This is a genomic window from Flagellimonas sp. S3867, from assembly GCF_014698935.1.
In the GTDB taxonomy this organism is placed as follows: domain Bacteria; phylum Bacteroidota; class Bacteroidia; order Flavobacteriales; family Flavobacteriaceae; genus Flagellimonas.
In genome coordinates this window covers 1-57671 of sequence record NZ_JACVMN010000003.1, presented here as the reverse complement: position 1 = coordinate 57671, position 57671 = coordinate 1, and the positions used below count along the sequence as shown (strand labels likewise).

The following is a 57671-nucleotide window of genomic DNA, read 5'->3' as shown; positions in this document are numbered from 1 at the left end:
TAATCAAATCTGGAGAGAGATTGTCCAAAAAAAGTGTGTTCCAATGTTTTTTGCTCATATGATAGCCGGGGGTAATTTGCCCATCATATTCTTCGCGGAGTTCAATAGCTCTTTCTGGATCACATTTTAAATTGCATTGGGGTGGTTTTCTTTCCAAGGGAATCAATGCATACATTTTTCCCATTACTTTAAAAACCAATGTGTGTTCATCAAAAGGAAATTCTTCGGTTACTCCTTTTTTATATAAACAGAAATCTCTTAGTTCTTCTACATTCATTCTTTTATACCAAATGAATCATACACAATAACTTTTTGCCATAGATCTTTGCATTCCTCTATAAAGGTCAGATGGGCTTCTTCTGTTTGATAGCCCTCCTGTGCTTCGGCAGATTCAAAAGTCACTATTAAGGAATAGGTAAATGATCCATCAACCACACCTCTTGTAGCAACAGGTGGTGTCCCAATAAAATTGGTCTTGGCAAACTTGGAGTTTTTTAAAAAGGTCTTCAGTGAAGTTTCAAATCTTACCCTGTTTGCTTGGTTATCTGGGTCCTTGAACCAAAAATAAACAGTATGGGCAAAAGCAGAATCAAAGGTCTTCATATCGTCTTTGGTTTGTGCAAAACTGGTTGTTACAATAATGGTTGTCAATATTAAAGTAATAATTGCCCTTTTCATAATGTATTTTATTCTTCCAACAATTGTTTTTCCCTATTCGTGATTTCCAAAGCGGAATAATCCAAGGTCCATCCAATGGTTTCCACAATTTTTTCGACCAGCAATACGGCTTGTAAAGCTTCCTTTCTCGCTGTTTGCATAAGTCCGCTTTCTGGGATTTTCTGTTTTATATGATCTTTCGCTTCTTGATTGACCTTCGTCAAATCTTCCGATGAAAAGCTATTGAACAATCCATTTTTCACATCGTAATATTGTAGCTCTGGTTCGATGGACAAAACTTCAGGTTCAGGAAAATTGGTTAGAATGATTCTTTTGTTTTTGTTATCTGCCTTCAAACCCAGTTTCTGAAGATCATAACCAATGTGGGCTTTTGCCTTAACAATGATCAACGCTTTTTTCTTACTGCTCAAAAGGTTCATTAGTCCACCTTTTGTATTCTCGTAATGGTAAATCTCTGCAAAATCCCCTTCAACAGAAATCAGTTTACAAACGCTTTTTATCTTATCCAACAATACTGTGGATTGCTGGTTGGTGATCTCCTTACTTTTCTTTTTCCGAAATAAGGAGAACAACCAATACATAAGTATTGCTCCAAGAACCAGCCCCAAAAAAGCTTCTAAAACGCTATCCATATCCGATTACTAATTTATACATTAAATTGTTCTAGATGATGGTTTAGATGATAGATTGCCAGTCTTTCCCACTTCTCCTTGGGCAAATTGCCAAAATACGGATGAGGGAAAAATGCATAGTCACTGGACAGCTGTCGGAACTCAATTATAAATTTTTTCAATGTTTCTTTGTCTTCCTCATAATCTAAAGGCTTTGTTCCATTCCCTTCTACTTGTCCGAACCCTTTTGGTGTTGGAACCGTTTCACCCCGTTTTGCTCGGGCAGTAATCTCCTTAGGATTTACTTGTCCATATTCCAACGCTTTCTTCTGCCCAATTGCCATTCTAAAAAAATCTGTGCAATGACAGATCATTTGATGGGCATTCATTTTGCCAAATGAAGGTTTTTGATCTATTGTCAAACCATCAATTCTTGAAAAAAATCCGTGCATTGCTTGCTCTGTAAAAATATCAGGCATAACGAAATCTATTTGAGAATCATTTTATAATTTCAAACAAAACCGGTCTACTGGGGCTCGCATCGTTTTCAAAAGGAGCAACCTGAAGGTTTAAAAAGTAACTGCCATCTTCAATGGTATTGGCAACATAGATAAATTCGGTAATCGTAGCTTTGGTCCTTGGTTTTCCATTCATGTTCCAAAACGCGTTGTGGGCCAACAGCGCTCCATCATCCTTTTCCTTGTCAACAGAAGGAAGATCAATCAGTAAATGATCTATCTCTTTTGCCACAAGATAGTTCACTGCTTCTTCCAACAGATATGGTGGATTTGTATGTGAATATTGTAATGAGCATTTGTTTTGCATATTTGGAATGGTCCTTATGATCAAGGCTTCTCTTTTTTTGTTTCCCAAAGCGTACTTTAATTGCTTTTCTGATATCACAAAGTCCTCTCCTTTTTTTTCCGGTGCCACGGTAATCACTTCTGCAAAGAAAAAAAACTGTTTTAGGCTTTGGTTTATGGAATGAAAGCTTTCTGTTATATGACCCAAACATTCGGTATGTGTCACATGCGAATGTGGGTTGAACCAAATATCATTAAAGTTAACCGGTGCACCTTCCGATACTTTCCCAATAAAATCTCCTTCTTGATGCGGAGTAATTTTTGGAGCATCCAAATACCAGGCGTTAACATTGTTTTTTCCTCCACGAAGCGGAATGGAAATATCCAAAGGTTTGGATAAATCAATTTTATGATTCCGTGAGTTATATTTTATAGTGGCAATCATGATTCCAAGTTAATCATAAAAAGATTTGACGCAATTCCATCAACCAAAAACTTTCCTTTTTGGGTGGCCAGTAATTTCCCTTTCTCCAAATACAACAAGTTTTGATCCACATATTTTTTGGATTGCCCCTGTAAATAGCTGGAATATGTTTTTCCAAAATCTTGCTCAATTTTTTCAATTGAAACACCCCAAATGGTGCGTAAACCTGTCATTACATATTCATTGTATCTATCCGTTTTTGTCAAGGATTCAATTTCTTGTGGTATCTCGCCATTTATTAAAGCTTGAATGTATTTTATATTGTTTCTAATATTCCAACTTCTGTTTTTTCCGTCAAAAGAATGCGCTGAAGGGCCAATTCCCATGTACTTCTTTCCTTGCCAATAGGATGTGTTGTTTTTAGAAAAATAACCCGGCTTACCAAAATTGGAAATCTCGTAGTTCACAAATTCGTGCTTGTCCAAAATCTCAACTAAAATATTGAACTGTTCTTGGGCCTGTTCGTCATCCACATCAGGGATCACTCCCTTTTCAATGAACTTTTTAAGCGCGGTTTTAGGTTCAACGGTCAAAGCATAACTCGAGATATGGGGCAGGTCAAAAGCAAGTGCCTTTTCAATATTGGATTTCCATCTTTCATTATCCATTCCCGGGATTCCGTAAATCAAGTCGATAGTTATATTGTCGAAATATTTTTTTGCCTCCTGAATACATTCGTAGGCCTCAATGGCACTGTGCGCCCTATTCATCAGTTTCAAATCTTCATCATAGAAAGATTGAATTCCTATACTAAGACGATTGATTGGGCTTTTAGACAGTTGGATTATTCGATTTTTGGATAAATCATCAGGATTTGCCTCAAGGGTAATTTCTGGGTTTTCAACTACTTTGTAATGGTCGTACACCTTCTTTATTAGGCCTTCGATTTCTGAAATTTCCAAAACAGAAGGAGTCCCACCTCCAAAATAAATGGTTTCAACCATCTCGGACACAAACTCAGCCTTTCGCAGTTCAATTTCTCGTTGAAGCGCCTTAACCATAACCTCTTTCTTCCCTAACTGTGTAGAAAAATGAAAATCACAATAGTGACAAGCTTGTTTACAAAATGGCACATGGATGTAAATTCCGCTCATAACACTGAACAATTATCAGTTGACAATAATCAATTTGCAATGTACAATTAACAATGGATAATGATTATTTATTCATTCTAGTGGTTTTTAGAATGGAGAACATGATTTTTGATAGTTCATCCGCATCCCTAATTAGGCCATTGGCCTGTTCAATATCCAAATAGTCCGAATCTTTCAATAAGGAAAGCCAATATTTGGTTTCCAAGCTTTCTTTATACGAAATTGAAACCTTAGCAGAAAAGTCAGCTTTGGAAATTGCTCCATTAGCTTCTGAAATATTTGCACCAATCGAAGTGCCTGAACGCAATAATTGTTTTGATAGGATATACTCTCTTTTTTCTTTGTTCAGCTTTTTATACAATTGAACAATTTTCAAGGCAAAATCATAAGATTTGCTCCATAACGGGTTTTCTTTGTGCATATAAGTAGGTTTTGATTAGTCATTGGCAGCTGTTGATTGATTATTGCTTATTGATTTTATCAGCATTTTGCTTCACAAAAGCCTCCCACCCAGTATAACTTTTACCAACCTCAACCCTACCTTCATTATAAAAATGACAAACTGCTGCGGCAAGCCCATCGGTGCTATCCAAATTTTTAGGTAGTGTTTTTAGTTTCAATACACTTTGAAGCATTTTGGCCACCTGTTCCTTACTGGCATTTCCATTACCAGTGATGGCCATTTTGATTTTTTTTGGCATGTATTCTGTGATGGGAACTTGTCTAGAAAGCCCGGCTGCCATAGCAACTCCTTGGGCACGCCCCAACTTGAGCATGGACTGCACATTTTTTCCAAAAAATGGTGCTTCTATTGCAATCTCATCAGGGTGAAAAGTATCAATGAGTTCCAAGGTGCGCTCAAAAATCAGTTTGAGTTTGGTGTAGGGGTCATCATATTTACGTAACATCAGCTCATTCATCTGCACAAAGTGCATTTGTTTGTTGACCACCTTGATGATACCAAAACCCATAACTGTTGTCCCTGGGTCAATTCCTAAAATGATTTTTTCTGTAGCCAAATTGTTATTGGGTATTTAGTACTAGTGGAAGTCGAAACCTAAGGCCCACGGGTATTCCTCTTTTAAGGGCTGGAGCTACGGTTAAATTGTTCAATCTTTCCGTGATTTGCTCGTTAAAATCGGCTATTTCATTTAAAACAGATTGTTTTTCCTCCATTTCCAAAATAGAGATAAAGCCATGTTCGTCTACCTCAAAATCTATATATAAGGTGTCCTCTAACTCGTTATCCACTTCAAAAGATAAGCTATCCAGTGTGTCGGATGCTATCCGCAGCATTTGGTTCTGAAAACAATCGCGTTGAATTTGTTTAGGGGCGGTTTCATCGCATCCTTCAAAAAGTGGGTATTGGTCAACATCGTTCCAATCAATGGCCAACAGTTCTTCATTGACTCTATTTTTGGTCTGTTCTTCCTTTGATGTGAAAAGTTCACAAGAAGTAAACAAACCCAAAAACATCAACAATATAAGCTTCCGCATACAGCCCCTAATATTTGGCTGAAATTACGATTTTTTGACCAGAAAGATAAAAGCAAAAAGCCTGAAAACATTCTCAGGCTTGTTACTTTGAATTCTTGAATCATTAATCCAATTTAAAAGTAATCGGAATGCTAAAAGGTACGTTTACAACTTGCCCTTTTTGTTTACCTGGCTGCATTTTTGGTAATCTGGAGATTATACGAGCCACTTCATCCTCCAACAGTTTATGTGGCCCTCTTTTTCTAATATCAATAATATCACCCTCACTGCTGATTTTAAAAATAACATTTACCCTACCTTGAATACCGAGTTCTTGAGCTTCTTTAGGATAATTGAAATGCTTTCGTATATGCTCTTGCATTTTTACCTGAAAACAATCTTTTTTATCTTCAGCATTTTCACATCCGGGAAAAACAGGTGCTTCATCCACAACTGCAAAGGGAAAAATATCTCCAGAAACACCCTGAGCGCCATCAACTCCCATGGCTACAGTCCAGCCATCAGATGTGCTCATTGTTTGCTTCAATTTATCGGTAAATGTATTGGAAAGCGAAGAAAGTGCTTCAAGTTCATTGGATGAAAGTTGTTCTTTTGCCTCAATTTCTTCTTGAAGTGCCGCAATTTGCGAAGACAAGGAATCTTCTTGGGTTCCATTCTGGATTGATCCACTATCACATGATGTGTAAATCAACATTCCCAACACCAAAGGCATTAACAATGCGTACTTAAATTGATAAATCGATTTTGATTTTTTCTTTGTTAACATGACTATTCGTTTTTTGATTAATGATTGTTTAAAAAATTGATTGACTAGACTAAAGTTCTGGATTTGAAACACTTCGGAGAGCAAGAGCTCATATTGCACCCGCTTATTCGTTTTGGATGCCTGTGCGTCGGCGATAAACTCATGAAGTTCTGAAATGCGGTTTTGATACAGGTAAACGAGTGGATTGAACCAAAATACAATTCGCATGATCTCAAAAAACATAAGGTCCAGAGAGTGCCATTGTTTTACATGCACCATTTCGTGTACCAGAATGTTCTCCTGCTTTTCTTTTGGTATGCTTTCGCCCAGAAATACATTTTTGAAAAAGGAAAACGCTTGTTCACTCTCAAGTATAACCACCTTGATAAAATCCCTTTCCCGTGAGACAACACCATTTCTTTTAAGTTTATATATGCGGTTTAGTTTCACCACCAACCAAACTATCATGCTAAGGCTTCCTGCTCCTAGAACTACAAAAGTCCAATTTATATCTTGCCAAAATCCACTCTGCGAAGCATTGGTTGACAAAACAACTTCATCCAATTGCCAGAAAAACTGTTGATATTGTACCAAGCTTTCGGGAATCGTGGTTTTAAAGGCTTCAATTTTCACCCAAGGCAGAAGTAACGAAAGTATAAACGTGCCTAGCAGATAAGCGCGGTTCCATTGAAGAAAAGTCTCTTTTTTCAAAAACAGGTCATATGCCAACAGAAAGACCAATTGAATGGTCAAACTTTCCAATAGATAGGTTATCATTTCTTCTCGTTTTTAATTTTCTGCATAATCTCTTCCAACTCGCTTAAGCTGATATCATTATTTTTCATAAAAAAGGATACCATACTTTTAAATGACCCTTGAAAGTAGCCGTCAACCAGTTTCGATATAGATTGGTTACTATACTCCTCCTTCTTCACCAGCGGAAAATAAATGTGTCCCTTGCCTACTTTTTCATGATCTACAAATCCCTTGTCTTCTAAAATTCTGATAATGGTGGATATCGTATTATATGCAGGCTTGGGTTCTGGCAATTCTTGAAGCAATGAAGCTACATTTGCCTTTTCCAATTGCCACAACAATTGCATTACTTCTTCCTCCGCTTTGGTCAGCTGTTTCATGTTCAACTAAGTTTTTAGTTATACTTTCAAACAAATATAACTAAATTTTTAGTTTAAACTAATTTTTTAGTTAAAAATTGACCCGTAGTCTTATTGTAACAAATCCCCCTTACATTTGTCTTATAGGAAATTGAATCATGGACATTGCTCTGCTTATTATCGGATTCCTTTTAATGCTCGTGGGTATCTTGGGTAGTTTTCTTCCAGTATTGCCTGGACCGCCTATTAGTTGGGTAGGTTTGTTATTGCTATATCTAACCAAAGCTGTACCCGATAATTGGTGGATTTTAGGGGGAACTTTGGTTCTTGCACTTGCGGTCACTGTTTTAGATTATGTAATTCCAGCCGCAGGGACTAAAAAATTTGGAGGTAGTAAAGCAGGTATGTGGGGAACCATTGTTGGGCTGTTAGTCGCCATATTTTTTCCCATATTTGGCCCTTTTGGGATAATCATCTGGCCTTTTGTAGGTGCTTTGGTAGGAGAATTGATGAACAAAGCTGATCAAAAAACCGCCATGAAAGCAGCCCTTGGTTCATTTATTGGTTTTTTGACAGGTACTTTTATGAAGTTTGTACTCACCGCGGGTTACCTAGTTTTCTTTATTATAGTTACCGTAAAGTACGCTTCGGAACTTTTTTCATTCTAACCACTCCACTTTTTCTTCAACAGGTCTTCGTTCTACCAAAGGTGGTTCTTCATCATAATATCCCATATAGAAAAAACCAAGGCACTTTTCGCCCTGTTCCAAATCAACAAACTCATCCATAAACTTTGTGAGGCCGGGAGAGCTCCAATAACATCCAATACCCATTTCAGCGCAGCATAACCACATATTCTGAACAGCCATTGCAGTGGCTGCAACCTCTTCCCATTCTGGTAAACTTTCATTGGGGTCACGTTGCATGCAAATGGCAATTATCGCTCCTGCCCTTTTAGGGTTTTCCATTAACTTCTTTACTTTGATTTGTTTGGGTTTGGGGTCCGTTTCCATATACTTATAGGAAAGAAACATACCCAGCTTAGCTTTGGATTCTCCCATAAGCACCTTAAAACGCCAAGGTTCGGTTTTTTTGTGGGTAGGTGCCCAATTGGCTGCCTCTAAGATTTTTTCAATGGCTTCCCTTTTAATCGGCTTATTATTGTATTGGGCAGGAAAAATGCTTCTTCTTTTCTTGATTAAATCAAATACCATGATTAATTTTTATATCGTGCAAAGGTAAGTATTGCCTTTTTTTACTCTTCCAAAAGTAAATCAATACAATTTTGTAATGCCGGATTCCGATTGTCCTCCTTCCACACCATGGACAAAGTTGCTCGCTGTTTTATTTTTTTTAGTTCGATAAACTTAACCTCCATCTGAAAGCCATATTGCAAAGCTGTTGGAACAATAGCTATACCCAATTTGTTCTCCACCAATTTGAAAATGGTCTGTGCATGCACCGATCTATGTGAAACATTGGGCGTAAAACCACCATCTTCACAAATGCTCATCACAGTATCAAAATACAGCGGACTGTAATCTTGGGAAAAGAGAATAAAATCATCTTTAGAGACTTGATGGATTCCTTTAAAGTTTTTTTCATCCAACGGATAGTCTTTTGGCAAAACCAAGGAGAAAGTATCCTCAAAAACAGGTTTGATTTTTATACCCTTTGGAACACGTGAAAGACGAACAAAACCAAGATCCAGTTTGTCCCTTAAAATGGCACTTATTTGGGCTTTGTTGGAAAGTTCGTCTAAACTGGTATGCACCAAAGGATATTTCTTTTTCATATCCAACAACAACTTGGGTACTACATTTTGCATAGCCGAACCCAAAAAACCAATTCGGATTTCACCCGAATGTCCATCACCAATAAGTTTTAGTTGCTTTTGGGTCTGTTCCAAATGGTTTAGAATAAATTCTACCTCGCCTTTTAAGTACTCCCCAGCGGGAGTCAAACTCACCTTCTTTTTATCCCGCACAAAAAGTTGTGTCTGTAAAATCTCTTCCATCTGCTTGATCTGTGTGCTCAATCCAGGTTGCGAGATAAACAGTTTTTCAGCTGCTTTTCTATAGTGCAATTCTTCAGCCACGGCCAAAAAATAGACAAAGTGTCGTAATTCTATCTGATAATTCATACTTATTGATTATTACAAAAATAAGTATTGGTAATTATTAATAAAGCAAAGTACCTTTATATATCAAAATAAAGACCATGCAGCTACCCGAAACATTTCATTTTGGCGAAGACCATTTAACCGCAGGTATTGCCATCGGTATTTCAAAAGGCAAGGTAAAAGGTGTTTTATCCGATTTCTGCCTGGAGAAAATCAAGATAAGTCAAGGCCGGGTTCAGAATATTGTGGACAAAGGTGAAACCGTCTACGGCATCAATACCGGATTTGGTCCCTTGTGCAATACCAAAATTTCCAAGGAGGATACAAAAATTCTGCAATCCAACATATTACAGAGCCACAGTGTTGGAGTGGGTAAGCCCATTTCAGAAAGGTTGTCCAAGTTGATGCTCATTTTAAAAATCCATGCCTTGGCCAAAGGGTATTCGGGTATAGCAGAAACCACCATTCAGCGAATGCTCTGGCATATGGAGCAGGATGCCATTCCGGTCGTTCCCTCTCAAGGTTCGGTTGGAGCTTCAGGTGATTTAGCTCCCCTCTCCCATTTGTTTTTGCCACTTATTGGTTTAGGAAAGGTAAATTATCAGGGCAAAACCATTTCTACAGAGCAATTGTTCAAAAAAACCAGTCTCAAACCATTGGAACTTGGACCCAAAGAAGGCTTGGCTTTAATCAATGGCACACAGTTTATTGCTGCACATGCAGTTTTGGTGGTTCAAAAACTACAACATTGTTTACGACAAGCTGATATCGTTGGTGCTATGATGTTGGAAGGACTCCAAGGTTCCATAAAACCATTTTTTGAAGAATTGCATGCACTTCGCCCCTTTAAAGGGAATCAACACGTTGCAGGAAGAATTCGAACTTTGGTTCAGGGTTCTGAAATTTTAGAAGATCATATTGATTGCGAACGGGTACAAGATCCTTATTCGCTTCGTTGCATGCCTCAGGTACACGGAGCCTCCAGAAATGCATGGCTTCATTTAAAAGAATTGCTGGAAGTGGAACTGAATTCCGTAACGGACAATCCTGTCATTATCAATGATGACCTTACCATAAGTGGTGGTAATTTTCACGGACAGCCATTGGCCATGGCGTTGGACTATGCGGCCTTAGCCGCATCAGAACTGGGCAACATTTCAGACCGAAGAATCTATTTGGCCCTTGAAGGCAATAGTCCAGGGGTTCCCAAATTACTGATGGAAGATACCGGAATCAACTCTGGTTATATGATCTTACAATATACTACGGCAGCATTGGCCAGTGAAAACAAAAGCTTGTGTTTCCCAGCAAGTGCAGACAGTATTCCAACTTCCTTGGGACAGGAAGATCATGTGAGTATGGGGTCGATAAGTGGAAGAAAAGCACTTCAGATCATTGAAAATGTCGAAAAAATATTAGCTATTGAATTGCTTACGGCTTCCCAGGCCTTCGAATTTAGAAAACCATTAAAATCCGGTGTAGTGTTGGATGAAATCCATAAATTCATTCGAACCAAAGTACCTTTTGCTGAAAGCGACCGGGTTTTTGCCGATGATATTGAAAAAGGAATCGATATGATTCAGCAGGGAGAAATCATTGGTCTGGTTGAAAAAACCATGAAGGACAAAAACCTTCAATGGAATGCGCCTCATCTTGAAGAATTTGAAACATATTAAACCATGAGCAAACCCATATTAATAGGTCCATTTACCCAATTATTGCCGATGTCTGGCCTCCCTTTAAAAGGCGCGCTTACAGATCAGCAATTGCCCATCATTGAAAATGGTGGAATCTTGGTTTTCGAAGGAAGAATTGAACAAGTTGGCATTTTTGAGGATTTAAAATCAGATGCTGTTGACATTTATTATGTGGAAGGAGAGCAAGTCTGCCTTCCAGGATTTGTAGATGCTCACACCCATATTTGCTTTGGTGGCACTCGCGCCAGGGATTATGCAATGCGAAATGCCGGAATTTCCTATTTGGAGATTGCAAAAGCAGGTGGCGGAATATGGGATACAGTAACCCAGACCCGGAAAGCCTCGCAAGAAGAACTTGTTGAAGGCATTTTACAACGAAGTAAAAAACATTTACAAAATGGCATTACCACCATAGAGGTGAAAAGTGGCTATGGATTATCCGTTGAACAAGAATTAAAAATGCTCAGGGCCATTAAACAAGCCAACGAAAAAACAGAAGTTGACCTAATCGCCACATGTTTGGCCGCCCATATCAAACCCAAAGATTGGAATGGTGACAACACCTATTTAGAGGAAATGGCTTCAACTTTGTTTCCTATTATCAAGTCAGAAAATCTAGCAAACCGCATCGATGCCTTTGTTGAAGAAAGTGCTTTTTCCACTACAGAAATTGCACCGTACTTTCAAAAAGCAAAGGAAATGAGCTTTGATATTACCGTACATGCGGATCAATTTACTCCCGGAGGCAGCAAAGTAGCAGTACAATTTGATGCCGTGAGTGCCGACCATTTGGAAGCCAGCACAGAAAAGGAAATTCAACTTTTGGCGAAAAGCAATGTGATCTCAATGGCTTTACCAGGAGCTTCTATCGGATTGGGATGTGATTACACACCTGCCCGTAAAATTTTGGATGCTGGCGGCGCATTGGCTATTGCCAGTGACCATAATCCAGGTTCAGCCCCGATGGGTGATTTACTCATACAAGCGAGTATTTTGGGAACTTTTGAAAAACTATCAAATGCAGAGGTATTGTCAGGAATCACTTTTAGGGCAAGTGCTGCTTTAAAACAGACAGATAGAGGAGTTTTGCAAACTGGAGCCCAAGCCGATTTTGTGACTTTCCCAACCAAAAACTATCAAGAAATTACCTATCACCAAGGACAGCTGAAGCCAAATGCCGTTTGGAAAAATGGAAGACAAGTCTTTAAAAAAGATTGATATGACCACAACGTTAACAGCATTTCAGGAAAATATATTACAAGGCATTCCTTCGGAATTGCCTCTCGCCAAACCATATCCAGAAGGTGGGAATCCAGCTCCCAAACGCAAAGACATCTTATCCAAAGAAGAGAAAAAACTTGCCGTTCAAAATGCGCTGCGCTATTTTCCAAAAGCATGGCACCAAGAATTGGCATCAGAATTTGCAGCGGAACTCAAAGCATACGGTAGAATCTATATGCATCGCTTTAAGCCGAATTATACCATGTATGCCCGTCCAATTTCTGAATATCCGGCCAAGACCGAGCAAGCCGCAGCTATCATGTTAATGATTCAGAACAATCTTGATCCAGCAGTGGCACAACATCCCGAAGAATTGATTACATATGGTGGTAACGGTGCTGTCTTTCAAAATTGGGCACAGTACCTGTTGACCATGAAATATTTGGCTGAAATGACCGAAGAGCAGACCTTGCATATGTATTCTGGACATCCTATGGGTTTGTTTCCTTCTTCAAAAGAAGCACCAAGAGTTGTTGTAACCAATGGCATGATGATTCCCAACTACTCCCAACCCGATGATTGGGAAAAATTCAACGCGCTTGGCGTTACTCAATATGGTCAGATGACAGCTGGCTCTTTTATGTACATCGGCCCTCAAGGCATCGTACATGGAACGGCAATTACTGTAATGAATGCTTTCAGAAAAGTATTGGATAAAGGCGATTCCCCTAAAGGGAAAATATTTTTAACTGCTGGTTTGGGCGGAATGAGCGGTGCCCAGCCCAAAGCAGGAAACATAGCGGAATGTGTCACTGTTTGTGCAGAAGTAAATCCCGAAGCAGCTAAAAAAAGACATCAACAAGGTTGGGTAGATGAATTATTGACGGATATCTCCGAACTTGTTCAAAGAACAAAAACTGCTATCGCAGAAAATGAAGTGGTTTCCTTGGCCTATATCGGAAACATCGTTGAAGTCTGGGAACGCTTCTTTGAAGAAGGCGTTTTTGTGCATTTAGGTTCTGATCAAACTTCATTGCACAATCCTTGGGCTGGTGGATATTACCCTGTTGGACTATCTTTTGAAGAAGGCAATGTTATGATGGCCGAGAATCCGACCGAGTTCAAGAAAAAAGTACAGGAATCACTGCGAAGACAAATTACAGCTATCAACAAACACACAGAAAAGGGCACTTATTTCTTTGATTATGGAAATGCTTTCTTACTCGAAGTTTCTCGAGCCGGAGGTGAGGTCATGGCTACAAATGGCATCGATTTTAAATATCCTTCCTATGTACAGGATATTTTGGGGCCCATGTGTTTTGATTATGGTTTTGGCCCATTTAGATGGGTATGTACTTCAGGAAATCCAAAGGACCTGCAAAAAACCGATGCCATCGCTTTGGAAATCATGAAGCAAATAAAAGCTGAAGCTCCTGAAGAAATTCAACAACAAATGCAGGACAACATTAAATGGATTGAAGAGGCTGAGCAGAATAAGTTGGTCGTAGGCTCCCAAGCTCGTATTTTATATGCCGATGCTGAAGGGCGGGCCAAAATTGCGGATGCTTTCAATATCGCTATTTCCAAAGGAGATATTTCCGCTCCTGTGGTCTTGGGTCGTGATCACCACGATGTAAGCGGTACCGATTCTCCCTTTAGGGAGACCAGTAACATTTACGATGGCAGCAAATTCACAGCGGATATGGCCATCCATAATGTGATTGGCGATAGCTTCCGAGGTGCTACCTGGGTTTCCATACATAATGGAGGTGGTGTTGGCTGGGGTGAGGTCATGAATGGCGGATTTGGTATGGTACTCGACGGCACGGAAGAAGCTTCAATCCGATTAAAAAACATGCTGTTTTATGATGTGAACAATGGTATTTCCCGAAGAAGTTGGGCACGAAATAAAGAAGCTTTGTTTGCTATTAAAAGAGAAATGGATCGAACTCCAAATCTTAAAGTAACTTTACCAAATCTAGTGGAAACCGATATTTTGGACCATCTTTTTGATTCATGATGAAACATTACAGCAAACCCAAAAAGGATATTTGGCAGGGAAGGGTCAGTAACAAGAGCCTTTATCTTCATGAAAAAGTGAAGTGCACTCCCTTGGAAGAAATTCCAGAACCGCCAAAAAAATCCATTGCCTTGTTAGGGTATGCTTGTGATGAAGGTGTAAAACGAAACCAAGGAAGAATTGGCGCTGTAAATGGGCCCGAAATCATTAAAACCAGTTTTGGAAAATTACCCAATCATTTACCCAGTACGGTGCAACTATACGATGCGGGGTCCATAACCTGCAAAAATACAGCTATGGAAGCAGCTCAAAACGCACTTTCAAAAGCGGTTGCTTCTCTTCTTGAAAGTAAGCAGTTCCCCATTGTTTTGGGGGGAGGGCATGATGTCGCCTACGGACATTATCACGGTATCAAAAATTATCTCGATTCAAAAAAAGAAGGGCAAACGATTGGAATCATCAATTTTGATGCACATTTTGACCTTCGAAAGAATGTTGACAACAACAATTCGGGGACACCATTTTATCAAATAGCGATGGAATCCCAAAAAGAGGATAGCAATTTTAATTACCTCTGCTTGGGCATCCGAAAAGATGCCAATGACCGATCACTTTTTCAAACCGCAAAAGATTTAAATGTCAATTTTATTCTATCTGATACCTTTCAAATCCAGTTTTTAGATGAAATCAATACCTGGATCAATGCTTTTATTAAAACGGTTGATAACGTTTATGTGACCATTGATTTAGATGGGTTTTCTTCTGCCTATGCACCGGGAGTCAGCGCCCCTTCACCCATGGGATTCACACCTCAGATTGTTTTGGAATGTCTTAAGACCATTATTGGTTCGGGGAAACTCATTAGCATGGATCTTGCCGAAATGAACCCCAAATATGACATTGATGGGCAAACGGCAAAACTGGCCGCTTCATTGATGCACTTTGTTATACACACCCTGTACAAGGCCTAGTCCAAACAAAAAAAGCCTTCCATATGGAAAGCCTTTCATTGGTGAACATCGTTTTTGATGTTTCAACCTGATTCCAATCATATAGATTGAAATCCAACACAACACGGCAAAGATATAAATGATTTTCCGATAAAAGCTGGATTCTCATCATTGTATTTCTTTTATTGGATATTTTCCATTTTTTAGGAATTATTCCATAAATTAGCCATCTCTCTCAACTAAACAATGGAAAAGACCATTCTACATCTAGATTTGGACACTTTTTATGTGTCCGTGGAACGCATTATCAATACTGAGCTTAAACACAAGCCCTTATTGGTGGGCGGCACCAGTGATCGTGGTGTAGTAGCTGCATGCAGCTATGAGACCCGTGGGTTTGGAGTGCATTCGGGCATGCCCATGAAAATGGCCAAAGAACTTTGTCCCGAAGCGGTGGTCATTCGTGGTAATGCTGGTACATATAGCAAATATTCAGATGTGGTTACGGAAATCATTAAGGAACATGTGCCCCTTTTTGAAAAATCGAGTATTGATGAATTCTACGCAGACCTTTCAGGAATGGACCGATTTTTCGGTTCCTATAAATACGCCTCGGAGATGCGTCAAAAAATCATAACGGAAACAGGGCTTCCTATTTCCTTTGGCCTATCAGTAAATAAGGTCGTTTCTAAAGTGGCCACCAATGAGGCGAAGCCCAACAATCAGCTCAAAATAGATTTTGGTCATGAAAAACCTTTTTTGGCCCCTCTATCCATCAAAAAGATTCCAATGGTTGGTGACAAGACCTATCAAACACTTCGAAATTTGGGTATTCGAAAGGTACGGATGGTACAAGAAATGCCCATGGATATTATGCAGCGGGTATTGGGTGCAAATGGAAGGGTAATTTGGAAGCGGGCCAACGGAATGGACAATACTCCCGTGATTCCTTTTTGTGACCGAAAATCGATTTCCACCGAGCGTACTTTTGATCGTGACACCATTGATATGGTCAAACTAAAGGGCATTCTAATCGCCATGACCGAAAATTTAGCCTATCAGCTACGCAGAGGAGATAAACTGACCGCTTGTATTGCTGTAAAAATCCGGTATTCGGATTTCAATACGTATTCCAAGCAATTGCGCATTCCCTATACCAGTGCAGACCATATTCTCATACCCAAAATATTGGAACTTTTTAAGGTTCTGTACAACAAGCGCATGTTGGTGCGGTTGATAGGAATTCGGTTTAGTCATTTGGTCTCAGGAAACTATCAGATCAATCTTTTTGAGGATACCGAAGAGACTTTAAATCTCTACCATGCCATGGATCATGTCCGAAACAGGTTTGGCAGTCGAAGTGTAGTAAGAGCTTCCGCCATGGGTGCTAAGACCATTGGCAGCATGCACAATCCTTTTAATGGACAACCACCTGTGGTTTTGGCACACCGGAAACAGTGAACAATTTACAATGGGCAATGACCAATAGATAATTAACAATAGACACCGATAACTGATAACTGATAACTGATAACTGATAACTGATAACTGATAACTGATAATTGTATCTAAACTGTCACACATATTACAGCCTGCGCTACGGAACATTTTCCGAGCTGGAACTATTGGAACTTGCCCAACAAAACCAAGTGACCCAACTGGTGCTCACCGACATCAACAACACCTCTGCCTGTCTCAATTTTGTACGGAAAGCTTCAGAATATGGGGTTCGACCTATTTTGGGAATCGATTTTAGAAATGGAGTGCTACCCTGTTTTTTGGGAATTGCGAAGAACAACGAAGGTTATTTGGAACTCAACAACTTTCTGTCTCATCACCTTCACCAAGATTTGGAAATTCCTGAACGAGCACCCATATTCAAAAATGCATTTGTGATCTACCCTTTTGAACAGGTCTTACTCAACGATTTGCAGGATTTCTCAGATCATGAATTTGTTGGGGTTTCCATACAAGATTTAAGACGATTGCCTTTTTCCCGATTGGTAAAGCTCAAGCATAAATTAGTGGTTCAGCAACCGGTCACTTTTCGCAACAAGAATGATTTTAATGCCCATCGATTACTCCGCGCCATTGACAACAATCTACTGTTGAGCAAACTTCCGAAGGAAGAAGAGGCCAACGAAAATGAAAAGATGTTCCCTATCCAAAACCTGGCAACTGCATTTTCAGAATTTAGTTTCATTTTGGAGAATACTGAAAAACTCCTCAATCGCTGTAGCATCCATTTCGATTTTTCAAAAGGTCGGAAACCCCAAAATCTCAATAGTTATTTGGGAAGTGTGGAAGAAGATGAAAAATTGATTGAAAAATTATGCCGTGAAGGACTGCCTTATCGCTATGAAAAAGTAAATAAATCCATCCAAAACCGATTGCACAAGGAACTGAAGCTCATCAAAAAAATGGGGTTTGTTTCCTATTTTCTCATCAACTGGGATATTGTATCCGAAGCACGCCGAAGAGGATTTTATTATGTGGGACGCGGTAGTGGTGCCAACAGCATTGTGGCCTATCTACTTCGTATCACCGATGTGGACCCTATGGAATTGGATCTCTATTTTGAGCGTTTTATCAATCTTTATCGGGCAAATCCACCTGATTTTGATATTGATTTTTCTTGGCGGGACAGACCAGCCATGACCGAATATATTTTTAAGCGTTTTGACCACGTAGCACTCTTAGGAACCTACGTCACTTTTAAAGAACGGGGTGTAATCCGGGAATTGGGTAAAGTTTTTGGACTTCCGGCACAGGAAATTGACTTTTTATCCACAGGAAGGTATAATCCATCTCAATTGGATAGCATGTCTAAGCTCGTTCTCAAATATGGGAGACTTTTAAAGGACAAACCCAATTATCTGAGCATACATGCAGGTGGTATATTGATCAGCGAAAAGCCTTTACATTGGTTTTCGGCGACCCATCTCCCTCCCAAGGGGTTTCCCACTACACAATATGATATGGTCATTGCCGAAGATGTAGGTCTTTACAAATTTGATATTCTGGGTCAGCGGGGATTGGGCAAGATCAAAGAAGCTTTGGAAATCGTTGCCTACAATCAGCCAGAAAAACATTCAGAAATCGACATCCATGACATTAAAGGTTTTAAAACGGATATCACCATAAACAACCTGATCAAAACCGCCCAATGCATGGGGTGTTTTTATGTGGAGTCGCCCGCCATGCGGATGCTGCTTAAAAAACTGGAAGTGGATAATTATCTGGGATTGGTCGCCGCTAGTTCAATTATTCGGCCTGGAGTGGCCAAAAGTGGGATGATGCGAGAGTATATTTTACGTCATCGCAATCAGGGAAGAGCGGAGGAAAAAGCACACCCGGTGATGCTTGATATTATGCCGGACACCTATGGTGTAATGGTCTATCAAGAAGATGTGATTAAAGTAGCACACCATTTTGCAGGTTTGGATTTGGGTGAGGCTGATGTGCTCCGTAGAGGAATGAGCGGAAAGTTCCGTTCTCGGGAAGAGTTTCAAAAAGTGAAGGACAAATTCATCTCCAACTGCAGAAAAAAAGGCTATTCGGATACCCTCATTTTTGAAATATGGAATCAAGTGGCCAGTTTTGCAGGCTATGCCTTCGCGAAAGGACACTCCGCTTCCTATGCCGTGGAAAGCTATCAAAGTCTTTTTTTACGAGCGTATTTTCCATTGGAATATATGGTGGCCGTTCTCAATAATGGAGGAGGTTTTTATCGTTCCGAATTCTACATTCACGATGCTCGAATGATTGGCGCCATTATTCACCCTCCCTGCGTCAACAACAGTAATATAGACAATCGAATTTGTGGCACACATATTTATTTAGGGTTGATGTACCTACGCGATTTGGAAAATAGGGTCATGGAACGCATCATCAAAGAACGGACCCTCAATGGAAGCTTTGCTTCTTTGGAAGATTTTTTGGATCGAACTATCATTTCTGTAGAACAACTCTCCATTCTCATCCGGATTGATGCCTTCCGCTTTACCGAAATCAACAAACACGAATTACTGTGGAAAGCACATTTAATGCTCTCTAAAAATGACCGTTTGGAACACCCTAAACTCTTTCCGCCACGGCATCAAAAATTCCAGATTCCCAAATTACACACTACTAATTTAGAAACTGCTTTTGATCAATTGGAGCTTTTGGGGTTTTGTCTTTGCAGTCCATTTCAGTTATTGACTGAGTCGCCGAAGAACTCCAATGGACAACGAGATTTACATCATTATTTAAATAAGTATATTGATATTTACGGCTATCTAATCACCGTAAAAAACACCAATACCCATAGTGGTAAACGCATGCACTTTGCTACGATGGTAGATCAACATGGTGAGGTGTTTGACACTGTACTTTTTCCTCCAGTTGCCGCCAAATATCATTTTAGAGGCAAGGGCATTTACCGTTTTTATGGAAAGGTGGTGGAAGAGTTTGGCTTTTTGAGTATTGAGGTGATTAAAATGCAAAAACAGGATTATGTTCCAGATCCTCGCTATGCAGATATGAAAACAAGCAAAAAAGTATTCGATAGCAAAATTTCCAATGCGCTAGAAGAACCTAAAACAAATGCTTGACCCACTTGGCAATTTTTTCCGGTAATTTATAAGGGGCATAGCGTAAAGGGGGGTCTATCCAGCGCCCTCTTTTCACAATCGCTTTCTTATGGGAAAACACATCAAAAGAAGTTTTGCCATGATAGGCACCAACACCACTATGCCCAACTCCTCCAAAAGGCAGATTTTTGTTGGCAATATGGATTACCGTATCGTTAATCACTCCTCCCCCAAAACCATGCTGGGCAATAAACTTTTTTTGAGAATCTCTTTTGTTTGAAAAAATATAGGCCGCCAATGGTTTCTCATACCTCTTGACGATTGCATCAATATCGGGTTCTTTTTCGTAGGAAAAAATAGGTAGAATGGGTCCAAAAATCTCTCCTTGCATCAATGGATTGTTCAAATCAGGCTCATCAACCAAAGTAAGGCCAATAAAATTGTCCTCATCTACAGTTTCCCCACCATACAATATTCGTTGATCATCCAAAAGTGATTTCAAACGATTGTAATGTCGTTCATTAATAATTCGTGCCAAATCTGCGGATTGAGACTGCTTTTCACCATATGCCTCAACAATCTTATCCTTGAGTTTTTGAACTAATTTATCTTTGACTGTATGATGCACCAAAAGATAATCTGGCGCAAGACAGGTTTGGCCCAAGTTCAGGGCCTTGCCCCAAATAATACGCTTGGCTGCGAGAGAGATATTGGCAGTCTCATCAACAATACAAGGGTTTTTTCCACCCAGCTCCAACGTAACAGGAGTCAAGTGTTTAGCCGCACTTTCATATATGATTTTACCGATCCGTGGACTCCCTGTAAAAAAAATGTGATCCCACCGTTTCGACAATAATTCTTGAGACGTCTCTACTCCACCTTGTACAACAGCAACGTGTTCAGCAACGAATACTTTACCAATAATTTTTTCAACAATTGCAGCAGTATTCGGTGTAAGCTCTGAGGGTTTCGCCACCACAGTATTACCTGCAGCAATCGCGCCTACCATGGGGGTCAAAGTTAATTGAAAAGGGTAATTCCAAGGAGCAATGATCAAAACCTGCCCTAAAGGCTCCCTATAAATGTAATTTCTTGATGGAAAATTGGCCAAATTGCCAGAAACTCTTTCAGATTGAGCCCAAAACTCCAAGTTTTTGAGCATCGTATTTATTTCTGCCAATACAAATTGAGTCTCAGCTACAAATGTCTCAAACCTTGGTTTTTTAAAATCGGCATAGATGGCATCAGCAATGGCATCTTCCTGTTCGATTATTGCATTTCGTAATCGCTTTAGAGCATCTCTCCTAAAGGAGAGGTTTCTAGTTTTTTGGGTCGAAAAAAAAGCCTGTTGTTGTTTATGTAGTTCCATAGCTAACCATTATTTGGCATTTCTGTCAAATTAGATGTTTACATTTTCGCCCTAAAGTATACTTCTTATTTAAAAGCTGGGTGTCCTGTAATGTCAGCTCCGGTAATCAATAAATGGATGTCATGGGTTCCTTCATAAGTAATCACACTTTCCAAGTTCATCATATGACGCATAATGCTATACTCACCCGTGATTCCCATGCCGCCTAAAACCTGTCTGGCTTCACGAGCAATTTTGATAGCCATATCCACATTGTTCCGTTTGGCCATTGAAATTTGAGCCGTAGTTGCAAGCCCCTCATTTTTAAGTTGACCTAATCTAAACGCCAATAATTGTGCTTTTGTAATCTCGGTAATCATTTCGGCCAACTTCTTTTGCTGTAATTGGGTAGCTGCAATGGGTTTACCAAATTGGATACGTTCTTTGGCATAGCGAAGTGCTGTATCATAACAATCCATAGCAGCTCCAATGGCTCCCCAAGCAATTCCATATCTGGCAGAATCCAAGCATCCCAATGGCGCACCTAAACCAGTTTTGCCTGGCAAAAGATTTTCCTTGGGCACTTTTACATTGTCAAAAATCAATTCTCCGGTAGCAGAAGCACGCAAAGACCATTTGTTATGGGTTTCAGGCGTTGAAAAGCCTTCCATACCACGTTCTACGATCAATCCGTGGATTCTTCCTTCTTCATTCTTGGCCCATACCACCGCTACATCTGCAAATGGTGAATTTGAAATCCAAAGTTTGGCGCCATTCAACAAAAAATGGTCACCCATATCTTTGTATTTGGTCTCCATTCCACTAGGATTTGAACCATGATTGGGTTCTGTAAGTCCAAAACAGCCCATCCATTCCCCTGTAGCCAATTTTGGCAAATATTTTTTACGTTGTTCTTCTGTTCCATAAGCAAAAATGGGGTACATCACTAAAGAAGATTGTACAGAAGCAGTTGAACGAACTCCGCTGTCCCCTCTTTCAATTTCTTGCATGATCAAACCATAACTGATCTGATCCAATCCGGCACCACCATATTCCTCGGGAATGTACGGGCCAAAGGCCCCAATTTCAGCCAAACCTCCAATAATTTCCTTTGGAAACTCAGCTTTCTGCGCATATTCCTCAATAATAGGAGAGACATCGCGCTTTACCCACTGACGAGCAGCATCACGTACCAACTTATGTTCTTCGGAGAGTAAATCATCTAGATTGTAGTAATCGGGGGCTTCAAATAAATCAGGTTTCATGCAAAAAAATTTGGCTAAAGGTAAGAATGAAAAACAACAGAACAAGTTGTTTTAGTTACATTTTTAAATAGAACTCTTTAGTTAAGTCAACATATTCTTTTGTGTATTGGTGACGCTCCAATTCAATGATCAATTCATTCTCAACGATTGTTTCCTTAGTGAAACCAAACTCCAAAAGGCTTCTTTTTAATTCCGAATTTGAATTTCCTTTGACCCTAGTTATTCTTCTGGTGAAAAGCCCGAAATTTTCTGCCAAAGCAACAAAATTCCATTCTTTTTTATATGGAATAATCACTGAAAAAACACCTTTCGGAGAAAGTAATTTGGATACTCCTTCTAAAAGTTCATCAAACGGAAGAGCATCATTTTGACGTGCAATATCCCGTGCTGCATCTCCGCTGGAAACCTCTTCAGAATAAAAAGGGGGGTTCGATATGATCAAATCGTATGTATCTTCAATCTCATCTACGAATTCATCCAAACCAGCATGGTAACAAAATAATCTGTCGGCCCAAGGGGAAGCTTCAAAATTCTCCACACATTGCTCATAAGCATCTTCATCCAATTCAATCGCATCAATAAGCTCTGCATCACATCGTTGCGCCATTTGTAAAGCAATCAAGCCGGTACCTGAACCTATATCCAAAATGGAATTGGGTTTTCCGTTGATTAATGTCCAAGCACCCAATAAAACTCCGTCTGTACCCACTTTCATGGCACAACGGTCTTGGTGAATGGTAAATTGTTTGAATTTAAAGGGCTTGTTCATTCAATCTCCCTGGTTCCCTAGTTTCTGTTCCCTCCAGTTCAAGTAATGAATCCCCAAGTCTAGTTCGCATCGTATTGGCCAACAGTTTGATTTTTTCCACCACTTCGGGATGTTCAGAAGCTACATTTTTGGTCTCACTGATATCGTTTTCCACATCATACAGTTCAATCTCTTCCATATCAATCATCCGATATTCTCCGGGTTGACCATCATTTCCCGGTTCTTGTCCATCCATGGTGCGGTAACGATGAGGGAAGTATAGTTTCCATTTGCCATATCGTACCCCAAACATTTCGTTTACGCGATAGTAAAAGAAATAGGCTTCTTGCACAGCTTCTTTGCTTTCTCCGGTTATTACTTTCCAAGCACTTTTGCCATCAATGATTTTCTCGGGTAGTTTTGAATCTGTAAGCTCTGCGATAGTTGGTAAAATATCGATGGCCATAACGGGCACACTGATTTCTTGACCCGCTTTAAGTTTGTTGGGATATTTCATGATGAAAGGCTCACGTTGACCGCCTTCCCATCCTGTACCCTTTCCTTCACGAAGTGGCAAAGCACTTCCGGCATGGTTACCATAGGACAACCAAGGTCCATTATCCGAAGTAAAAATAACAATGGTGTTTTCTTCAAGGCCATTATCCTTAAGAGCTTCCATGATTTGGCCTACTGACCAATCAATTTCCATGATTACATCCCCATATAGCCCTCTTTCTGATTTCCCTTTGAATTTGTCCGAAACAAACAAAGGAACATGGGGTTGCGGGTGTGGAACGTACAAAAAGAAGGGATTATCCTTGTTCCTTTTGATAAAATCTACACTTCTTTCCGTAATCTGGGTGGTTAATTGTGACTGTTCCGTTACTATATCTATTACCGTTTCATTTTCGTAAAGCGGCAAGTCTGGAAAATTGAAGATTGGACCCTGTTGGGGATGAAATGGCCACATATCGTTGGAATATGGGATGCCAAACCACTCATCAAATCCATGCCTGGTGGGCAAAAATTGTTCATGATGCCCCAAATGCCATTTTCCATAAATTGCTGTTGCATAACCTTTGTTTTTGAGCATTTCAGCCAAGGTAGTTTCCGAGGAATTGATTCCATGGGTATTGTCTGGTCCCAAAGCATTATGGATTCCAATGCGATTGGGGTAGCAACCGGTTAATATTCCTGCTCTAGATGCAGAACAAACTGCTTGGGCAGAATAATAACTTGTCAGTTTCACCCCTTCGGAAGCCATTTCATCCAGATGGGGAGTTTTAATATTTGGAGAACCAAAAACCCCTACATCTTGATACCCTTGGTCATCTGTAAAAATGAGAACAACGTTTGGGGGCGCATTGGGTTTTTCCTTTTTGACGGTTTTCTCTTTACAGGAAAGGAAACAAAAAACGATAGCAATAAAACAATAGCGAATCATGGTTGGAAATAAAAGTTGGACATAAATATAGCCTTAATACGGCATATTATGGTTTTTATCCCAAATAGAGATCTACTAAACCTTCGGGTGCTTTTACATGAACAGTTTTTGATTTTCTATCCACTTTGGTGATGATATCATCACTAATAGGAATCAACAACTCTTTTCCATCCTTTTCGGCTTCAAAAAGTTCTTGGGAAGCACTATCGTTTACTGCTTTGATGATTCCAATATCTCCATGAACCTCATCCATTAAGGTGAATCCTATCACTTCGTGAAAGTAAAACTTGTCCCCGGTAAGCGGTGGAAGCATTTCCAAGGGAAGATATAATTCGGAACCGATAATCTTATCTGCAGTGGATTCATCTTTTACTTCCTCAAAATCGATGCGTAGTAATGCAGATTTATGCAATCGGCATCGATCAATAAAAAATGGAACCAGATTGTTTCCTAATGAAACAAAAACTGATTCCATGTTTTCGTAGATTTCGGGTTCATCGGTATCGAGTTTTACCAATACTTCACCCTTAAAACTATATTTTGAAACGACTTTGCCCAGGTAGAAACAGTCTTCCTTGCGCATCGTCTAAAAGTTTACTCTTCTTCTTTGCTTGCCTCAGCTTCTTCGGCAGGAGCAGCTTCCTCAGCTTTGGCTTCTGGCTCAGTAGCAACAGCCTCTTCTTTTGCTGGTTCGGCAGGAGCTTCTTCTTTAGCAGGCTCTTCAACAGCTGCAGTTTCTTCTGCAACCGTTTCGGCAGTTTCAGCTACTTCTTCAGCAACTTCCTCAACAGCCTCTTCTTCAGGCAATGCAGCAGCAGCTCTTTTATCGCTAAATTCTTTCTCAGCTTCCAACGCCTTTGCTTTTGCATCTGCCTCAGCTTTGCTCAAACCATCTCTTTTAGCTTGAACGGCTTTTTCTTTTTCTTCAACCCAAGCATTGAATTTTTCCTCTGCTTGTTCTTCCGTTAAGGCTCCTTTGCGAACACCACCTAATAGATGATGTTTCATCATAACTCCTTTATAAGATAAAATAGCTCTGGCTGTATCGGTAGGTTGTGCACCATTGCTCAACCATTTTACAGATCCATCAATATCCAAATTAATAGTAGCTGGATTGGTATTAGGGTTATAGGTTCCTAATTTTTCCAAGTATTTACCGTCTCTTTTTGATCTTGAATCTGCAGCAACCACCCAATAAAATGGTTTACCTTTTTTACCGTGTCTTTGAAGTCTAATCTTTACTGGCATATCACATTAATTTGTAGGGTGCCCGACCCTGGTTATTAATTCTATTTTAAATCGCTTTCTAGTTAAGCGGGTGCAAATATACTTGATTTCTTTTAATGCGCAATGACAATACAGACTTTCTATTCCCGCTCCGCCAGTTGGTCTTTACCTTTCACTAATTTAGATTTATGATCCTGGACCAGCTTCTTGATTTGCTGAAGGATTTCAGCATTATCCTCCGCTAAATTATACTGTTCTGACGGATCATGATTCAGATTGTACAAAACTGGTGTTTGATGTTCGGTTCGCTCACCAAATTGCCCGTAAGCACCCTGAGTGATAAAGTGCGCTTTGTAATCGCCTAAACGAGCGGCAAACAAATCCGTTCCCCGATAATACAAAACGCTTTTTCGCGAACTTGGATTATGATTCAACAACGTTTCACTCAGGTCATATCCGTCCATAATCCGATCTTGGGGAATTTCCACACCAGCCATACTACTAAATGTGGTGAACAAATCCATCGTTGAACCCAATTCGGTAACCAGGCCTGGTTTAATATGTCCTGGTCCCCAAAAAATGGCGGGTTCCCGCATACCGCCTTCCCAGGTTGTTCCTTTTCCAGCTCTTAAAAGTCCAGCGCTACCCCCATTGGTTTTAAATGGCAGCCATGGCCCATTGTCTGAAGTAAAAACCACAATGGTATTATCGGCCAATCCTTCGGATTCAATTGCTTTCAATATTTTTCCAACGCCATCATCAATTTCCTCGACCACATCGCCATACAATCCGCGCTTACTTTTTCCCATGGCTTCCTTAGAAGCGAACAAGGGAATATGAGGTAAATTATGGGCCAGGTATATAAAAAATGGCTTGTCTTTGTGCTTTTTAATATAGGAAATGGTCTCCTCCGAATATCGTTTTGTTATGGTATTCTGATTGGCAGGCCGTTCCACAATTTCGGTATTGCGAAGCAGGGGCACATTAAAGTGTTCGGTTTTAATGTCTTCGTTCTGCTGGTTCCAATAACCGCCATCAGGATATTCCACGACCCTATCCATATCATTGGAATACGGGATACCGAAGTAATAATCAAAACCATTATTGGTAGGTAGATACTGCTCTTTATGCCCTAAATGCCATTTTCCGATACAAGCTGTGTTATATCCAGCCTTTTTTAACTGTTCGGCCAGGGTAATTTCACTTGCCGGCAATCCGTTTTTTGAATCTGGGAAAAGTACACGGTGTTTATTACTAGCCATTCCATTTCTAACGGGTAATCTTCCTGTAAGCAAAGCTGCCCTACTGGGAGTACAAACGCTGGCTCCGACATAAAAATTGGTCCATTTTTGACCTTCATAGGCCATTCGGTCCAAATTTGGGGTGTTGATTGTAGGATGCCCATATACACTTAAATCACCATATCCAAGATCATCGGCAAAAATGATGATAAAGTTTGGCTGGTCATTGGAACTTGTCTGAGCATTGGAGTTTACAGAAATTCCGAAAAAGATCAGGAACAGTATTAGAATAATAGGACTCGATATCCTTTTAGATACTTTCATTTAGTTATGGTTTTTTCGCTATATTAATAAGACTCATAAGAATTGTAAATAACATCAAAAAAAATTCCGAATTCAAAAAAAGAGCATCTCAGTTATGATTAAAACAAAATAGGAAAATCTTTAGTTGATAACTCCTAAAAACTACTTTTTATAAAACCTTCTTGTTTGCATATTTTTAAACGCTATTTATTTCACAGGCTAACAGCGCTCACATGTACTTAATTTTTGATACCGAAACCACTGGATTGCCAAAACGATGGAATGCCCCAATCACGGATACTGACAATTGGCCGCGATGTGTGCAAATTGCATGGCAATTGCATGACGAACTGGGAAATCTGGTAGAGCATCAAGATATGTTGGTACAGCCAGATGGATTTAACGTTCCATATGAAGCAGAACAGATCCACGGTATTTCCACAGCTTTGGCAGAGCAAGATGGAGTCTCCTTAAACCAAGCTTTACAGCTTTTTAACGAAGCGCTTTCCAAAGCAAAATTTGTAGTGGGGCAAAATGTGGATTTCGACATCAATATTATGGGGTGCGAATTTCACAGAATGGGAGTTGAAAATTCATTGACCCAACTTCCAGTTTTGGATACGTGTACAGAATCCACAGCTGAACTTTGTAAAATTCCTGGAGGTCGTGGGGGTAAGTTTAAATTGCCTACACTAACCGAACTCCACGAATTTCTTTTTGGGGAACCCTTTGCTGAAGCGCACAATGCAACAGCAGATGTCGAAGCTACTACCCGTTGCTTTTTAGAATTGGTTCGTAAAAGACATTTTTCACTGGAAGAACTGGATGTTCAACCTGATTACTTTGAACATTTTTCTGAAGCGAATCCTCAGACAATCCCACTTATTGGATTAAAGCACATCAACCTTAAAAAAGCTTCCAAAGAAATTTCCGATGCCCTTTGGGCCGAAGATACTGGTGAGATTTCAGAGGATGAAATCAACAAGAATGTTGAGAGTCTTGCAGATGCCACTTTTGCGCATTTGCATAACCACTCGCAATTTTCAGTGCTTCAATCCACCATAAATATTAAGAGCTTAGTTAAAGCTGCAGCAGATAACCATATGCCCGCAGTAGCTTTAACCGATCATGCCAACATGATGGGGGCTTTTCATTTTGTGAAAGAAGTAAAAGCCCACAACAAATCAGTCCAGGAGAAGAATGCCGAATTGGATGAAAACGATGAATCTCCTTTGGAGAATGAAATCACTCCTATCATCGGCTGCGAATTCTATGTTTGTGAAGATCATACCAACAAAAATGTAAAAGACTACGGTTATCAAATCGTACTGTTGGCTAAAAATAAAACTGGGTATCACAATCTGGCCAAAATGTCTTCCATTGCCTATACAGATGGCTTTTATTATGTGCCTAGAATCGATAAAAAGATTATAGCGCAGTACAAGGAAGATGTAATCGCACTTACTGGAAACCTTTATGGTGAAGTCCCCAATAAAATCCTGAATATTGGGGAAAAGCAGGCCGAAGAGGCTTTGTTATGGTGGAAAGAGCAGTTTGGTGATGACCTATACATGGAAATGATGCGCCATGGACAAGAAGATGAAGATCGGGTAAATCAGGTTTTGGTTCCCATGGCCAAAAAGCACGAAGTGAAAATCATTGCCTCCAACAATACTTATTACTGTGATAAAAAAGATGCCGAGGCCCATGACATTCTACTTTGCGTAAAAGATGGTGAAAAACAGACCACACCGATAGGTCGAGGTCGAGGTTACCGATATGGCTTACCCAATCAAGAATATTACTTCAAGTCTTCTGATGAAATGAAGACGCTTTTCAAAGATGTTCCTGAGGCTATTCTCAATATTCAAGAGGTCATTGATAAGGTGGAACCTTTCGATTTGGCTCGAGATGTATTGCTTCCAAAATTTGATATTCCAAATGAGTATAATGTAGAAGAAGATAATGTTGATGGTGGCAAACGTGGTGAAAATGCTTATCTGAAGCACATAACCTACCAAGGAGCTGAAAAACGCTATGATGAAATTACAGATGAAATTACCGAGCGAATCGACTTTGAATTAGCCACGATTAAAAATTCAGGCTATCCCGGTTATTTTTTGATTGTAGAAGATTTTATCCGTGAAGCCAGAAATATGGGTGTTTCTGTCGGACCTGGTCGGGGGTCTGCTGCCGGATCTGTAGTGGCCTATTGTTTGGGCATTACCAATATTGATCCTTTAAAGTATGACCTGCTTTTCGAGCGGTTTCTGAATCCAGATAGGGTGTCTATGCCTGATATCGATATTGATTTTGATGATGAAGGTCGAGGAAAGGTCATGGATTATGTAATTAATAAGTACGGCGCCAATCAGGTGGCACAGATTATCACCTACGGTACCATGGCCGCCAAATCCTCCATTCGGGACACGGCCAGGGTATTGGATTTGCCGCTGAACGATGCAGACCGGATTGCGAAGCTCATCCCAAACATGTCCAAACTGAACAAGATTTTTGGGGTTGAAGAATCAGAGCTGAAGAAAAAGTTCCGTTCGGATGAGTTGGAAAAAGTCCACGAATTGTTGAACATCTCCGAAGGAGATGATTTGGAAGGTCAAACCGTTAAGATGGCTCGTGTTCTTGAAGGCTCGCTTAGAAATACCGGAATCCATGCCTGTGGGGTAATTATCACCCCAGACGATATCACCAATTTCGTTCCGGTTGCCACAGCAAAAGATTCCGATTTGTATGTGACCCAGTTTGACAACTCTGTTGTTGAGAGCGCAGGACTCCTCAAAATGGATTTCTTGGGACTAAAGACTCTGACGTTAATCAAGGATACGGTTAAAATTGTCAAAGCAAGAACTGGAGTTGAATTGATTCCTGATGATTTTCCATTGGATGATGAAAAGACTTATGAGCTTTTCCAGCGTGGTGATACCGTAGGAATATTTCAGTATGAATCCCCTGGGATGCAGAAGCACATGAAGAATCTAAAACCTACGGTTTTTGATGACCTTATTGCCATGAACGCTTTGTATAGACCCGGGCCAATGGAATATATTCCCAGTTTTATTGCCAGAAAGCATGGTGAGGAGGAAATTACCTATGACCTTCCCGACATGGAGGAGTATCTCAAGGAAACCTATGGAATTACGGTTTATCAAGAGCAGGTGATGTTGCTTTCCCAAAAATTGGCTAGCTTCTCCAAAGGTGATGCCGATGTGCTGCGGAAAGCTATGGGGAAAAAGATTTTTGCTTTGCTGCAAAAATTGAAGCCTCAGTTTTTGGATGGAGGAGAAAAAAATGGACACCCAAGAGATGTTCTGGAAAAAATTTGGAAAGACTGGGAGGCTTTCGCATCCTACGCCTTCAACAAAAGTCACTCTACCTGCTACGCTTTTATTGCATATCAAACAGCGTATTTAAAAGCCCACTACCCTGCCGAATATATGGCTGCGGTGCTTTCCAACAATATGAACGACATTAAGCAGGTTACTTTCTTTATGGAAGAATGTAAGCGAATGGGGCTGGAAGTACTCGGGCCAGATGTTAATGAATCTTACTACAAATTTGCGGTCAACCAGAATAATGCCGTCCGATTTGGAATGGGAGCTATTAAGGGAGTTGGTCGTTCTGCCGTTGAAACCATTGTTGAGAATAGAAAAGAAGATGGACCCTATAAATCAGTTTTTGATTTGGCCAAGCGCGTAGAACTTAGAGCAGCCAATAAAAAATCTTTCGAAAACTTAGCTTTGGCCGGAGGATTTGATTCCTTCGGAGATACCCATCGCGCACAATACTTTCATGACGAAGGCGACGGAATAACCTTTCTGGAAAAAGTAATAAAATCCGCTGCAAAATTTCAAGAAAACAAAAACTCTTCGCAAATAGACATGTTTGGCGGAATGAGCGAAGCCCAAATTGCGGAACCCGAAGTACCACCCTGTGAAGATTGGGGCACAATGGAAAAACTCCGTAGAGAAAAAGAAGTTGTCGGTATTTATATCTCAGGGCACCCTTTGGACGATTTCAAAAAAGAAATCAAAGCGTTTTGCAATAGCAACATCTCCGCTTTTACCGATTTAGAACGTTATGTAAATCGTGAGTTAACCGTGGCAGGAGTAATTACAGATGTACAACATCGGATTTCCAAAAATGGAAAGGGATGGGGTCTTTTTACCCTTGAGGATTATAGTGATACACATGAATTCCGAATTTTTGGTGAAGAGTATCTAAAATTCAGGCATTTTCTAATGATCAACTCTTTTGTACATGTCAAGGCCTTCGTTCGGGAAGGATGGGTGAACAGGGAAACTGGAAAAAAAGGAGACCCGAGATTGCAGTTCAATGATTTTAAACAGTTGCAAGATGTAATGGATTCCTACGCCAAAAAACTGACTATTAAGTTAGATATTGACCGTCTGCAAGAAAAGCGAATTCAGACCCTTAAAGACACTTTACGATCTTACAAAGGAGACCATCCACTCAATTTTGTGGTATACGAGATGCAGGATGAAATAAAGCTTAATCTATCTAGCAGGAAGCAGAAAGTGAAAATCAACAGCGAGCTCCTTTCTGTACTGGAAGCGAACGAGATACATTACAAATTGAATTGATAGAGCATAGTTTATGCTGATGGCACGATAATTAAAATGAATCTTTGGCCAGTAAGGAATATGGGCAATATTTGACTAAATTTGCGAATATTAAAACAAATAAAATGGCACTAGAAATAACAGATGCAACTTTTGATGAAGTAGTACTTAAAAGCGATAAACCAGTAGTGGTTGATTTTTGGGCGGCATGGTGCGGTCCTTGTAGAATGGTAGGTCCTATCATTGACGAAGTAAGTAACGAATATGAAGGAAAGGCGGTAGTCGGAAAAGTTGATGTAGATGCAAACCAACAGTTTGCGGCCAAATACGGTGTACGTAACATCCCTACGGTTCTTGTTTTTAAGGACGGGGAAATCGTTAACCGTCAAGTTGGGGTGTCTCCAAAGAAAGCATACACAGACGCAATTGAAGCTGTATTATAAAATTAGTTTCTAAAACATATATTTTAAAAAAGGTTTGGCAAATGCCAAACCTTTTTTGTTTTATCTTGATCTTTTAATCCAACTATGGACATCCGATCAGAACTTCATAAGGCTCAATTGTTCCAAAATCTTGAACTTTTGGCCAATCAAATAGTCGAAGGTTTTATAAGTGGGATCCACAAAAGTCCATTTCATGGATTTTCTGCAGAATTTGCCGAGCATAAAATTTACAATCCAGGGGAAAGCACCAAACACATTGATTGGAAATTGTATGCCAAAACCGATCGTTTGTACACCAAAAGGTATGAAGATGAGACCAATTTAAGATGTCATATGATTTTAGATAATTCGGCTTCCATGTATTATCCAAAAATTGACAAACTTGGGTTGGACAACCTCAATAAAATAGGCTTTGGTGTACTGGCCATTGCCGCACTAATGCAAGTTTTAAAAAAACAGCGTGATGCGGTCGGCATGAGCATCTATTCAGATTCCTATAATTTCTATACTTCGGAAAAAAGTAGTGAACGACATTTTCAAATGTTGTACTCGAAACTCAATGAAGTTTCGAATACGATAAACGAATCGGAAACGACCAAAACATATACTTACCTCCATCAAATTGCGGAAAAAATCCACAGACGAAGCCTTATCTTTTTGTTTTCTGATATGTTTCAAACAGAAACAGAGGAAGCACAACTATTTGACGCACTCCGTCATTTAAAGTATAATAAGCATGCTGTGGTCCTTTTTCATTTACTGGATCATAAGCATGAACTTAGTTTTGATTTTGAAAACACACCCAAACGCTTTGTAGATGTCGAAAGTGGAACACATATAGATGTTTACGCTGATAATATCAAAGGCGCTTATCACCAAAAAGTTGAGGAATACATTGAAAACTTGAAGTTGAAATGTGCTCAATACAATATCAAATACATGGGAGTGGATGTAGGGTCCAACTTTTCACAGGTACTAAATACTTTTATGATTGAGCGGCAGAAATTTGTTTAGCCATTATTTTTAAAAAATCTCTTGTTGAATAGGAATGGGCAATGTATATTTGCACTCGCTTTGCAAAAAGTAATTGAACAAGATTTGAATCTGACTGTTGTCAGAGTCTTTCAAAGATAAAATCATTGGTCTGGTAGTTCAGTTGGTTAGAATACCTGCCTGTCACGCAGGGGGTCGCGGGTTCGAGTCCCGTCCAGACCGCTAGAAATTGTTCAAAATTTCACAAAAAGCCTGTAAATCAATGATTTACGGGCTTTTTAATTTTAAATAATATCAAAAATCACCATATAATATCATATAAAAAGGGCGGAATTCGGTGCGTATTTTACCCCTCAAAAAACCCGCACCTAAATCGCTGTAATTGACTGTTAAAGAAAACTTTACGGATAAATTTTAACATTTGTTTTTCGTACCTTCTGGTGAGGATTTAAAACCCGCACCTATGTATGGAAAGATGAACGTCCTTTTTTACCCGAAAAAATCAGAAAGAAATGATTACGGAATGGTGATGCTCTACGCTCGTATTACTATAAATGGTAAGCGTGGTGAGTTCAGCTTAGGTCGTCGAATAGATGAACAACGGTGGGATTCACGGGGTGGAAAACTGAGAGGAACTACTACAGAGGTATCCAATTTCAATCGATTTCTGGATAATGTCAAGAATAGGCTTTACGATATTTACGATTCGTTGCTAAAAGAACGAGAGGATATTTCAGCTACCATCATAAAGAATATTTATCTGGGTAAAGAAGGTAAAGAGTATATGCTTCTAGAAATCTTTCAAGAGCATAATGATGAAATCGAAAGTCTATTAGAGAAAGGTTTCACTAAAGGAACGTTGCAACGTTATAAGGCTGCTTTTAAGCACGTATCGGCTTACATACAACACAGTTATCATAGAAACGATATTCCAGTCCGTAGGGTCGATTATAAATTCATAACGGGGTTGGAGTTCTTTTTAAAGTCTCAACGAAACTGTGAGCATAACACCGCCATTAAATATGTTGTGAACTTCAAAAAGATTATTCGGATTGCCCTAGCCAATGAATGGATAACCAAAGACCCCTTCTTCCACTGGAAAGCTTCTTGGAAAACAAAGGAAAAGCAGTATTTGACCCAAACCGAATTGGATACACTACGTGAGATGCAATCATTTTTACCACGCCTTGATTTGGTTCGGGATATTTTTGTTTTCTGCTGCTATACAGGTTTGGCCTATTCGGATGTACAACAACTAAAACAAGAGCATATCATAATCGGAGTCAATGGGGATAGATGGATTAAAATGCCAAGAAAGAAAACAAAGGCGATTAGTAGTATTCCGTTACTTCCCCCTGCCGAAGAGATTATCCTTAAGTATAGTGAACATCCTTATGTGTTGGATGGAAAAGGTGTTTTGCCCGTACTGACCAATCAAAAATCAAATGCCTACTTAAAAGAGATTTCCGATGTATGTGGCATCAATAAAAATCTAACTACGCACTTAGCCAGACATACATTTGCAACAACTGTTACCTTATCCAACGGAGTTTCAATTTCTACTGTAAGTAAAATGTTAGGGCATCGTTCTTTAAAGACTACTCAAATCTATGCCAAGGTTCTCGATAGTAAAATTGCAGATGAAATGGATTTGTTAAAGGAACGGTTAAAAGAACAAGAGAGTCCAAAACCAGAGAACGAAACTCCATCCAAAACGTAGTCAAGTCCCAAAGCCTTACCCTTAACTTTTGCGCATGGTTCCTGTGGGGTTTTTGTAGCATTCGGAAAGATAAGCGTAAGGCAAAAACACGATAGGGCGCAACCTTCTTTTTGTCAGGCCGAAGGTATACCAAACAACGACTTTAGAGGGTTGGGTGGTATAGCGAGAGGGTAGCACGCTAAAGCGGTGCTACGTTGTCCGATTTCTGGCCAAAAGGCCAGTAGAATCAAGGTTTTCTATCAATTAATTCTCTTGATGAAATTTCGATTTTTTACTGTAAAAACTCTGGAATCTCACAAAAACACTGAAAAAGTTTACAGTAAAAACCTAAAAATTGTGAGTAAAGCAATGACATCTTTTGGTCAGCCTAAATAGATAGACTTACCATTTTTTCTATTATTCTTTTTTTCAGAAATTGGGTCAAATCCTTTCGAAAGTCCTATAAACAGCGAAAAAAGTTGACCCATTTTCGCTTTGAAATATAACATTTGCCTCGCTCAGTAGTATTAGTCCCTGGTAAGATTTAGGGCTTGCAGCGTGAAACTTCGTTTCACTCGCTCTTTCATTTTACCATTCTAAACAACTGCCTAATGTATAGTTTTCTTTTGCAACCTACGGGAGCAAAACAAGATGTCTTTGTGGTAACAAAGACACATCTTGAATTAATCAAAATTCCGGTTCATTGAAGATTATAGATTCACTTCGTATCTGGTACTTCGTCCTCCTCCAATCAGTTTGAAAATACCCTTCTGCACCAAATTCTGTAAATCTCTAGTGGCCGTAGCTTTTGAGGTACCCGTTAGTGAAATATATTTTCGGGCATTCATGCCTCCCTCAAAACCTTGATGTCCTTCCTCCAACATTCTACGAACCACTTTTTGTTGACGGTCATTTAGTGCATCCTTATTCTGATCAAAAAACTTGGTTTTTTTTAATGTAAACTCAATTTCTTGTTCTGCATCTATTTGAGCGTCTAAAACAGTTTTGACAAAATAATTCACCCAATCCGTAATTTCATTGGAACGCTGCGCCTTTTGCAATGCATCATAATATGCTTTCTTACTTCCCTCTATGGATTTGGATAGACTGAACAGCACTGGACGGCCTATACTTTGCGAAAGTGCTTTTTCAGCAACGGCACGCCCTATTCTTCCATTACCATCTTCAAAAGGATGGATGGATTCAAAATACAGATGGGCAACAGCAGCTCTTAGAATTGGCTTCTTGATAACATCCTGACTTTGGTTGAACCAATTGATAAAACCATCCATTTCAGCAGGAACTCGTTTTGAAGGAGGAGCTTCAAAATGTACTACTTCCCTGCCCATAGCTCCTGATACAATCTGCATAGGTTCTTCATGGGTACGCCACTTACCAACTTGCACCAAATTATTTCCTTTCAACAGCATATTATGCCAACCAAACAATATTTGGGTGGTCAGTGGTTCACTAAAACCATTACGAACTGCCAACATAAGTTCAGCCACACCTTCAGCTCGTTTGTCATTGGTCAAAGGAAGATTGGGTTGAATACCCAAATTTCTTTTGATGGAGGACATCACATCATTTCTGCTCAGGTATTCCCCTTCAATTTCTGAGGTTTTTATAGCCTCGGAAACCATAAGGTTGATCATGGTTTCGGTTTGCTCGGTTTCGGAAAGCCCTTCCAACACACCACTGATACGACCCGTTCTTTGTGCAAAATCAAAGAGAAAATCTTCAATGTCTGCAGTCTGATATTGAAATTTGGGCCAATCTTTTTGTTGCCAATTGTAACGCATGAGCCGATTAGAATAATTATTCGGCTCAAAAATACTAAAAATATGAGTTGATTGTTGATTTTATTTAACTCAACACTAGATAACAGCTTTCCATAGTAACTATAAAAAATTAAGGGACCATATTAAATCTTGAAAACCCACCTTCCACAGATATTGAAGAAAGTTTCCAGATAGGAATGGGGAATTGAACTTTTAAAACAAACCGTTAAAGTCTAGAAAAACCTGGGATTAATTACTTCAAATCAAAAAGTGGGTTGTCCCAAGAAACGTTGGTTTTACGAAACTTTTCTGAAGACCCTTTTTCAAAATTACCGACATCAACCCTTAAGTATTTCTGGCTTTCAATACAATAAACAAGAATGTTAGTCTAACAATCACAAAACCACTGCTTGAGAATCAGGTATTGAAGCTTTTAAATATGCCTATTCAAGCACTTTAAAGTATATACGTGTCTTTTTATAAGGACTGACAAGTCTTGTGCAGAGTTAACCCCGTGAAGACAATTATTCTATCCTGCACTCAAGAGCATAACATTTATTTATAGAGATGACATCTAAAAACTATACTTCAGTTAAAACAAAAGTGATGACAAAATACCATTAATTCGATATAGTAATATATAACCAAACAAGTTAGATAATTATGAAAAAACTTATTGTATTGAATATGGTATTCACAGCCTTGATTTTTATATCGTGCTCAAATGACGGACCAGGGGATATTGACATGATTGATGATGTTGATATGGATATGTCTGATGATATGCCCGATACAGAAGATATCGACGTTTTTGTTGTTGGATCAAATGGCAATGAAGATAATGGATCAGTACCCTTGCAGGCATTGCTATGGGTAAATGGAGAACTAATCGAATTAACAGATGGTCAAACAGACGCTGAAGCACTTTCAGTATATGTATCCGGCACTGATGTTTATGTAGCTGGATACGAATATGAAAATGGAGTATCTATAGCAAAATATTGGAAGAACGGGGTTGGTGTTCCAATAACAGATGGTTCTCGAGACGCTATTGCATATGACATTTTAGTAAATGGTGATGATGTATATATAGCTGGTGAAGAAGATTCAGAAATAGCTGGGGGTAAATCAGTAGCTAAATATTGGGAAAATGGAACATCAACATCCTTAACAGATGGTTCAAAGTTTGCCACAGCACTTTCGCTTACGCTTTCAGGAAACGATCTTCATGTTGTTGGGTATGAAAGCACTGGTCCAGGAGGTGTAAACGTTGCAAAATACTGGTTAAATGGTTCCACGGTCAATTTAACAGATGGCACCGGCTTTGGATGGGCCAATGATATTTCTATAGATCAAGATAAAGTATACATTGCTTTAAGAGAAGATAAAGAAATTAATGGGGATGATGTTAATATTGCCAGTTATTGGCATGATGGTCAAATTACGGTACTTGAAACAAATACATCCTTTACAGGAGCATTTGGGATTCTTGTTGACAATGACAATATCCATGTTTGTGGCTCAAGTCAGGCTATCAATGATAATCTTAATCTACGCTATTGGCTAAATGGGGAAATCTTATCAGATCCAAGAATAGGTGAAGCATCTTCTATAACAAAACATGAGGATGATGTGTATTATGCAGGGTTTACAGGTAGCGGTTCAAATGCTTTGGCTACCTATTGGAAAAATGATGAAATGATAGTGTTGCCCAACAATGACTTCAGCTTTGTTCTAGCCTATGCCATTTTCGTTAAATAAGATAATTTCTTGACTTCCGATTTCAATTGGCAAGGAGCAAGATTGATGACATTTTTAAGCCCTCTCGATACTTACATATATACACTAAACATTTAGATAGTTATGAAAGCACTAGTCTTACCTATTTCTTTACTCTTACTTTTGATAGCAACTTCTTGTCTTAATTTTCAAGAAAGTCCAAATGGCATAGATGATGCTACCTACGGGTCATCTGATGGATCTTTCTTTGGCATGTTCCAGAATGCCAAAAGGCCGCATGCTTTTAAAGATGTAAAGACAGGATTGACCACTAAAACCATGCAATTTCCAACGGAATGGAATGTAGTTTCCAGACCAGTGTACAAGTTTGATGTAAACTTTCCTAGTTTTCTATATCAGATTCAGAACGAGAATGGTCTCATAGCCTTCAATTCAGAAACCGAGCGATATTACAACTATAGCGACCCTTATTACAAACAATTAATGTCCCAACAGGGACAACAGATTAGTCCGGTCATTCCTTTAGAGAATATTGCAAATGGTGAATTAGTACCTCTTATGGGCAGGTATGGCTTTGATTTTTTACAAATACGAGAGATACCAGAATTATATACATCAATAGCACAAAAACTTCAACGACTCGGCATGGGACACTATGGCTATAACATGTTGGCAACGGAATGGGCCAGTCCTCAAAATGAAAAAGCATTGATAATCATGCATCAAATCGTTATGAATTCAGACGCTTCAATGTCAACACAAGTACAAATATGGACGTATGAAAAACATTTTATGGTATCCTCTAATAACAGTTTTGAAAAAAATGTAGCGCAATTTGTTGCGGCTTCTGTAGGTGAAGTTGAAGGAAAAAAATGGAAACAATATAGAGATTATGTAGTACAACAAAAACAGCGGCAAAGTCAGGTTGAACATGAAAATAGAATGCGAGATAGATGGAACAATTTTAATGCCCATCAACAAAAAATGCGAAATATCAGCACCGCCATGGACGCTAGTCAAGCTCGTTTTTTACAGAATTTAAATGGTAACACAAACTATGGGTCCTCCGGTAATAATCATAGAAATTTTTTGAATATGATTAATGGAGAAGAAACTGTCACCAATGCGGATGGACAGCAATATCAGGTAAAAGCGGGGGCAGAACATTATTGGATGAGCAGTGATGGAAAATACATTATGACAGACGATAATTTTTATAACGCCAATGGTGATATGAACCTGAACCATCAAGAATGGTACAATGTGAGCCCCAACAATTAAACACATCCAGTTCCGAAGTAAAATCAAGTATAGTCATGAAAAAAACTAAATTTTTTAAAGTAGTCTGGATACTAATGGTATCAATAAGTTTTGTGAGTTGTTCCAATGATAATGATAGTATGGTTATAGAACCCCCAATGGAATCAACACCGCCAAAAGATGATAATGATGCACCAATAAATTCTGATGCAGTAGGGCTTACCTTAATCCTAGAACAAAATTTTGGGAGTACATCTGGAGATTTTGGAAATGGGGTTGTTTCGACACCGGATGGAGGTTTCATCTTTTCGGGGATACAATCGGACGAAAATGCTTTTTTAATGGCTACAAATAGCGAACTTAATATCTCGTGGGAGAAAGAGGTAGGTGTAAGTGGAATAGGAAGCCTAGAAAATATCGTCGCATCCGAAGATGGCAATTTTATTGCTGCAGGATTCACACAAACTGATACATCTGGATTTGATTTTGATCTTTATGTTATTAAAATAGATGCTATGGGAAATATCATTTGGGAACAGACCTACGGCGTTGGAAGTATTCTGGATACATCTATAGATTTAATAGAAACCAGTGACGGAAACATAGTATTGGTAGGATCTATACAACCTGACCTTAGCGAGGATGGTGCCGGTATAAATGATATATCAGTAACAATGATCAACGAAGATGGAGTGCTCATTTGGAATAACACATATGGGGGCAGTGCTTCTGATGTAGCCATTTCTCTAATTGAAGGCAACGATGGAAACTTTCTTGTTGTAGGCACTACAACATCTGCGGATGGCGATGTATCAAGCAATAAGGGCGATGGTGACGTTTGGATATTACAAATAGATGATACTGGCCAGTTGTTGAATCAGAAAACATTTGGTTCTAGCGGACGTAATGGCGGAACATCCATCACAGCACTTCAAAATGGAAATTATATAGTTACCGCTTCCAACAACAACATTGCTGATGGTGATTTAACATCGAATAATGGCTCCGATGACCTTTGGATATTTACCATCGATGGTTCACTTAATCTATTGGATCAGGCGAGCTTTGGTGGAAGTGGCTCTGAAGGTTTTAGATCGGCACTATTAGAAGCGCCAAATGGGAATTTTTTTCTAACAACTTCTTCCAATAGCTCGGATACCGATGTATTGGAAAATATGGGAGAAAATGACTTTTGGGTTTTGAAATTATCACCTTCCTTAGAGATATTAGATCAAGTCTCTCTTGGGGGCACTAATTCTGACTTCGCTTCCAAGATGGTTCTATTAAATGCGGATAGATTTCTAATCGTAGGTAACTCATCTTCATCAGATGGGGATGTAGGGGAAAACAATGGCAGCTTTGATATTTGGGCCGTCATTATTGAAGATCTTCCGTAGAATAAGAATAATTAATAACTATTTGTACGTGAATTCATATAAAATAAAACGAGGTATTGCGTAAAACCGTTAAATAATATGTTTTGACCTTATTTGTTTTGTAAAGCTGTGGAAAACTGTAAATTACGTTTGCGTTTAAAGCAATGTAATGCACAAAGAAACCATCGCATATAAAAACAATCTTACGCAAGAAGAGTTCATAGATGGTTTAAAGACCAATAACGAATTGGTGATGGGAACTCTATATAACGGTAACTATCCAAAAATTGAGGCTTACGTAGTAAAAAACAGCGGGAGCAAGACTATGGCAAAAGACATTTTTCAAGAAGCTTTTATTGCCACCTGGAAAAATGTTCGAAACGATAAGTTTCAGATACAGCACGGCACTACCATTGATGCCTACCTATGCCAAATTGCCCGGAACAAATGGAAGGATTTTTTAAGGTCAACTACTCATAGAAATACAATAAATGCTGAGGAAGTGGGAAATTTAAGGATAGTGGAGGATGAGATAGAAACTGAAAAAAAATGTACACAGGAGGAGAAGTCCAAGATAGCTGTTATGAAAGCTATAGATCTGCTTGGCGAACAGTGCAGGTCGTTGTTGATGAAATTTTATTTTGAACGAAAATCGATGAAGGACATTGCAGGCGAATTGCAGTTAGATGCGGCCTCGACCCGAAATAAGAAATATAGATGTATGCAACGCTTGCGAGAGTTCGCTTTTGAGGCCCAAATTAGAAATGGACAATAAGCAACAACACATATCGGAACAAGAGCTTGAAGCTATCGAAAGCTATCTTTTTAACAAGATGGACGGTACTGAAAAATCAGCATTTGAAATGAAACTACAAACCAATAAAAAATTTCGGGAAGAATTTCAAAAGCAAAGGGCTTTAATAGAAGGCATAGAAGAAAAAGCACTTATATCCAAATTAAATGATTTTCATAAACCATTTCAAGGAAAGCAAGCGGACTCCGAAATACTTAAAAAACCGACTTACAAAAGAAATCGTTTCCATTGGGTTGCTGCTTCGGTTGCAGTTTTGATTGGACTGGGAAGCTTTTGGCTTATGAACAAGCCAACACAAAGTGACCGTCTTTTCTCCCAATATTTTGTTCCAGATTCAGGACTCCCAACTACCATGGGCAAGAACGATAATTATGCCTTTTCACGAGCAATGGTCGATTATAAGTATGGTAAGTACGAATCCGCTATTGAGATGTGGGAAGAGCAGCTGTCACAAAAACCGAAAAACGATACGCTTAACTATTACTTGGGGGTGGCCCATTTAGCCAATGGAAATGAAAAAAATGCTATTTCTTTTTTGAAAACAGCAGTGAAACAGGAACAAAGTGTTTTTAAGGATAAAGCGTTTTACTATTTGGGAATGGCGCTTTTAAAACAAGCCGATATTTCATCAGCCAAAGAAAATCTGAAAAAAAGTAGTTTAAGAAAAAGTAAGGAGCTCATTTCCGAATTGGGCGAATAAGTTAGTTCCCCCTCTCTTGTTAAAAATCAATCAATGTTATCCATTAGATATATTTTAATTCTCCTTTTTATTATAAGATGTTTTCATGGCCTAAACGCTCAGAACCAATCTACGGCAGATTACACAGGAATTCAGAATTTATTAGATCAAGGTAAAACCCAAGAGGCTCAAAAAAAACTGGCCCACAGGCTTTCTTTTTTTCACGCACAAAAAAATTATGATTCTTTGGTCAAATATATTCCGTTAGTGGGGAGTTTTGAACTTTCCAATAATAATCCAAAGCTAGCTATCAATAAGGCCGAAGTTTTTGTGGAAAAAATTGAAAAAAGTAAAGAGAGTCATATTATTGTGGATGCCTTAATAGCGCTATCGAATCTATATTTTAATGCGCGATATCATCAAAAAAATTATGAAGCAAGTAAAAAAGCAGTAGAAATTGCAAGGTCATCAATCGGCGTAGAAAAATCAAAAATATCCGCTTTGGAAGGAAACATGGGCACAGCCCTGTTATATTTAAGAAACAATGTTGATGCCCAAAAACACTTTTATAGGGCCAAATATATTTTGGAAGCCCATGGCATTATTGATGTAGAGCAATTTTATAATGTCTATAATAATTTGGGAAGAGTACATGCCAACCTGGTGCGTTTAGATAGCTCCATTTATTACTACGAAAAAGCTTTGAAGGTACTAGATGATCTTCAAGATGGAGATCCAGATGTATATTATAGGAGGGCAATTGTAAAAAATAATTTAGCCCTAAATTTTCAGAACATTGGCAAAACTGAAAAAGGAATTCAATACATCCAAGAAACCATCTCTGATTTCCAAACTTACATCGATAATGGCGAGGACGAATCAAAAAAGCTAAGAGCTACTAGGAATAGGCTTGTAACTATCGACAATCTCGGAACCTTTTTTTACGGAATAGGCGAATATAAGCGGGCAATTGATTTAATCGATTATTCCTATAAGCAAAAACTTGCATATTTAAACAATAACGATGCCGACATCGTTTTTTCATTGGTCATTCTTGGTGAAGCTCATCTATATGCAAGAAACTATGAGGAGGCGGTAAATTTTCTGGACAAGGCACTTGTTATTATTGATAGCGACCCACAAGGGTTGGCCTATTTAAATAGTTACACACAAATGTTGCGAGCATCTTTGGCCGAAGCCATGGAAGATTTTACCAAAGCACAATTTTTTTATGAGAAAGGAGAGGCAATTTTGAATGAAAAGTTCAAAGGGGTCTATTTACGAGAGGAGCTAAGCAGTTTTATTACCATGTCTTTATTCTATGCCAAAGTTGGGAATAAAGAGAGGGCTATAAAATTGGCAAAACAAGCATATGACTATACGAATAGAACAAATTTCCAAAACCAGCTGGTAAAATTTTATCATACCCAAAATATGGCCGAGGTCAACTTTATTCTAAAAGACTACCAACAATCACTGGAATATAGCGAAAAAGCGCTATCCTCTTTTAAATTGGGACACTTGGATGCAGATAACAAATCTGATTCGATTCAAATTACGTATCATAAACCCAAATCAATATTGATCAACGCGCAATCGAGATATTACTTGAAAAGTAATAAATCTGAAGCCTTTTTGAAACAATTATTAGAATATACCCTATCAGGGGTGGCCATTTTAGAACAACGCAAAACTGCCCTTAAATCTGTTGATGATATCAAACTGCTCATTGCAGAAAACAATGACTTTTTCAAATTTCTCAAGCGATTGTATTTGGACTTGCATGCGTTAAAAACTGATGACGCCAATCTAAAAAAGCTAATTGCCATCCACGAGTCCAGTATTTATAATCGTATTCGGGCTCGATTAAACATCAAGCAAAACTTGAGTTTTTTAGATGTTCCGAAAGAGGTACTGGAAAGGGAAAAAATGTTAAGGGATGAATTGTCCAGTTCTCTAGATCAAAAAGAAATTGAATCCTTTTTTAATACTGATAAAGCCTGGGGTACTTTTTTGGATTCGTTACGTCGAGCTTATCCCAAATATTACAAAATGCGTTATGCTACAATTGAGGAACCTTTGGACAAGTTACAGAAGCAGATTCCGTCCAAGACCACTTTAGTTCGCTATCTATTTATTGAGAATGAGCTCTACGCATATGTGGCCGATGCGACCCATGAAAAATTAGTGCACCTTAATTTTAATAGGAAAAACAATAAAATTCAGCTCCTATCCAAATATGAAAACCCCATAGCCGTAATTGCAGATGCCTCGCAGGAACTATATGAACAGCTCTGGAAGCCTTTAGCACAGCTGGTAAAAACCGAAAAAGTAATTATTTTCCCCGATGCTGAGCTTTTTAATTTAAGTTTTGATCTGTTGTGTCCAACAAAAATAAAAAGCTTTAAGGATTTTGCTACTCAAAGCCTCTTGGCCAAGCATAGTATTTCTTATAATTACAGCCTTTTGTTGTTACATGAGGATAGAAAAACAGTTGATTATAGTAATGATTTTATAGCTTTTGCACCTGAGTTCAATGATACTATGAAGGGTGACTATGAGTTGGCCATTACCGATTCTATCAACTTGGATAAAACCTACTTAACCCTTTTGCCACAGCCGTTCAGTTCAGATTTGGTGAAAAAATTCAGCAAAAGGTTTAAGGGTAGCTCATTTTTAAATGCGAACGCTACCAAACCAGTTTTTACAACTTCTGCCAAAGAGCACAAAATCATTCATATCGGCACCCATGCCGATTCCAACAATGTGAGCCCAGAACTTTCACGGCTTATTTTTGCGAAAAACACAAATGGGGAAGCCAATCTTGAAGATAATTCACTTTTTACCTATGAAATCTACAATCACGATTTTTCATCTAACTTGGCCATCCTTACTGCTTGTGAAACAGGCAAACCTACCTACCAATCGGGCGAAGGCATGATCTCCTTGGCACATGCCTTTAATTATGCGGGAAGTGAAAGTATTTTGACCAGCTTGTGGATGATAGATGAGAAGGCCAGCACCAGTATAGTAGCTTCCTTTTACGAATATGTGGCCGATGGATTTGCAAAGGACGAAGCGCTAAAAAAAGCAAAACTAGATTATATCATTAAAGCTCCGGAAGATACGGTTTCTCCCCAATATTGGGCTGGGTTGATATTGATGGGTGATGCGGAACCCATTGCTATTGCCACATCCGTTCCTCCGTTTGTATTCACAGCCGCAATTGTCATAATCCTTTTGGTTGTAGGTTTTCTTTACCTACGAAAAAAGAATGCCCGCAAAGTTTAGTCAAACTTTAAGAACGGTTTATCCCAAAAGGAAAACTACAGAGTTTTCAGGATTATCCGAATACCTCCCCCTAAGCAGATTCCTTTCATCATAAAACTTCCACAAACCTTGCATTACTGCCAAATGTACTTTGGGTGATGACATTATCCATAAACCTCGATATACCTAAAAGGAAACTCATTAAAAATCAAACCAAATGAAAACAATTACAAGAATTTTCGCCCTATTTATTGTGTGCTTAACTTATGGACAACAGGGCAGTTCCAACAACGACGGTCTATTTCAGCATTGGACGTTGGGCATCAAAGCTGGAGGCAATTTATCGGTTCTTTTTGGAGACTTAGGTGATGACAAACAAGTCGTCTATCCCAATGCGCATTTCGGAGGTGTTGCCGATCGAACTATAAACGAAGAATGGGCCATAGCTTTAGAACCGCACATTTCAATCGTGGGTAGGCGCCAAAGCGTAGGGCGCGAACGCATAACATATCTAAACATTCCAGTGCTTGCCAAGTATCAACTCCCCAATAATTTGACGGTGGACGGAGGACTACACTTGGGCGTAAAGGTTGCTGAATTTAGGGAGGCTGACAATCCAATGGAGCGTTATAAAACAATGGCGCCCGGAATTACACTGGGGACAACGTACAGTTTTAACAAAAATTGGTTTACTCAATTTCGCCTTAACTATAAAATTTCTGATGTAATTAGAGATGATGCCGGTGATACAGAAGGAACTTCTATATTGGTCTTTCAAGTGTCTGTGGGGTATACTTTTGGAAAGTAGTTAAATAATACAAGCACTTAATTACTCTTTAGCTCTATAATTCCTAAAATTTACAATATGGATTTTGGAAATTGTGGAGGTTGTGCTATTACAAATGTTTTGTAATGTTTAACAGAAAATAAATAATTGAATATCCCTTTTTCATAGAAATATAAATTCATCATAGCACTATATCAAAAAGATAGTTTCAAGCTACTCCATTTCCAGTTTGAACGCTCAGTTTTGCGGAGCTGCCATAAAGTTTAATTATGTCCAACACAAAAAGCCTAAAAAAAGAACCTCCCATATTAGGAAGGCTCTTATTCATATCCGGTTGGATATCTTCGTATGAAATTAACTAACTCTAACTTTTATTCAACTAAGGAACATTGGGGTTATTATCGTCCGGATCTTCAAGTGCAGGTACCCCATCCTCATCCTTATCCACAAAACTACCCCCTGGGCCTACCAATAGTTCAAAATTGATTGGCAGAAAAGTATTTAATACCTCAGTTTCAAATTCTGAGGTAGGTGCTGCCACTGCTGAAATGGATGAGAAAGTACTCCCCGAAATTAATAATGACCTTACAGTGATTATTGCTGTCATATTATTAAAACGGAGCAACCTAGCATTGAATTCCATGGGAATTCCAGAAATAGATTGATTACCAGAAGGAAGTGTCCTACAAACCACTTCTGGTGTACCGGTAAAATTAAAAAATGAAAACATACTGTTAATCTCGTTGGCAATGATGCTCTGAGAAGAAACTTGACCAACGGCTTGTGTACCCGGAACATATCTAAATATGGCCGAATCATCATTCCGGATTACATTGACTCCTCTAGTCCCAGTTTGTGGATCTGCAATTTCAAATGGAGTATAGCTTTGAGGAATTGTGAAGCCTAATCCTGGAAATTGACTGTGTATATAACGTTGTCCTGGATTTGGTATCAAAGGTACTTGCGTTAAAGGAGCTGGAATGCCATGGCCCAACTCCCAATATATGGCCGTGACACCTTGAATTTCTGGACATAGTCCTTGGATATTATTTTCATTTACAATGTCTCCACCAGTATCATCTTTGCTACAAGAACAAAGAATTAAAACAATAACACTGAGATAATAAATATTTGTTTTTTTCATGTTAAAGGTCTTTTCTATATATCGAAAAACCTTCAAAATGTCATCACTAATTTTTTATAAATGAGTCTGCATGCAATAGAACAAGGATATTCGTATGTTTATGTAGTTGTCACCTTTTTATGGTTATTCAAAGCAAGTTGGGTTATGTAGGGGTTCCATAAAACGAACATTTTTTAGGAATCACTACTTTTTAGATATGTCTCTTTAATTCGCCGATTTAAGGGACAACATTTTGAATTTAATATACTCCAAGGTATAAGTCCGATTCTTGGTCTTTTTTAGTAGTATCGTTAATAGACCTTTAACGGGACAATCTTGGTTTACAAAATGCACCGTTTAATTGAACTTTTGCACTAACACAAGTTCATTGATAATAAGGAGTTTACTTTTTCCGTACACTTAAATAGTTTACCTTATATACCCTTTATTGCCCCTAAGATGAAGTTCGGATATGCAAGGGTGAGTACAAAATCCCAAAAACACGATTTACAGGTGGATGCCTTTCTGAAGGAAGGAATCAAATCCAAGAACATTTATGCGGATATATCATCAGGAGCAAAGGCAGAACGAAAGGGACTGGATGAACTGCTGTCCATTTTGAGGGAGGGTGATACACTTGTGGTCTGGAAACTGGACAGAATTGCCAGAAGCCTTTCACATCTGACCAAGCTCATTGAGGATTTTGAGCAAAAGGGAATCCACTTCAAAAGCATTCAGGAAAACTTCATTGATACTACATCACCACACGGGAGGTTCATATTCAACCTGTTCGCTTCGGTTGCCCAATTGGAAAGGGACATCATCATTGAACGGACACGGGCAGGGCTTGAGAGTTCAAGGCGACGGGGGATGAAAATCGGCCGGAAGCCTGGTCTGAGCAATCAGGCATTGCACAAAGCCATGTTAGCGGAACGGTACTACAGGGACAATAAATTGAGTGTTGAGGAAATCATGAAGCTCATTGATGTTGGATCCAAAAAGACCCTCTATAAATATCTGGCATACCAAGGAAGGCGAAAGTGCCTAGAGTGTGGAACACTTTTCTGGGACAAGAAGCAAAACTTGGACAAGGCATATTGTAAAATGCACAAAAGGAAAATCAAATCCAATTGACTGTTTTACTCTCCTTTCACCGAAAACCCAATTTTTGATAAATGGGATTTTCCTACATTTATGAAAATTCAAATAAAGGATTAATGAAATACAAGGTTTTCAGTGTTGTCCAGTTTTCCGATAGTCTTGTAAAATCAAAACGGTTAGAAAAAATAGCTACTGATTCGGTCAACTGGTGGACTTTTTACAAAAACAAAGAAGCGAATTGGATTGAGTTTTATCCTTTCAGCGAACATCATGGTGGAGGAGCCCCTTATATAATTAATATAGGTTCTTCAGATTTTGAACCTTGGATAGAGGACAACAAAGATTTTGTGAATTCGGTTAGGGAGTTAATCGATACTAAAGTTTAATAAAAAGATGAAACTTCAATCATTATTCGCATCCCGAACTGAAAATCTTGCAGTAAAAATCAGTTTAGTGGATTTGAAAAAACTATTGAATGAAGGTCACAAAAAGTTTCATTTCAAATGGCTGTCTGAAAATAGTTTTGTGATAAGTTTAAATTTTTCGTTTGGAACTAATTTGGTTTTTGATACGAACTATCCCAATACCAAAAGTGATATTATTTTTTACGGAAATTTGGCTGAAAAGGAAGTTTTAAAAACAGAAATCATTTTGAGGACTAAAAAGAAACTTTTTCTTCCAATTCTTATGATTGTATTACTAATCTTGGTTATAATTTTTCAAACATTCGTAGAAATAGAATTTCCAGTTGTTTTGATTGCCTTTCTCTTATTTTCAATTCTAATTTTTGGATTTCTGAATTTTATTAAAAGTGAAGAGGATAGATTATTAAGGATATTTATGGAATTCCTCAACAATAGTTAAATTCACAATAACAAAGTTCAAAAAAACGATTTTAAAACATATCCGTTTAAGAAATAAATATTTAATAGATGCAATTGCTTAGAAAAGTATTGAAAGTCACCTTCTGCATTATTTTTTTTACAGCCGTTCTTGGTTGCAATTTTCAAAATAAGAAAAACAAAACCGAAACCGAAACAGTACCCTCAGTAAACGTTCAGAATATCCAATTTTATTCTTCTTACTGCATTTATTCGCTTGAAGAAAATGGCAGTGTTTCTTCTAAAACAATCGAACGGTTGACATCAGACTTATTACCAAACTATACGTTGGTAGATTCTCTTTCAAGTGAAACAGAAACCAATGAGTTTACAATCGTTCATTTTTCAAATCCCAAAGAAGAGTATCCTGCTCCCGATATTGGCTATTTACAGCATTCAGGACACAATCTTTCGCAAGAAGAAATGGACAACCTCCAAAACCCAACCAGTGCCATGCTTATTACCTTCACTGGAACCAATGAAAATGTTATCGCAGATAATATTCAGATAAACGCAATCATTGACACTCTACTAAATAGGTCCAATTCAGTTGTTACTGACTACGCAACCTATGAATCGTTCAATAGTAATTCTTGGAAATCGGATAGGGTTGACAAGTTCAACCATAATAGCCAAGATATTACAAGTCAATATACTATTCATTTATATCGGGATGGCAGCTTTTGCAGGGCCGTTACCCTCGGTATGGGTAAATTATGTTTACCAGATATCTCGATTGATGGAATTAGTTGTAACAATCAATACTCTTTCGCAAGTCTAATAAATTTGATCGGTCAGACTTTATTTGAGAATCCGAAGATTACAAATGAGTCCAACATTTTAGTTGACATAAACAAAATTCAAAATGACAGTGTAAGGAATTCCCTGATTTCTTCCCTCGAAGAAAATGCGGAGAAAAAAGGAATCTTGAATCTAAAATCTGTAGCTCCCCAAGAAGGAGATGCCTATAACGAACAGTACCAAATAATTTTTGAAAACCTCGATTTCTCGTCACCACAAGAAGAGCAGGAAGAGCTCATAAGCACTATTTTCGGAGCGACCGATCAAGTTGAGTATATCAATCACGACGATAAAGTCTTGGCAGCTAGCAATAGGGCAAAACAAAAATTACCAGAGTATAAAAAACTTTTTAACCATGGGCTGGAACCAGGATTTTCCTTGCTTTTAAAAGCTCCCTTTGAGACAGATAATGGAGGTAACGAATGGATGTGGATTGAAGTTACTGAGTGGAAGGAATCGAAAATTACTGGAATACTTCAAAATGATCCTTTCGAAATTTCAGATTTAAAAGCTGGCGCTATAGTTAATACCGATCAGGATGATGTTTTTGACTACATTTATTATCATGCGGATGGAACTAATGAAGGAAATGAAACTGGAGCCATTATAAGTGGTAGTAATTGAAAAGAATAAATAAAGTTCAAAAAGGATGGAAAAGAAAAATATAAGCTTTTTCAATGCTGCTGATGAAGCTAATAAGCAGGAGGTTGACAGCCACTCATTCGAAGAGAGTTTGATTTATAATGTTTTGTTTCAAAGAAAACTGGTTCTGCAAGATGCATATTATATCAATTCAAGATATTTAAGAGCTCATGTGTTAGATAATCCCTTCCATCAATTTTCTTTGTTTGAATTGGCCTCTCAAGAAGGTATTATTGTTCCCACTATTCGTAATAGAAATTTATCTTTTTTTAATAATTTAAAAGAGCTTTCCAGTGAAAGAAATTATGGTAAAAATGAACATAATTTGGATATTAAAATATTAGAAAATACCCGTTATGAAGCATTTATTAAAAACTGTCATTTCGAAAGTGAAAGTACTTTGGATAATGGTGTTGAGTTAGCTAAAGGATATAGAGATCTGGTTGAACATTTTATCATGGGTGACAAAATACCAACCTGTGCGGTTGACAATGAGAAATCTATTCAAATTAGGACTCGAGTATGGCAAGCTACAGAAGAATGGAGAAATTCAAGTTTAAAAAGAGCGATTGAAATAACAAATAATGGGGGTCTTAGTCGCTCAGAGGCTTTTTTTGCCATAGCAAGAAATATCAAGTCAACAGCTCAAAAAAATGGAAAAGAATTTGATGTAAAAAAGGGAACACATCTAGATTATAATTTAAAATTCTTGGAAGATGACCAAGAGAAACAATTTGCACTGCAGATTTTATGGTCATGGTTAAACAAATGCCATCACAAGAATATGGCCGAAAAATTAGGTGCAGGTGTTAATTTTTCATCTTATAAACCTGATTCATATTTCCTGTCGGATGCCATATTCATTGATCAACCTAAAAATGAAAATATAAAACCAAATGATTTAGAGATAACTTTACCTGCAATTGACTTTTTAAGGAAAGTCGAACCGAAAGAAATACTAGAAGTAAGAAAAAATAGAAGCGGACCTTATTTTGAAGCGCTTCTTAATTATTCGTATTTCCAATCTAGACCTAATAGGGAAAGACTAGAGAGAACACTGAAGGATTATTGTTGGGAAATAAGTCAACTGGTATCTCTGGGCAAGCGGATTGACACAACTGTACAATACGGCCCTACTGAAATATTTTCACATTTGGTAGGTGGCGGCTCTGCGTTAACATCTGCTGCGGCATCGGGAAATAGTGTCCAAATTTATTGCGCTGTAATCGGCTCAATTTGTTTAGCTATACCAATGATTGTTTCCAATTATAAAACTTATCGAAAAAAAGTGGTCAAAGCCCCTTATGTTAAGAATATTGAATTAACCTTTTAATGATTATTTTAAACTTCTTTATAACAGGAATATTAAAGTATAAATAAAGGATATGCAGAAACTACTTATAATTAGTATCATGCTAATTGCAACAAATTTATACTGCCAAAACATTTTCATTGAAAAGTATGATGACTGTAATTTGGCAAAATTCTGTTTGGACTGTGGCAATCCTAAAGCGAAATCAAGCTCTGATATAAAAGCTTATTTCAAAAACAGATTAACTGACATTCCGAAAACCTTAAGAGGAAATATTTATGTGCAAGTTATTGTGGACAGCCTTGGTAGGCAGTGCGTAAAAAGTATGCAAAGGGATGTGAATCAAAACTCTCGGAAACTTGGGATAAGAAAGATTGTCAATGAAATGAATGATTGGTCACCCTCTATTGATAAAGATGGCAAGCCTACAAGTGCAACTGTATTTTTGAATTTCAAGTTCAAGGGAGGAAGGGTAACAGTGAACTATCAGAACTTCTTTGATAATTCTTTTATGTCAAAAATCAAATCTGAAAAACCCGAACTTGAAATCACAAATAGAAGTACTTACTATAACCAGGGAACAGACCAAATTCTAGTTTTTGATAGGGGAAATTCCAAAATCAGGCATAGCTACTGTCGCGCATTATCTATTGACAAGGATGGGGTTGTTTGGGTCGGAACAGATAATGGAATATTGAAATTTGATGAAGGTGAAATGGAATTATATACTTCAAAAAACTCGGGACTAAGGACGGAAATATATGACAAGCGTCTTACGTCATCAATTATGCATTCAGCAGTAGATAGCCTGAATAACAAATGGTTTAATGATGGCTACAATACGTATAAATTTGACGGTTATAACTGGAAGGTCTTTGATTCAATAAATTCGCCAATTGGATGGGGAAGGAGAATTCATGCGGATAGTAAGAACAATCTTTGGATAGCTTCTGGAAAAGGGATAGCCAAACATTCTGATGATAAATGGACTGTTTATAATAAAGAGAACAATACTTTACCAAGTAACAAGACCAGTGGAGTGTTTATTGATAGTAAAGATAGAATTTGGGTGGGTATTTATGATGGGAGTGTAATGATTGAAAATGGAAAGACCAAGTCATTTAAAAATTCTGATACCCCTTTAAAACATGGTTCAATATTGGATGGTTTTGAAGATAAAAAAGGGAATCTATGGTTCTCACTCTATAGCGAGGGAGATAAGCATTCTGGTTTAGCAAAATTGACACCAAATGGCGAATGGAGTGTCATGAATACTGACAACTCCAAATTACCAACCAATTCGATTGCAGATTTTGTAATCGATGAAAAAAGAAACATAATTTGGATTGGTGCATGGAAGGTTGGGTTAACTAAATATGATGGTAATGAATGGTCCTTATTTACTATTGAGAACTCAAAATTTCCAAGTATCTATATTTCTGATATGGAACTAGACTCAAAAGGTAACTTATGGGTGGGAACTTTTTCAGGATTTGTGAAAGTGAGTCCAAATTGAAAAAACTATCCTTAAAACAAAACTAAGTTTACAAAAGTTCAAATAAAGGATAAAAACTAGCTGTACACAATATATACTATCAGAATGCTAAGAACATTAATCCCCCTTTTACTTTTATTAATTTTCACAAATTTTGGATTCTCACAATCTGAAAAAATCAGGATAAAGACGGGTAATTTAACTGGGTCCAATTATCTGAAAACCGATGATTTTTATTTAACTCATTATTTATATATCGATCTATTTTTAAGAGAAAATCTATTTCCAGATGCAAGTCCAGATGACGTTTCATCAATCTTAACAGCAATGAAAAAATATGTTTCAGTAGAAAACAAATTAGACATTGAGATTGAAAAACCTGGAAGAAGAAATTACTTAATCCGATTTGCAATTTTAAAGAAAGATGATGGAACCGAGCTTTTAATTGCTTTCACAAACTGGAGTGTACAAAAGAAAGAATTTGAAAAAGAAATTAAAATGGAAAATGATTCCTATACGAGATGGTACTTTCTAAATGGAGATAAAATGACCTACAGAAAAGATATGTCCAATCAGAATGATTACTCAAGTATGAATAAATCTGACTTGGCTAATGCGTATCTTTTCGATGAACTATCTGAGAACGATTCCGAAATAAAAAATATAATAGATGAAGCTCTAAATCCAAGTGATTTAAGTTTATCAGATAAAATTATGGCAAATTTAATTCTCTTGAAATACCAAATTTTTAAGAAAGAGAACGATAATGTGGCTAAGCAAACTGAATATTTAACTGAACTATTTGAAAAAAATAAATTACAGCCTAGCCTAAGAGGCTTACAAATGGTATTTGAGGCCACAAAATTTCAAATAGAATTAATTAGATAAATACTGCGAACAAAATGAACTGCAGCAAAACAAAGTTCAAATAAACGATGATAATTTCTGAAATAATTGGCAAAAAAATATCAAAAATTAGATTCAATCATAGGATTGATAATAGCATGCAGGTGTTTCAATCCCAGATTAAGTTTTCAGATGGTCAAATCATCTTATTCCCTAATGATCCATATGGGGATTATGACTTGACTAAAAGTCATGATAAAAACAAGTATTCAAAATTTGAATTTGCTCAGCGGTGTGGGTTAGCTTCAAGAATACTTTTCAAAAACAGAAAAATTAAAGACATACATTTTAGATTCTTAGATGGCGAACATTCTATCGATTCAAATGGAATTCTTGAACTTGAAAATGGCAGGTATATAACTGAGAATAGTTTTGGGCCATTAGGGTTAACAGATATCGGTTTAATTATCATGAATCAAAACCAATTTGAAAAACTTGCGGATGATGAAATTGAAATACGCTCTCTTAGAAAAGACATTCTTTAATTTTTATTGTAGAATGCATTATTAAAAATTTTAAAGTTCAATTAAAGGATGATTGTTAGACCTACATATATCAAATTGAATTTAGATTTTGATGCTGAACCTAATGCTCCAAGTCCCGAGATTTCAATTAACGATTCTACCCTAATCTTGAAGTTTTTGCTGAATCCATTTCTTTGGAATGATGTAGAAGATGATGAGCAAGCTGAATTACGTTTTAATCATGTTCTAAAGTATAGATTAGGTGGACCGGGCTCGGATAATTTTAGTGACTTTAGATATTATAATAAGGGAATTGATAATTACGGATTTTATCAATTAAAGAACTCAAATTGGACAAAAGATTTTCCACTGGATGAAAAGGTAATCTCTCGAGAACCTAATTCCGAAAATGATATTTTCAAACATTATATTTTCTTTTTTAGAGACAATACATTTGAATGTGTCGCAGAGGGTTTCAAATTTGTAAGAACAGGTAAGATTATAAAGTTTGAACAAACAATTATAACATCCATTGAAGATACAGATGTTTTAGGTCAACCAAAGCCTAGCCACCCAAGGCCTGGTAAGAAGTCCAAGTGGAGCTTCATTGTCTTGCCAATAATTGGTCTGGGAATTCTGTATGCAATATGGAGTTCAATTTTTGGAGATAATCGAGCTACTTTTTATTATCCAGACGGTAAGACGGTTGAAAGCAGGGGAGATTTTAATCAGGAAGGGGTTGGTGTTGGACGGCATACTTATTACTATTTTAATGGTTTAAGAAAGCATGAGATGAATTTTGATGATTCTGGTAATCTACATGGAGAATATTTGAACTGGAATGAAGATGGGACTTTGATAGGTTCGAAGAATTATACTCATGGAGTTAAAAATGGAGATTCAAAAGAATGGGATGATTCTGGGAACTTAATTAGGCATACTATGTATCATAATGACAGTTTAGTTCAAAAAATTAAATGAAGGAATTGCAAAAAAGAATTAATTAAAGTTCAAATAAAGGATAATGCTGGATAAAGATTTTAGTTCCGATAGATACTCTGCAATTCTTGGAAATTTAAGAGACAACAATTACCTCACTCAAGAAGACATCGATATGCTAATGAAAGACTCATTGGAACAAAGTTCCATTGTATTAACAAGTATCAGTTTGGAAAAGGCCGAAATTGTTAGGAGAGCTATTTGGGAAAACAATAATCGAAAAAAGTTCAAATAAAGGATAACCATTTGCAAATGAATAATATTCGAATAGTAACAGTAATACAGCTCTACGTATAATGGATATATGATCAATGATCATATACAATTGTTGTAGAGCATTAGAAAAATGACCAATCCAATAGAAAAAATATTTGAAACACCATTAGGACAAGTTATTTGCGGACTTTCAACAGACTCCAAGAATGTGGAAAATATTGGAGTTAAGGAATACGAAAACGGAAGGTCAATTTCATACAGAATTGGTGGGCATAAAGTTGAACTAATTGAATTCAAAATCAAGCAACCGCTTTACAACGGAGAGACTGTAAAAGATTCGAATGGATGGATTTGGAGAATAGAGAAAATAAAAGAATCAATTGACAACCTAAAGTTGAGTTGTGTTCTAAGTAATTATTCTGACAATGTGGATTTTGATACAGCTACAGGAGAACATTTAGATGCAATTGAGGCAAGCAATAATGAATGGATATTACATATAGGTACTGAAGACGGAGAAATCCTTAACTCAAGAGCAGAATCTAATGATTGGTTTCCTGAGCGATTGAAAAACAAAGTTGACTTTTATCAATCAATCACTAATATGCTCAAGGAAGGTTTTGAAACTGAAATACCAGAACTACAAATTGGAGAACAAATCCACATTCAATATTTATCAGCATATGACCAAACAAATTCTGAATCTGTTAGGACTTGGCTAGCAGTTGATGAATTCAAACGAAAACTTGAAAATTGGATTGGAATGTGGTAAGAAAAGAAAACGCTCTACAACACTGTATATAGCAAATAGGGCGTTTGGTGGTTTACGAAAGTTCAGTGTTATTTACCAACACCGCCAAATCGTTAGATTACCCGATAGGGAAATACTTAAAAATTTGGCTTTTAAGAATGAATAAATTAAAAACAAAATACAACGTTTTGGCTCAGTGCAAACTCGAAAGTTTATCGCTTTCTACTGCCCTACTTGCCATATACTAAACGTTGGAGCACATTCAGCTAAAGCCGACTTTTGTTGCTACGTGCCATGCACTCCCGCCCCAAAAGAAATGTCCTCCAACGACCCGCTAAACCAAATTACAGCCC

General features: G+C 38.1%; 50 protein-coding genes and 1 tRNA gene (1 of these 51 running past the window's edge). 29 read left to right on the top strand and 22 right to left on the bottom strand.

Annotated features, from left to right (window positions below; genetic code table 11):
- The 11 genes from IAG46_RS13575 to IAG46_RS13525 form a co-directional block, all read right to left on the bottom strand.
- Window positions 1-277 carry the 5' portion of an MmcQ/YjbR family DNA-binding protein gene (locus IAG46_RS13575; protein WP_190810934.1) on the bottom strand. It extends 89 nt beyond the left edge of the window, so 277 of the gene's 366 nt are visible here — the first part of the coding sequence; it begins with the start codon at window positions 275-277; its stop codon lies off the left edge, out of view.
- Window positions 274-678, bottom strand: a complete 405-nt coding sequence (locus tag IAG46_RS13570) for a Dabb family protein (RefSeq protein ID WP_190810933.1) — start codon at window positions 676-678, stop codon at window positions 274-276. The genes IAG46_RS13575 and IAG46_RS13570 overlap by 4 nt, the downstream gene beginning before the upstream one ends.
- Before the next feature lie 8 nt (window positions 679-686).
- Window positions 687-1310: a DUF4230 domain-containing protein gene (locus IAG46_RS13565; protein ID WP_190810932.1), complete on the bottom strand. Its 624-nt coding sequence runs from the start codon at window positions 1308-1310 to the stop codon at window positions 687-689.
- Window positions 1311-1324: 14 nt separating this feature from the next.
- The gene (locus IAG46_RS13560) at window positions 1325-1768 is read right to left on the bottom strand and encodes a DUF1569 domain-containing protein (RefSeq protein WP_190810931.1); all 444 of its coding nucleotides are present in this window, start codon (window positions 1766-1768) and stop codon (window positions 1325-1327) included.
- Between the two features lie 19 nt (window positions 1769-1787).
- Window positions 1788-2537: a cyclase family protein gene (locus IAG46_RS13555; protein WP_190810930.1), complete on the bottom strand. Its 750-nt coding sequence runs from the start codon at window positions 2535-2537 to the stop codon at window positions 1788-1790.
- Window positions 2534-3670: a radical SAM family heme chaperone HemW gene (hemW, locus tag IAG46_RS13550; protein WP_190810929.1), complete on the bottom strand. Its 1137-nt coding sequence runs from the start codon at window positions 3668-3670 to the stop codon at window positions 2534-2536. Before hemW ends, IAG46_RS13555 begins: the two co-directional genes overlap by 4 nt.
- A gap of 64 nt (window positions 3671-3734) precedes the next feature.
- Window positions 3735-4091 (bottom strand): four helix bundle protein, encoded by a 357-nt coding sequence (locus IAG46_RS13545; protein WP_190810928.1) that lies wholly within the window; start codon window positions 4089-4091, stop codon window positions 3735-3737.
- Window positions 4092-4131: 40 nt separating this feature from the next.
- A complete protein-coding gene (gene ruvC, locus IAG46_RS13540; RefSeq protein WP_190810927.1) occupies window positions 4132-4689 on the bottom strand; it encodes a crossover junction endodeoxyribonuclease RuvC in 558 nt (185 codons plus the stop codon).
- 4 nt (window positions 4690-4693) lie between these two features.
- Complete coding sequence (locus IAG46_RS13535) at window positions 4694-5167, bottom strand: hypothetical protein (RefSeq protein WP_190810926.1); 474 nt, start codon at window positions 5165-5167, stop codon at window positions 4694-4696.
- 103 nt (window positions 5168-5270) lie between these two features.
- Window positions 5271-6689 (bottom strand): M56 family metallopeptidase, encoded by a 1419-nt coding sequence (locus tag IAG46_RS13530; protein ID WP_190810925.1) that lies wholly within the window; start codon window positions 6687-6689, stop codon window positions 5271-5273.
- Window positions 6686-7048, bottom strand: coding sequence for a BlaI/MecI/CopY family transcriptional regulator (locus tag IAG46_RS13525; protein WP_190810924.1), 363 nt, complete (start codon window positions 7046-7048; stop codon window positions 6686-6688). The genes IAG46_RS13530 and IAG46_RS13525 overlap by 4 nt, the downstream gene beginning before the upstream one ends.
- Window positions 7049-7185: 137 nt before the next feature.
- Between IAG46_RS13525 and IAG46_RS13520 the strand changes: the two genes are divergently transcribed.
- Entirely contained in the window at window positions 7186-7695 is a 510-nt protein-coding gene (locus IAG46_RS13520; protein ID WP_190810923.1) for a DUF456 domain-containing protein, read from the top strand.
- Here IAG46_RS13520 and IAG46_RS13515 read toward each other — a convergent pair.
- Both IAG46_RS13515 and IAG46_RS13510 read right to left on the bottom strand, forming a co-directional pair.
- Window positions 7687-8241 (bottom strand): nitroreductase, encoded by a 555-nt coding sequence (locus tag IAG46_RS13515; RefSeq protein WP_190810922.1) that lies wholly within the window; start codon window positions 8239-8241, stop codon window positions 7687-7689. The genes IAG46_RS13520 and IAG46_RS13515 overlap by 9 nt on opposite strands.
- Window positions 8242-8282: 41 nt before the next feature.
- Window positions 8283-9170 (bottom strand): LysR family transcriptional regulator, encoded by an 888-nt coding sequence (locus IAG46_RS13510; protein WP_190810921.1) that lies wholly within the window; start codon window positions 9168-9170, stop codon window positions 8283-8285.
- A 77-nt stretch (window positions 9171-9247) separates the two neighbouring features.
- On the opposite strand from IAG46_RS13510, the gene hutH reads away from it, so the two are divergent.
- From hutH to IAG46_RS13480, 6 genes are all read left to right on the top strand, one after another.
- A complete protein-coding gene (hutH, locus tag IAG46_RS13505) occupies window positions 9248-10825 on the top strand; it encodes a histidine ammonia-lyase (RefSeq protein WP_190810920.1) in 1578 nt (525 codons plus the stop codon).
- 3 nt (window positions 10826-10828) lie between these two features.
- Window positions 10829-12064 (top strand): imidazolonepropionase, encoded by a 1236-nt coding sequence (gene hutI, locus IAG46_RS13500; RefSeq protein ID WP_190810919.1) that lies wholly within the window; start codon window positions 10829-10831, stop codon window positions 12062-12064.
- Window position 12065: 1 nt separating this feature from the next.
- Window positions 12066-14087: a urocanate hydratase gene (locus IAG46_RS13495; protein ID WP_190810918.1), complete on the top strand. Its 2022-nt coding sequence runs from the start codon at window positions 12066-12068 to the stop codon at window positions 14085-14087.
- Complete coding sequence (gene hutG / locus IAG46_RS13490; protein ID WP_368668184.1) at window positions 14084-15058, top strand: formimidoylglutamase; 975 nt, start codon at window positions 14084-14086, stop codon at window positions 15056-15058. Before IAG46_RS13495 ends, hutG begins: the two co-directional genes overlap by 4 nt.
- 225 nt (window positions 15059-15283) lie before the next feature.
- Entirely contained in the window at window positions 15284-16498 is a 1215-nt protein-coding gene (gene dinB, locus IAG46_RS13485; RefSeq protein WP_190810917.1) for a DNA polymerase IV, read from the top strand.
- 101 nt (window positions 16499-16599) lie between these two features.
- Window positions 16600-19632 (top strand): DNA polymerase III subunit alpha, encoded by a 3033-nt coding sequence (locus tag IAG46_RS13480; protein ID WP_190810916.1) that lies wholly within the window; start codon window positions 16600-16602, stop codon window positions 19630-19632.
- Here IAG46_RS13480 and IAG46_RS13475 read toward each other — a convergent pair.
- The 7 genes from IAG46_RS13475 to IAG46_RS13445 all read right to left on the bottom strand — a co-directional run bounded on the left by IAG46_RS13475 (window position 19616) and on the right by IAG46_RS13445 (window position 27208).
- A complete protein-coding gene (locus tag IAG46_RS13475) occupies window positions 19616-20980 on the bottom strand; it encodes an aldehyde dehydrogenase (RefSeq protein WP_190810915.1) in 1365 nt (454 codons plus the stop codon). The genes IAG46_RS13480 and IAG46_RS13475 overlap by 17 nt on opposite strands.
- A 65-nt stretch (window positions 20981-21045) precedes the next feature.
- Window positions 21046-22224, bottom strand: a complete 1179-nt coding sequence (locus IAG46_RS13470) for an acyl-CoA dehydrogenase family protein (RefSeq protein ID WP_190810914.1) — start codon at window positions 22222-22224, stop codon at window positions 21046-21048.
- 55 nt (window positions 22225-22279) lie between these two features.
- Window positions 22280-22993, bottom strand: a complete 714-nt coding sequence (locus tag IAG46_RS13465; protein WP_190810913.1) for a tRNA1(Val) (adenine(37)-N6)-methyltransferase — start codon at window positions 22991-22993, stop codon at window positions 22280-22282.
- On the bottom strand, window positions 22977-24416 hold the full coding sequence (locus IAG46_RS13460; protein WP_190810912.1) for a sulfatase: 1440 nt from the start codon (window positions 24414-24416) through the stop codon (window positions 22977-22979). The genes IAG46_RS13465 and IAG46_RS13460 overlap by 17 nt, the downstream gene beginning before the upstream one ends.
- A gap of 55 nt (window positions 24417-24471) precedes the next feature.
- Complete coding sequence (rimM, locus tag IAG46_RS13455; RefSeq protein ID WP_190810911.1) at window positions 24472-24999, bottom strand: ribosome maturation factor RimM; 528 nt, start codon at window positions 24997-24999, stop codon at window positions 24472-24474.
- Between the two features lie 11 nt (window positions 25000-25010).
- Complete coding sequence (locus tag IAG46_RS13450; RefSeq protein ID WP_190810910.1) at window positions 25011-25664, bottom strand: 30S ribosomal protein S16; 654 nt, start codon at window positions 25662-25664, stop codon at window positions 25011-25013.
- A gap of 119 nt (window positions 25665-25783) precedes the next feature.
- Window positions 25784-27208: a sulfatase gene (locus tag IAG46_RS13445; protein WP_190810909.1), complete on the bottom strand. Its 1425-nt coding sequence runs from the start codon at window positions 27206-27208 to the stop codon at window positions 25784-25786.
- A 212-nt stretch (window positions 27209-27420) separates the two neighbouring features.
- Between IAG46_RS13445 and dnaE the strand changes: the two genes are divergently transcribed.
- From dnaE to IAG46_RS13420, 5 genes are all read left to right on the top strand, one after another.
- Complete coding sequence (gene dnaE, locus IAG46_RS13440) at window positions 27421-31806, top strand: DNA polymerase III subunit alpha (protein ID WP_190810908.1); 4386 nt, start codon at window positions 27421-27423, stop codon at window positions 31804-31806.
- A gap of 104 nt (window positions 31807-31910) precedes the next feature.
- On the top strand, window positions 31911-32228 hold the full coding sequence (trxA, locus tag IAG46_RS13435; protein WP_190810907.1) for a thioredoxin: 318 nt from the start codon (window positions 31911-31913) through the stop codon (window positions 32226-32228).
- A gap of 84 nt (window positions 32229-32312) precedes the next feature.
- Window positions 32313-33242, top strand: a complete 930-nt coding sequence (locus IAG46_RS13430) for a DUF58 domain-containing protein (RefSeq protein WP_190810906.1) — start codon at window positions 32313-32315, stop codon at window positions 33240-33242.
- Between the two features lie 127 nt (window positions 33243-33369).
- Window positions 33370-33443, top strand: a tRNA-Asp gene (locus IAG46_RS13425).
- 241 nt (window positions 33444-33684) lie between these two features.
- Window positions 33685-34941, top strand: coding sequence for a site-specific integrase (locus IAG46_RS13420; protein ID WP_190810905.1), 1257 nt, complete (start codon window positions 33685-33687; stop codon window positions 34939-34941).
- A 689-nt stretch (window positions 34942-35630) separates the two neighbouring features.
- Here IAG46_RS13420 and IAG46_RS13415 read toward each other — a convergent pair.
- Entirely contained in the window at window positions 35631-36722 is a 1092-nt protein-coding gene (locus IAG46_RS13415) for a Fic family protein (protein ID WP_190810904.1), read from the bottom strand.
- A gap of 642 nt (window positions 36723-37364) precedes the next feature.
- Between IAG46_RS13415 and IAG46_RS13410 the strand changes: the two genes are divergently transcribed.
- The 7 genes from IAG46_RS13410 (at window position 37365) to IAG46_RS13380 (ending at window position 46648) form a co-directional block, all read left to right on the top strand.
- Window positions 37365-38462 carry a hypothetical protein gene (locus IAG46_RS13410; protein ID WP_190810903.1) on the top strand — a complete coding sequence of 366 codons (1098 nt, stop codon included), beginning with the start codon at window positions 37365-37367 and terminating at the stop codon, window positions 38460-38462.
- Window positions 38463-38564: 102 nt separating this feature from the next.
- On the top strand, window positions 38565-39722 hold the full coding sequence (locus IAG46_RS13405; RefSeq protein WP_190810902.1) for a hypothetical protein: 1158 nt from the start codon (window positions 38565-38567) through the stop codon (window positions 39720-39722).
- A 35-nt stretch (window positions 39723-39757) separates the two neighbouring features.
- Complete coding sequence (locus IAG46_RS13400) at window positions 39758-41098, top strand: hypothetical protein (RefSeq protein ID WP_190810901.1); 1341 nt, start codon at window positions 39758-39760, stop codon at window positions 41096-41098.
- 148 nt (window positions 41099-41246) lie between these two features.
- Window positions 41247-41852, top strand: coding sequence for an RNA polymerase sigma factor (locus IAG46_RS13395; RefSeq protein ID WP_190810900.1), 606 nt, complete (start codon window positions 41247-41249; stop codon window positions 41850-41852).
- Window positions 41842-42591, top strand: a complete 750-nt coding sequence (locus IAG46_RS13390) for a tol-pal system YbgF family protein (RefSeq protein ID WP_190810899.1) — start codon at window positions 41842-41844, stop codon at window positions 42589-42591. Before IAG46_RS13395 ends, IAG46_RS13390 begins: the two co-directional genes overlap by 11 nt.
- 33 nt (window positions 42592-42624) lie before the next feature.
- Window positions 42625-45861 (top strand): CHAT domain-containing protein, encoded by a 3237-nt coding sequence (locus tag IAG46_RS13385; RefSeq protein ID WP_190810898.1) that lies wholly within the window; start codon window positions 42625-42627, stop codon window positions 45859-45861.
- Between the two features lie 196 nt (window positions 45862-46057).
- Window positions 46058-46648 (top strand): outer membrane beta-barrel protein, encoded by a 591-nt coding sequence (locus IAG46_RS13380; protein WP_190810897.1) that lies wholly within the window; start codon window positions 46058-46060, stop codon window positions 46646-46648.
- A gap of 358 nt (window positions 46649-47006) precedes the next feature.
- On the opposite strand, the gene IAG46_RS13375 is transcribed toward IAG46_RS13380, so the two are convergent.
- Window positions 47007-47771, bottom strand: a complete 765-nt coding sequence (locus IAG46_RS13375) for a hypothetical protein (protein WP_190810896.1) — start codon at window positions 47769-47771, stop codon at window positions 47007-47009.
- 438 nt (window positions 47772-48209) lie between these two features.
- On the opposite strand from IAG46_RS13375, the gene IAG46_RS13370 reads away from it, so the two are divergent.
- The 10 genes from IAG46_RS13370 to IAG46_RS13325 all read left to right on the top strand — a co-directional run bounded on the left by IAG46_RS13370 (window position 48210) and on the right by IAG46_RS13325 (window position 57339).
- Window positions 48210-48884 (top strand): recombinase family protein, encoded by a 675-nt coding sequence (locus IAG46_RS13370; RefSeq protein WP_190810895.1) that lies wholly within the window; start codon window positions 48210-48212, stop codon window positions 48882-48884.
- A gap of 83 nt (window positions 48885-48967) precedes the next feature.
- Window positions 48968-49237, top strand: a complete 270-nt coding sequence (locus IAG46_RS13365; protein WP_223826709.1) for an Imm27 family immunity protein — start codon at window positions 48968-48970, stop codon at window positions 49235-49237.
- A gap of 546 nt (window positions 49238-49783) precedes the next feature.
- Window positions 49784-51157: a DUF2314 domain-containing protein gene (locus tag IAG46_RS13360; RefSeq protein WP_190810893.1), complete on the top strand. Its 1374-nt coding sequence runs from the start codon at window positions 49784-49786 to the stop codon at window positions 51155-51157.
- Window positions 51158-51182: 25 nt separating this feature from the next.
- Window positions 51183-52508, top strand: coding sequence for a hypothetical protein (locus IAG46_RS13355; RefSeq protein ID WP_190810892.1), 1326 nt, complete (start codon window positions 51183-51185; stop codon window positions 52506-52508).
- 52 nt (window positions 52509-52560) lie between these two features.
- On the top strand, window positions 52561-54003 hold the full coding sequence (locus tag IAG46_RS13350) for a two-component regulator propeller domain-containing protein (protein ID WP_190810891.1): 1443 nt from the start codon (window positions 52561-52563) through the stop codon (window positions 54001-54003).
- Between the two features lie 84 nt (window positions 54004-54087).
- Window positions 54088-54870, top strand: coding sequence for a hypothetical protein (locus tag IAG46_RS13345; RefSeq protein WP_190810890.1), 783 nt, complete (start codon window positions 54088-54090; stop codon window positions 54868-54870).
- A 47-nt stretch (window positions 54871-54917) separates the two neighbouring features.
- Window positions 54918-55373: a hypothetical protein gene (locus IAG46_RS13340; protein WP_190810889.1), complete on the top strand. Its 456-nt coding sequence runs from the start codon at window positions 54918-54920 to the stop codon at window positions 55371-55373.
- A gap of 75 nt (window positions 55374-55448) precedes the next feature.
- Window positions 55449-56333, top strand: a complete 885-nt coding sequence (locus tag IAG46_RS13335) for a toxin-antitoxin system YwqK family antitoxin (protein WP_190810888.1) — start codon at window positions 55449-55451, stop codon at window positions 56331-56333.
- A gap of 43 nt (window positions 56334-56376) precedes the next feature.
- On the top strand, window positions 56377-56586 hold the full coding sequence (locus IAG46_RS13330; RefSeq protein ID WP_190810887.1) for a hypothetical protein: 210 nt from the start codon (window positions 56377-56379) through the stop codon (window positions 56584-56586).
- Between the two features lie 111 nt (window positions 56587-56697).
- Window positions 56698-57339 carry a hypothetical protein gene (locus tag IAG46_RS13325; protein ID WP_190810886.1) on the top strand — a complete coding sequence of 214 codons (642 nt, stop codon included), beginning with the start codon at window positions 56698-56700 and terminating at the stop codon, window positions 57337-57339.
- Window positions 57340-57671: the final 332 nt, after the last annotated feature.

Coding starts and splice junctions, on each gene's coding strand:
- IAG46_RS13555 (WP_190810930.1), bottom strand. CDS start 2,537: ATGATTGCCACTATAAAATATAACTCACGGAATCATAAAATTGATTTA.
- IAG46_RS13330 (WP_190810887.1), top strand. CDS start 56,377: ATGCTGGATAAAGATTTTAGTTCCGATAGATACTCTGCAATTCTTGGA.
- trxA (WP_190810907.1), top strand. CDS start 31,911: ATGGCACTAGAAATAACAGATGCAACTTTTGATGAAGTAGTACTTAAA.
- IAG46_RS13385 (WP_190810898.1), top strand. CDS start 42,625: ATGTTATCCATTAGATATATTTTAATTCTCCTTTTTATTATAAGATGT.
- IAG46_RS13420 (WP_190810905.1), top strand. CDS start 33,685: ATGTATGGAAAGATGAACGTCCTTTTTTACCCGAAAAAATCAGAAAGA.
- IAG46_RS13565 (WP_190810932.1), bottom strand. CDS start 1,310: ATGGATAGCGTTTTAGAAGCTTTTTTGGGGCTGGTTCTTGGAGCAATA.
- hutH (WP_190810920.1), top strand. CDS start 9,248: ATGCAGCTACCCGAAACATTTCATTTTGGCGAAGACCATTTAACCGCA.
- IAG46_RS13450 (WP_190810910.1), bottom strand. CDS start 25,664: ATGCCAGTAAAGATTAGACTTCAAAGACACGGTAAAAAAGGTAAACCA.
- IAG46_RS13340 (WP_190810889.1), top strand. CDS start 54,918: ATGATAATTTCTGAAATAATTGGCAAAAAAATATCAAAAATTAGATTC.
- hutG (WP_368668184.1), top strand. CDS start 14,084: ATGATGAAACATTACAGCAAACCCAAAAAGGATATTTGGCAGGGAAGG.
- IAG46_RS13365 (WP_223826709.1), top strand. CDS start 48,968: ATGAAATACAAGGTTTTCAGTGTTGTCCAGTTTTCCGATAGTCTTGTA.
- IAG46_RS13375 (WP_190810896.1), bottom strand. CDS start 47,771: ATGAAAAAAACAAATATTTATTATCTCAGTGTTATTGTTTTAATTCTT.
- IAG46_RS13325 (WP_190810886.1), top strand. CDS start 56,698: ATGACCAATCCAATAGAAAAAATATTTGAAACACCATTAGGACAAGTT.
- IAG46_RS13530 (WP_190810925.1), bottom strand. CDS start 6,689: ATGATAACCTATCTATTGGAAAGTTTGACCATTCAATTGGTCTTTCTG.
- IAG46_RS13470 (WP_190810914.1), bottom strand. CDS start 22,224: ATGAAACCTGATTTATTTGAAGCCCCCGATTACTACAATCTAGATGAT.
- IAG46_RS13560 (WP_190810931.1), bottom strand. CDS start 1,768: ATGCCTGATATTTTTACAGAGCAAGCAATGCACGGATTTTTTTCAAGA.
- IAG46_RS13400 (WP_190810901.1), top strand. CDS start 39,758: ATGAAAAAAACTAAATTTTTTAAAGTAGTCTGGATACTAATGGTATCA.
- IAG46_RS13535 (WP_190810926.1), bottom strand. CDS start 5,167: ATGCGGAAGCTTATATTGTTGATGTTTTTGGGTTTGTTTACTTCTTGT.
- IAG46_RS13415 (WP_190810904.1), bottom strand. CDS start 36,722: ATGCGTTACAATTGGCAACAAAAAGATTGGCCCAAATTTCAATATCAG.
- IAG46_RS13525 (WP_190810924.1), bottom strand. CDS start 7,048: ATGAAACAGCTGACCAAAGCGGAGGAAGAAGTAATGCAATTGTTGTGG.
- IAG46_RS13390 (WP_190810899.1), top strand. CDS start 41,842: ATGGACAATAAGCAACAACACATATCGGAACAAGAGCTTGAAGCTATC.
- IAG46_RS13410 (WP_190810903.1), top strand. CDS start 37,365: ATGAAAAAACTTATTGTATTGAATATGGTATTCACAGCCTTGATTTTT.
- IAG46_RS13395 (WP_190810900.1), top strand. CDS start 41,247: ATGCACAAAGAAACCATCGCATATAAAAACAATCTTACGCAAGAAGAG.
- IAG46_RS13355 (WP_190810892.1), top strand. CDS start 51,183: ATGGAAAAGAAAAATATAAGCTTTTTCAATGCTGCTGATGAAGCTAAT.
- IAG46_RS13345 (WP_190810890.1), top strand. CDS start 54,088: ATGCTAAGAACATTAATCCCCCTTTTACTTTTATTAATTTTCACAAAT.
- rimM (WP_190810911.1), bottom strand. CDS start 24,999: ATGCGCAAGGAAGACTGTTTCTACCTGGGCAAAGTCGTTTCAAAATAT.
- hemW (WP_190810929.1), bottom strand. CDS start 3,670: ATGAGCGGAATTTACATCCATGTGCCATTTTGTAAACAAGCTTGTCAC.
- IAG46_RS13465 (WP_190810913.1), bottom strand. CDS start 22,993: ATGAACAAGCCCTTTAAATTCAAACAATTTACCATTCACCAAGACCGT.
- dnaE (WP_190810908.1), top strand. CDS start 27,421: ATGTACTTAATTTTTGATACCGAAACCACTGGATTGCCAAAACGATGG.
- IAG46_RS13570 (WP_190810933.1), bottom strand. CDS start 678: ATGAAAAGGGCAATTATTACTTTAATATTGACAACCATTATTGTAACA.
- IAG46_RS13520 (WP_190810923.1), top strand. CDS start 7,186: ATGGACATTGCTCTGCTTATTATCGGATTCCTTTTAATGCTCGTGGGT.
- IAG46_RS13350 (WP_190810891.1), top strand. CDS start 52,561: ATGCAGAAACTACTTATAATTAGTATCATGCTAATTGCAACAAATTTA.
- IAG46_RS13445 (WP_190810909.1), bottom strand. CDS start 27,208: ATGAAAGTATCTAAAAGGATATCGAGTCCTATTATTCTAATACTGTTC.
- IAG46_RS13405 (WP_190810902.1), top strand. CDS start 38,565: ATGAAAGCACTAGTCTTACCTATTTCTTTACTCTTACTTTTGATAGCA.
- hutI (WP_190810919.1), top strand. CDS start 10,829: ATGAGCAAACCCATATTAATAGGTCCATTTACCCAATTATTGCCGATG.
- IAG46_RS13460 (WP_190810912.1), bottom strand. CDS start 24,416: ATGATTCGCTATTGTTTTATTGCTATCGTTTTTTGTTTCCTTTCCTGT.
- IAG46_RS13370 (WP_190810895.1), top strand. CDS start 48,210: ATGAAGTTCGGATATGCAAGGGTGAGTACAAAATCCCAAAAACACGAT.
- IAG46_RS13360 (WP_190810893.1), top strand. CDS start 49,784: ATGCAATTGCTTAGAAAAGTATTGAAAGTCACCTTCTGCATTATTTTT.
- dinB (WP_190810917.1), top strand. CDS start 15,284: ATGGAAAAGACCATTCTACATCTAGATTTGGACACTTTTTATGTGTCC.
- IAG46_RS13545 (WP_190810928.1), bottom strand. CDS start 4,091: ATGCACAAAGAAAACCCGTTATGGAGCAAATCTTATGATTTTGCCTTG.
- IAG46_RS13380 (WP_190810897.1), top strand. CDS start 46,058: ATGAAAACAATTACAAGAATTTTCGCCCTATTTATTGTGTGCTTAACT.
- IAG46_RS13515 (WP_190810922.1), bottom strand. CDS start 8,241: ATGGTATTTGATTTAATCAAGAAAAGAAGAAGCATTTTTCCTGCCCAA.
- IAG46_RS13510 (WP_190810921.1), bottom strand. CDS start 9,170: ATGAATTATCAGATAGAATTACGACACTTTGTCTATTTTTTGGCCGTG.
- IAG46_RS13430 (WP_190810906.1), top strand. CDS start 32,313: ATGGACATCCGATCAGAACTTCATAAGGCTCAATTGTTCCAAAATCTT.
- IAG46_RS13495 (WP_190810918.1), top strand. CDS start 12,066: ATGACCACAACGTTAACAGCATTTCAGGAAAATATATTACAAGGCATT.
- IAG46_RS13475 (WP_190810915.1), bottom strand. CDS start 20,980: ATGGAACTACATAAACAACAACAGGCTTTTTTTTCGACCCAAAAAACT.